We start from the raw sequence: 42,507 nt of genomic DNA, 5'->3' as shown, positions 1-42,507 counted from the left end.
AGTAGCCCTGAAACTCAACAATCGACCGCGAAAGACCCTGGACTACGACACCCCAGCAGAACGCATGGCCGAACTACTAGGATTGACCGGAACCTAGGAAACGTTGCAACGAACGCTAGAATCCGCCAGTTCGAAAGGCCCAGTGCTGGTGGGTAGTCTGGTGTGCATGGCTAAGGACAAAAACGAACGCGCCCTTGAGGCAGCCGCGAAGAAGGAACAGCGCACCGCTAAGCGCGCCAAGCGGAAGCAGACCCGCTCGCAGGTGTGGCAGGCCTTTAATATGCAGCGCAAGCGGGACAAGATGCTCATCCCGATCATGCTGCTGGCTATTGTTGGCGTAGCCCTCGCGTTCTTCCTCATTGGTCTGCTGTTCAATGGCCAGTGGTTCATGCTGGTTCCGGGCATCGGCTTTGGCTTCTTGCTAGCTATGTTTTTGTTCACCCGTCGCCTTGAGAACTCCATGTATGAGGAGATCGGCGATACCCCGGGTGCTGCCGGCTGGACGCTGGAGAATATGCGCAACTCCATGGGCATTGTGTGGCTGACCAAGACAGCTGTGGCTGCTAACACGAACATGGATACGGTCCACCGCGTGGTGGGCAACCCAGGCGTGGTCCTCGTGGGCGAGGGCGACCCGAAGCGCCTAAAGCCACTCATGGACAAAGAGCGTAAGCGTGTTGACCGCCTGCTCGCTGGTGTGCCGATCCATGAGGTGTACGTCGGTTCCGGCGAAGGCCAAGTGCCTCCGCAGAAACTACAGCGCCACCTGCTCAAGCTGCCGAAGAACTACCAGAAGAATGACGTGTACGCCTTCAACGCCAAGCTGGATGCCATGGACAATGTCCGCGGTGGTCAGCGCGCAGGATTGCCGAAGGGCCCCATGCCACACCAGGCGCAGAACATGTCTGGTATGAACCGCCGAATGCGCCGCATGCAGCAGCGTTAAGGTTAATAGCGCGCAGGCATCACAGCGGGACGCCGCCTGGCCTAGATCGAGGAATCTGTGAGCGAGAACCAACACTCAGATATGGCCGCGGAGGCTACTGCTGCCCTGCGTTATGGGACGCTTCTTTTATCCGCGGGCTCCTCCGGTTACCGGGTCATTCGCGCGGTCAAACGCTGCGCGCGCTCCCTGGGGTTTTCTGATGCCGATGTGCTTGTCGGTTTCAACACCATCAGCTGCACCTTCCACAAGGGAAATGAATTCCGCACGGTCGTGGCAAATGTGCCGCTGCCTGGAGTTAATGCCTCGCGGATTGAGGCTTTAGAGTCCGGCTCACACGGATTCCTGCAGGAGTATCACACCGCCGAAGAGATCGATGAATACCTCGACCAGATCGAGAGTATCCCCTCACCGCGCTGGGGAATTGTCACCAGCATGATCGCGGCAGGACTTGCGTGCGCGGGATTCGCAGTGCTCAATCAATTCGGCTACGAGATGGCTCTGTTTGTTTTCTTCGCTGTTCTTGCCGGTAAATTTGTGCGAATCAAGCTTCACGACGAAAGGTTTAACGTCCTCGGCATCACCGCCGTATCCGCACTCACCGCGACTGGGATGTTCTTCCTCATGGTCCGCATCTTCCCCACCTCAAGTGATCTTTCGCCTGGCTTTATCGCCTCAGTGCTCTTCCTTATTCCGGGCTTTCCCTTGTTCTCAGCATTCGTGGATTTGTCGCGCTTCGACTTCACCTCCGGCATTCCACGACTCGTCTTCGCCGCAGAAGTCATCACGGTGATCATGCTCACCGTGACTGTTGTGACCATGCTTTCTGGAACACCGGAGGCATCGGCGCAGACCATCATCGTCGACTGGGAGTATTTCCTTTCTGGTGCGGTAGCCAGTTTTGTCTCAGTCGGTGGTTTCGCGCTGATCTTCAATTCGTCGAAACGCATGGCACTCATCGCGGCAAGCGTGGGTATGTTGGCCAACCTAGGTCGACTTGCGCTACTTACCGTCGGCGCGCGTGGCTTCCTTGCTGCTTTCCTTGCAGCGCTGTTCATCGGCCTGGTGGGGAGCTTGGCTTGCCGTGCTGCCCGAATCCCACGTGTCAGCGTGACTATTCCGGCATCAGTGGTGATGATCCCGGGGCCGGCAATTTACGCCTCCGTATACAATTTCGCACTCGGTGAGACAGCACTGGCGCTGACAAAGATGACAGATGTGGTTCTTGTGGTCCTCTACATCGGTGGTGGGCTCGCCATTGCCCGCATGATTACGGACAAAACCTGGGCATTCGAGCACCACATTGACTTCAACAAGGAACTTGGCGGAACACCTCATCCCCACTAAGGAGCTCATTATTAGCTCATAATCACCGTTGTGCCCGTGGCACGGTCGTGCATACCGCGTCCATTCTCATCCACGATCGCAGCGGGGAACACAAAACCGGTGAGGATGGTGCGCAGAGCGGCGCGCCAAAGGCCGACGGTGTTCCCCGGCTCGTCGATACGCGCGACACCCATGCCCAGGATTGCCATTCCTGGCGTGCGGGCAAACAACCAACCGGTGATGATGCCCAGCACCACCCACAGCAAATAGGTCAACGTCGCTGTTCCGCCGAAAGTGTGGGTGTACGTGACAATGAATGCGGCAAGCCCCCAACAAATAAACCAATCAATGAGGACACCAATGGCGCGACGCATCACACTTGCCTGCGCACCAGGTCCTAATTCTGGGAGGCCCAAGTTTTGGCCTGGCCAGTCCTGTGGCGCATACGGGTGGGCAGCATCGCGAGCATTATTCGGCATGAACTCACGATAGTGCACTTTTTACTGAGCTCGAAAGCGCTTGAAGCGAAACGGGCCAGAATCCATGTACGATCGATGAGAGCACACGATCTGTATTCAAGGAGTATCCACCCGTGGCCTTCGACAACATCCAAGACACCATGAAGTACATCAAGGATGAGGAGGTCGAGTTTGTAGACGTTCGCTTCACGGACGTCCCTGGAACCGAGCATCACTTCTCCATTCCTGCATCCATGTTTGATGAAGATGTCGTAGAAGAAGGCTTGGCGTTCGACGGATCGTCGATTCGCGGCTTTACGACGATTGAGGAATCCGACATGATCCTCATGCCGGACCTGGCCACCGCCCAAATTGATCCTTTCCGTAAGGCGAAGACCCTCAATGTGAAGTTCTTCGTCAACGACCCCTTCACCCATGAGGCCTTCTCCCGCGACCCGCGCAATGTAGCCCGCAAGGCTGAGGAGTACCTGGAGTCAACCGGTATCGCCGACACCTGCTTCTTCGGCGCTGAAGCTGAGTTTTATCTCTTTGATTCTGTGCGTTACTCCTCTGAGCCACACCGCGGTTTCTACGAGGTAGATTCCATCGAAGGCTGGTGGAACCGCGACCGTGAGACCGAGCTGGACGGCTCCCCCAACCTGGGCTACAAGACTCGTATGAAGGGCGGCTACTTCCCTGTTCCGCCGTACGACAAGACTCTGGATGTGCGCGATGACATGGCACTGAATCTGGCTGAAGCTGGTTTCGAAATCGAGCGTTTCCACCACGAGGTCGGCTCGGGCGGCCAGCAGGAAATCAACTACAAGTTCAACACCCTCCTGCACGCCGCAGATGATCTGCAGACCTTCAAGTACATCGTCAAAAACACCGCGCAGAAGTGGGGCAAGACCGTCACCTTCATGCCGAAGCCACTTGCCGGTGAGGCCGGGTCTGGTATGCACGCCCACCAGTCCCTGTGGAAGGACGGCGAGCCACTGTTCTATGACGAATCCGGCTACGGCGGCCTGTCTGACATCGCCCGCTGGTACATCGGTGGCATCCTGCACCACGCCGGCGCTGTGCTCGCGTTCACCAACCCGACGCTGAACTCCTACCACCGTCTGGTTCCAGGCTTCGAGGCCCCGATCAACCTGGTCTACTCCCAGCGCAACCGCTCCGCCGCGATCCGCATCCCGATCACGGGCTCCAACCCGAAGGCAAAGCGCATCGAGTTCCGCGCACCGGACCCAAGCGGCAACCCCTACCTCGGCTTCGCTGCCATGATGATGGCTGGCCTGGATGGTGTGAAAAACCGCATCGAGCCGCACGAGCCGGTGGACAAGGACCTCTACGAGCTCCCTCCGGAGGAAGCAAAGTCCATCCCACAGGCACCGACCTCTCTCGAGGCCTCCCTTGCTGCACTGGAAGAAAACTACGAGTTCCTCACCGAAGGCGACGTGTTCACCGAGGACCTCATCCAGACCTACATCAAGCTGAAGCACGACCGCGAGATTGCGCCGTCCCGCCTCGGCCCGACACCGCTGGAGTATGAGCTGTACTTCGACGTTTAAACTCACCTCGCAGCAGCCAGCTCATCATCAATGCTCACTGGTGCCGCCGCGCGAATGCCGATCGCGCCCATGAGCACTGCACTGGCCACGAGCGCGATGAGGATCTCCCGCCATTGCCCCGTCGCGCCGTACGCTACCCCGACCACGACTGGCCCCGTCCCTGCGAGCAGATACCCGTACGGTTGCACGAAGCCGGACAGTTTCGCTGTGACCACATGGGAGCGGCTACGTGCCGGGATGAGGGCGATGGCGGTGGGGAAACAGAACCCGCCTAGCCCCAAAAGGAAAGCCCATAGGAGGGGAAGCTGGTCGCCGCTCAGTAACAGCCCCAGGTATCCGGCTGCGGTGGCGGTAGCGAAAATCACCACGAACGGGGTGAGCGTGCGTGCGCGTGCGATGAGCATGGGCATGACCAATCCCCCGACCACGTTGAGGCCACCGACCAAAGCCAGCGCGATCGTGCCGGTTGCCGCGGATAAGCCATTGTCGCGGTAGATCTGCGGCAGCCAGCCCATTTGCACGTATGCGTTCATCGACTGCAAGCCGAAAAACAGCAGCAGGAACAGCGCCGTCGGCGAGCGCCACATGGAAACGTTGAGGGGCGCGTCATTTTCGGCGGTAGCTTCATCGATGCGGGGCGCGTCATTGCCAAGTTTGCCGACGACCACCAGCCACACCACCACCTGCACCACCGCGGGAACAGCCCACACGGCCAACGCCCACTGCCAAGCACCGTCGCCGGTGAACACCAACGCACTCAACGGGCCAACGGCACCGGATAGACCGAGTAGGGCACCGTAGGCCGTCATCAGCGCCACCATGTGCCGCCCACCATGCTGTTTGATCCACGCTGGGAGCAGCACGTTAGCCACCGCAATACCCGCGACGACGAAGCCGGTGAGCACGATGAATACCGCCATCGCCCCCACCCAAGGACGCACCGCTAAGCCAAGGAACGTGAGCACGGTGCCAAGCGCGATAGTCCGCGTCAGACCCAAACGCATAGCTACAGGCACCGCACCCAAGCCCATCAGAGCGAACAAGAATCCCGGCATCGCTGTAATCAGGCCTGCCTGCGACGCCCCAGCCCCGAACGCAGCGAGAGTTTCCTCCAGCACCGGGCCTACCGACGAAATACCTGCGCGCAAGTTGATCGCCACCGCGACGACAGCGGCGAAAAGAAGCGGGGCCGACAGCTGTACTGCCTTGCCAGGACCTTTCCGGGTGGGGCGCTGAGAGGTTGATGCCATTCGACCATTAGGCACCCGGGTTCAGGGTCACGTCAACTCGTCTGAAGACGAGTGGCAAACCAGTTAAGTAAAAGTAGGATCGACGGGCATGTATATCAACGCGTATTCAACAGTCCGCGATGAAATCCCGGGCCCCTACTCGCACCAGCGCGGTTTAAATGATCCAGAGATGGCCGGCCACCTGAACGGGTTCTCCGCATTCATGTGGGAGCGCGGACAACAGGAGATGACAGCTAGCCTCTTCGGGCTGATCCGACACATCGGGAACACGAAGCGACAGTACGTCTTCGAGCGCGAAAACCTGCATGGCCTCGAGGACTGGGCAGAGCAGACTAATTCAGTGTTCCTGATGCCGGACGGCACGGTGGTCAATGTGTACGGCGAGGACATCGTTGCGGGTGGCGCCGTTCCGTATCATCCAGCGGCCAGGGCGCGGGCGTCGCGTGTGCGCGCGGAGATCACGCAGGACACCGGGGTGACGCTGCCCGCGCACTATCCTCCGGTACGCAGCGAATTCGAGGCAGTGTTGCGTGAGCCACGGGAGGTCGTGCAACGGTTTATGTCACTGGTGGCAGTCTCCGAGGTAGCTGGGTTTTTCTGTGCCGAGTCGGAGCCACCGCTGGCAGAGATTCGCGCGGTGCTGCCCGGCGCGTTCGAAACACTGACACCCACAGAGCAGCGTTTCATCGAGCTCATCGAGTCTGGTGTGACGCCTCACACCCCCTCCCCTGGCGGCGACGAAGCACGGCACCTAGCATTTCAGCTGGCATGGCAAGTACTCGCAGCGCAAATGCTCGCGCACGCTCTGGGCATCCAGGAGCTTCCTGAAGGCGAGATCCGCGTTGATGCAACGTCACTGGCCCAGTGGGTCGCAGACAGGGGCGAAGCTGCCATCCACGAGCAGGCGACGGCGCTCATCAGCCTGCCGAAGCTGTGCGACAAGTACGAATTCGTCCATGCGATGCGGTGGACCGCCGTCGACCAGGAGGTGAACCCGGAGCGCCCAGCTCTTATCGACGAGCCAACCGCCGGCACACTACTTGAGTGGCATCGCGCACTTTCGTGGCTTTTTCATCCGAATTCGGACTGGGAGGATGTTGATTTGTCGACGTAAATGGGCAACAGTTGAGCGCGGTTTCATTGGCTTTATAGCCATCCTCCTTGTCTCAACACGTGTTTAACGTGCTGCGGTGCTACGGTATTCCAGAGCTTTACCCCCGATTAGGCATACACAGCGAAAGGCGACCATGACGTATCCGAATTCACCTCAGCCGAACCACGGTGCACCCCAGCCGTCTTCGTACAACTGGGATGCGCAGGTTCCAGCGCAAGCGCAGCCGCAGCAACAACAACCACAACAGCCGTTTTATCCGCCTGCGGGGCAGCCACAGCAACAGAAGTTGGCGCTTCCTGCATGGCCGACGTGGGTGTATACGGGCCTGTTCATTCTGACGCTGATCAGTAGCTTCCTGCCCTACATCGCAGCAAAGATCACTGGTTCAAGTTTTGCTCAGTCCCTGACTGAGGACGTGCCGTTCCTTGATGAATTTTTCGGTGAGAGCTCCGAGACACTCGACAGTTTTGGTTCGATGACGTCCACAGTCAACTGGTGGGGCGCTCTCAAGCTGCGGGGCGACGGCTTTGGTTCGTTCGCGGAGGCCTTCGAGGAGGAAGTCACCGCTGAGGTTGATAGTGAATACGAGACCATGAAGTTGGTGCTCATGCTTATCACTTTGAGCGTGCTCGGATTCTTGGTTGGCGCTGTGGTGATGGGTGTTCTGCGTAAGGTCAGGATCGCCGCTGTTTTGGGCCTTGTTGCTGGCGTAATCCAGTTCTTGGCGGTCCTCCTTGGGGCAGCATCTCGCTTCTCTGTCGTTGCTGACCCTGAATTCGCCAACATGGCCGAAACGTCCTTCGGCGCTGGTTTCTGGCTCTGGGCCATCCTCTGCTTGGTTGCTGTGGCCTTCAGCATTTACGTTTTAGTTGCGTTTAAGAAGCCGAAAAATGCTTTCGTGCCTCAGCCAGCTCAACCGCAGCAGCCGGGGTGACCGAACACCTACTAGTAGGTGCTAGAGCAACCGGGCGTTGATATCCACCGCATAACCCGCCACTGTGGCTTTTGAACCGAACTGCCACATGGCGGGTTTTTGCTTGCCGACGAATCCCGGCCATGCCTCCAACCCCGGAAAAATATCACCGGGAATTCCCGCCTGATCGTGGCCGTAGCTGGCCACCCACACGGCACCGAATTCACGAGTATCCGCCCCGAACAGCCGCCACCGCCAATAGCGGGGGTAAGTGTATACGCCCGCCACGTCGATGCCAGCTGATTGGAAGAGATCGCGTGCTTCACGGATGTGATCAAGGTGTAAACCCGCCGGTGTTTCACAGTCCAACCAGATCGGGCGCGCCCACGGACTTCCGGCACCACCCATCACATCCACGGCCGCCGCGGCTTGCTCGGCGATGGATGTCCCCTCCTTTGGGTTGCGGAGGTAGTGGTAGGCCTCGGCGGGGAGGGTGGCGGCCACGGCGTCGTCGATATGCGAGCGATACGTGCGGTCACGATAGGTGCCGTCCGTCGTGCGCACGATGGCAAATTCCATGCCCTCGGCGGCAGCGCGCACGAGACTGATACCGTCTTGATGCTCGCTGACGTCGATGCCGAAGCAGACGGTCATGAGCGCTTGGCAAAGCCCATGCGCGGCGTGAAATTAGCAGGGTGTTTACGTTGTGCAATCGCATCAGCGATGACTAAGCGCCACTTCGGATCAGTCACCGGCATGTGGGCGATGGAAAACCAGCCGACGTCGCTCGATTCATCATCGGCCACGAAGGGCACTGCGGACGGGTCGGTGGCCTCCAGACGAATAGCCACAGACATGTATGAGGCATTATCGCCGTTGACGTGAACGATCGGCCCAATTGCGCCCACCCCCAGCAAGGCAGCCGGTGTCACGTCCAGGCCGGTTTCTTCGCGCACCTCGCGCACCGCGGCATCGTGGGGTTCCTCCCCCGGGTCGCAGATCCCCGTGACAGGTGTCCACGCGCCGTTATCCGCACTCTGAACCAGCAGTGCCTCGGGCACAGCCCACGGGGAATCATCGGTTGAATCTCGCAACACAACGGCGGATACCGCCGGGATCCACATCAGATCCGTCCCAATCTTCTTCCGGGTTTCCACGATGAACTCAGGGATAGGCATGGGCCGAGTCTACGTGGCCACGCGCGCCTGGACGAAAGCAGTACACGCAACGGGGAGGAAACCTACCTTCATTCACGTGTTCCAGATAATCTTGCTTTACCGTTTCCAGCAACGGAGAAGAAACTATGCCTCATCCCAACAAGCACGATCGGCCCCAGCCGGACGTCCTCAACACCAAAGCACCTATACGGGCCGCCTTCATGCTCCTGTGCTTTCTTCTGAGCCTTCTCACCAGCTTTCTAGAATGCATCTTCGTCTACATCGTCTATGTGGACCTCAAAACCACAACAATCGGGTGGAACTGGTGGGGTGTAACTACGCAGGAAGGTGCGTTCCAGCAAGCGCTGGACCAAGGTGAGTTAGCACAGTACATCGCTGGTAACGGCCTCATGCTCTTGGGCACAGCTGCGCTACTCATCTGCTACCTCGTCGCCGCTGTCTCGTTCTTTCGCGCGGACCACAAACGCGGAACCACGTTCAGCGTTGTTGGATCGAGTATCCAAACATTGCTTGTGCTGAGCATCTTCTATCAATCGATGTTTAGTTACGGCACCGGGACCTCAGTCGGTTGGGATATTTGGGTCATCATCGCGGGCGTTGCGCTGGCCTTCAGCGTGAACAATCTGATTCGGTACCGCAAAACCCGTGCGGCGCCGGCAGGTGCGGTGTAGTTACCAGGTTTGTTCCTCGAATTGGGCATCAGGGACAACGCGATTAATCACACCCATGACCTGCTCATAATTGGCATAGGACATGAGTCTCGTGTTGGAATCAGGCAAGTCGCATGATTCTTCAGCCCGCTCCGCGTCCGTACCGGAGACAACACCGACAATAGTGGCACGGCCGTTGATTTCATGAAACACGGGGCCACCAGAATCACCGGGTGAGGCACACAGGTGGCCAATATCACCGTAGGTTTCGCGCTCCCCTTCCGTTTCAGTGCGGATAAGTTGCACACGGCCACTATCTTCAAAGACACCGCAGGTGTATCCAGTAGTTCCGCCGGTTTTACAGATCGGGTCCTCGCGCACCAAAGCGCCACCGTAAATTGCTGTAGGGATCGGGGCACCCACGAGATCCATGTAGCGGTTTGGATCTGTGATCTCAATGATGCCTACATCAACGCCATCATTGCCTTCACTGTAAAGGCCGGAATAGATGAAGCGGCCGGCCTCGACCGCGTAATCTGCTACTGTTTCGGCCGTGGTTGGCCATACAAGATCATTTTCCCGGCCACAGTGTCCAGCTGTCACTGCGAAATTCCGGCCGTCTGCAGCACTGAAACTGAATGCGACCGTACAGGCTTGTGCCGTGAAAGATTCCCCAGCTTGGGGGTAATGGTCCGTGGATTGGATCTTTGTGCCCGGTGCCCACAGTGCGAAGGAGGGCACTTTAATCACCGTTTCCCCTGCCGAATCAGCCGGTGGCGCCCCAGGGGTTTGTACGCCTTCGCGTTCTTGGCGCTCTTCCACGGTGAGGGTCGGGTACTGCGATGTAGTCACACCGAGATAAGCCACGGCTGCCACAACAAAGCTGACTATGACCACCATGGCCACCCAGAAAACGGAGACACCGCCCCTTTTGGGTTGGTACTCATCATCGGACAGCGGATACTGCTCCGGCGGGAACTGTGAATGCATGAAAGAGGAGTTTAGGACTCAGAAGAATCCGTGGTTGCTTCATCCTCGTCCTTCAGATCGTTCTGGATCTTCAGGTCGCGGATGAATTTCTCCGGATCGAACTCAACGTAGTGCTCGGGTCCAGCAAATTGTTCCTGTGCCATGGTCGCTCCTTATTTACCTGTGCCACCGTTGTCGACGATGCTGGCAATGTACACCTTGACAGCCTCAGCGTCGTTGGGCATATCTACCACGTGCCTGTCGGCCTCCATGATGCCAGTGAATCGCTCCGGTACCTCTGGTTTCTGACCAGTGGCTTCAACGATGGTCTCGGAGAATTTCACTGGCAAGGCGGTTTCCAGGACCACGATCGGGGTGTCCACCTGGTCCTTCAGACCACGGGCAACGAAGATGCCGTCAGCGGTGTGTGGGTCGATGAGGGTGGACTGGTTGGCGTGGGTATCACGGATCGTCGATATGCGATCAGCGTGCGTGGAACGACCGGACAGGAAGCCGTACTTCCCACGAATCTCCTCCATGATCTGCCCCTCGAGTTCAAAACCACCGGCCTTGACCTGGACGCCGAAGAGGTCCTTGGTCTTCGTGGCGTCACGCTCCAACACATCAAAGATGAAGCGCTCAAAGTTGGACGCGCGCGAAATATCCATCGACGGCGAGGACGTTGCCTGCGTTTCCGCAGAGGAACGCGGGCGGTACTGCCCAGAGATGAAAAACTCATGGAGCACATCATTCTCATTGGTGGCCACGATGAGTTTGTCGATGGGTAAGCCCATCTGCTTCGCAATATGTCCCGCACAGATGTCTCCGAAGTTGCCAGTGGGCACGCAGAAAGATACCTGCTGTGGCTGCTGCCCTGAAGCAGGAGGTGATGTGAGCTTGATGTAGGACGAAATGTAGTAAATGATCTGTGCCAGCAAACGCGCCCAATTGATGGAGTTCACAGCGCCAATGTGGTGCTTGGACTTGAATGCCGCGTCGGCGTTGACCTCCTTGACTACGTCCTGGCAGTCGTCGAAAACGCCGTCGAGCGCAATATTGAAAATGTTGGGCTCATTCAGTCCGAACATCTGGGCCTGCTGGAACGGGGTCATACGGCCAGCTGGGGTGAGCATAAACACATTGATGTTGTCCCGGCCACGCATGGCGTACTCCGCGGACGAGCCGGTATCGCCGGAGGTAGCACCCAAGATATTCAGGGTTTCCTCCCGGCGCGCCAGCTCAAACTCAAAGAGCTCACCCAGCAGCTGCATGGCCATGTCCTTGAACGCAGCCGTGGGACCTTCGGACAGGTGCGCGAGATAAATGCCGTCCTCGAGTGCAGTGACTGGGACGATTTCTTCGGTGCTAAAAACCGGGGTGCGGTAAGCAGCGGCGGTGAGCTGCTCCACCTTTGCTGGTGGGATGTCACTAACAAAGAGCTTGACCACCTCAGCAGCAAGTGCTGGGTAACCACCGTCGGCGAGGACTGCGCGCCACTCGGTCAGTTTCTCTTCTGTAATGCGCGGGTACGCAACCGGCACATAAAGCCCGCCGTCGGGGGCTAGTCCGGACAGCAGGATGTCGGTGAAGCGGTGCGGGGTCTTTGTCGTATCACGCGTTGAGATGTAATCCACCCCTAGGAGTCTAGCGCGCCTGGATCACACCTTCCCCCACTCCGCCCCCGAGGTAGCGATGCTCAGTCGTACTCAAAGGAGGGCTGCTCACCCCAGAACACTTCCTCCACCACACGATGAGCGCGACGCGTCACTTTCAGGTAATGGTCGAGGAACGCTTGCGCATCATGCGGGTCATAGCCGGCAGCGCCAGCGACCTGGTTGAGCTGAGCACCCGGACCCGGTAACTGATCAGTGCGTTTCCCGGTAACCAAGACCAATGCGTTGCGTGCTGCTGTGGCCAGCAGCCACGCCTCCGTGAGCATGCGTGCCTGAGCAGAATCAATGATGCCGGAGGCAGCATCGGTGACCAGGAAGTCCAGTATCTCCAGCGTAGATGTGTTGTGAAGTTCCGGGTAGGTGTTAGCGTGCATCATGGTGAGCAGCTGCACCGTCCACTCAATATCCGTCAACGCGCCACGCCCGAGCTTGGTGTGGGTTGCCCGGTCCGCATTGCGTGGCAGGCGTTCATTGTCCACGCGGGCCTTCATGCGGCGGATCTCACGAATGTCTGATTCGCTGGCACCCCCGTCCGGGTAGCGGAACGGATCGATGCTGTGCAGAAATTCTTCCCCCACCGCCACGTCACCTGCAATGTAGGTGGCGCGCAGCAAGGCTTGGCGCTCCCACACCTCACCCCACTCTTGGTAGTAGCGTTTGTACGACGCAATCGTGCGCACCACCGGACCAGAACGACCTTCCGGCCGCAGCCCCAGATCAACTTCCAAACGCGGATCACCGGATGGTTTGGATAGTCGCTTCCGCAGTTGATCAATGATCTTGGTGGCCCAGGCCAGCGCTTCCACTTCATCTTCGCCTTCAGCAGGCTCCGCAACAATCATCACATCAGCGTCTGAGCCGTAGCCCAGCTCCGCGCCACCAAGACGCCCCATGCCAATAACAGCGATGCGGGCCAGCGGTTCTTCCACCCCGCGTTCCAGCAGGTCCGCACGAACTTCTGCCCGCAGGCCTGCTTCAAGTACGGCGTTCCACACCCAGGACAGCTGGTCACACACCTCGCGCACGTCCATCATGCCCAGCAGGTCAGCGGACGCAATGCGGGCGAGCTCCGCGCGGCGCAGGGAGCGCGCAACACTGACCGCTTTATCCGGATCTGCATGGCGTTTCGACGCCGCGATCAGGGCCTTGTACACGCGGTCCGTTTCCGGGTCGAGCAGCTTCGGCTGGGTTGCACCGTCACCGAGCTGCTTCACCACATCGGGCGCGGAAATAATCAGGTTCGCGGCATACGGGGAGGTACCCAGGATGTGCATGAGGCGTTCGCCGACCACACCTTCGTCCCGAAGCATGCGCAAGAACCACGAGCGATCCTGCGCGGCATCAGACAGCTTGCGGTAGTTGAGCAAACCAGCATCCGGGTCCGCGGTTTCCCCCAGCCACACCAGCAGCGTGGGCAACAAAATCGCCTGCAGCTTCGCCTTGCGGGAATTGCCTTTAACCAGCGCGGACAGGTGCTGGTAGGCGCGAGTGGGATGCGTGTACCCCAGCGCTTTGAGTTGTTCAATTGCCGCATCTTTGCTTAGCGACGCCTCCCCAACACTCATCCCCGCAATCGAATTCAACAGCGGACGGTAGAACAACCGCGAGTGCAGGTCTGAGATCTTCTTGCGCTCCGCCTTCAGGCGGGCGTCCATCTCATTCACCGCGGACGACGTCGGCGAGGAAATGAAGCCAGAGGTCAAGGCAAGCCACCGTCGATTCGCTGCATCATCGTCCTCCGGCAGCGTGTGCGTGCGCCGGAAGCGGTGCAGTTGGAGGCGGTGTTCCAGCAGCCGCAAGAACTCGTACGCCTCGATGAGGTGTACTGCGTCTTCGCGGCCAATATATCCGCCGAGGGAGAGTGCCTTTATGGACTCGATGGTGTTCTTGGTGCGCAAAGTGGCGTCGATACGCCCATGCACGAGCTGCAGCAGCTGCACCGCGAATTCCACATCACGCAATCCACCCTGGCCGAGCTTAAGCTCACGGGCGCGCATATCCGCCGGCACATTCGACAGCACGCGGCGCCGCATTGCCTGCACGTCCTCAACAAAAGAATCACGCTGGGAGGATTCCCACACCATCGGCTTCAGCTTTTCCCGGTAGGCCTGCCCCAGCTCCATGTCACCCGTCATCGGACGGGCTTTGAGCAGCGCCTGGAACTCCCACGTTTCCGCCCAGCGCTTGTAGTACTTCTCATGGGATTCCAGCGTGCGCACCAGCGCGCCGGATTTACCCTCCGGCCGCAGGTTCGGGTCCACGTCGAAGAAAGCAGCAGTGCCTATCGACGCAAACTCGCTAGCAATCTTCGTCGCCAGCGCATCCGCCGGCTCCGCAACGAAAATGACGTCCACGTCAGAGATATAGTTCAGCTCCCGCGCACCGCACTTACCCATGGCGATCACGGCCAGCTTCCCATTCATCGGCTCATCCCCGCACACCGAACGCACCGCCACAGCAAGCGCTGCGGTCAATGCCGCATCCGCGATAGTGGTGAGCAGCTCCGTCACGTCGCTGTAGCTCAACACCGGCTGATCAGCGCCGTATCCTTTGAAGGCGGAGTACGTTCCAGCGAGATCTGCCGCTGCAACACGCATGACCAGCGTGCGGTATGTACTCTTCAGAGTCTTCTTTGCCTCTGTCCCTGTGATGGCTGCGCGGTACGTACCCGGCTGGTCCAGGTCCTCCGTTGCCGTGGGGTCTCCCGGTTCCGGCTTTGCATCAACCGAGCCCAGCATGATCTGGAAGATCTCACTGGCGCTGGGCAGTGGCTCCGCCAGCAACTTCCACTCCTCCGGGTGCGCCACCAAGTGGTCCCCCAGGGCAGTAGAGCCGCCCAGCAGGGCAAAGAGGCGGACGCGCAGCACCTCATCGCCGATAAGCGCTTGGCGCAGTTCCTCATACTTGTCCCCCAACGCCTCCGCCAAACGGAAAGCCGTGTTCAGCGTGATATCCGGGTTGCCGGACCCGCCGAGGGTGTACAGCACATCATCATCGCTCCAGCCCAATCGCTCCAGATCATCTGCAGCAGTCTTACCGGTCAACGCCAACTGTGCCGGCGACGGAGACTTCTTGCGTGCCATGTGCTCCCGCCTTAAAGGTTGAGGTTGTTAGCCAGTTCCCACGGGGTGATCTGATCCTCGTAGGCATGCCACTCATCCCACTTAGAGCGCAGGAAGAACTCAAAGACCTGCTCCCCCAGTACCTCCGCCATGAACTCGGACTTCTCCAACGCGCGCAGCGCCTCATCCAGGGAACCCGGCAGATCCTTGTAGCCCATTGCCCGACGCTCCCGTCGGGTGAGAGCGAACACGTCATCCACCGCGGGCTCACCCAATTCAAGGCCCTGCTCAATGCCATCGAGCCCAGCCGCGAAAATCGCAGCGAAAGCCAAGTACGGGTTGGCGGCGGAGTCGATGGTGCGGACCTCGATCCGTCGAGAAGCACTCTTGTGCAGGCGATATGTGGGCACCCGCACCATCGCGGAACGGTTAGACACACCCCACGTTGCCGCGGTCGGCGCCTCCGACCCGAACTGGAGGCGCTTGTACGAGTTCACCCACTGATTTGTCACCGCGGAGATCTCATTCGCATGCGCGATCACGCCCGCGATGAACTGGCGCGCCGTAGTGGACAGCGAATACTCATCATCCGGATCATGGAACGCATTCTCCTCACCCTCAAAGAGCGAGAAGTGCGTATGCATCGCCGAACCATTGTGCTCACGGAAAGGCTTAGGCATGAACGTAGCCAGAATGCCGTTCGCCTCCGCCACCGTCTTCACCACATACCGGAACGTGATGATGTTATCCGCCATAGTCAACGCATCCGTGTGCCGCAGATCAATCTCCTGCTGGCCCGGCGAGCCCTCATGGTGAGAGAACTCCGTGGCAATGCCCATGTACTCAAGGGCGGAAATTGCGTGCCTACGGAAGCGTGGCGCCGCATTCTGCTTCGCCTGGTCAAAATACCCACCATCATCCACCGGCCGAGGATCCTCCCCACCAGTCAGCGCAAAGAACTCAATCTCCGGGCTGGCCACGCACTCAAAGCCTGCTTCTGCTGCTTTGTTGAGTTGGCGGCGCAGCACCTGCCGCGGATCGGCATACAACGGCTTTCCATCCGGCATGGAAATATCGCAGAACATCCGCGCCGTCTGCAACCCATCCTCCGCATCAAACGGCAACGGTTGGAACGTTGAAGGGTCCGGCAGCAGCAACGTGTCCGACTCGGAAACACGCGAGAACCCTTCAATGGAAGAACCATCAAAGCCAACACCCTCATCAAACGCCGTTTCCAATTCCGCCGGCGACATCATCACCGTCTTCAACGCCCCGAACAAATCAGTGAACCACAAACGGATGAAACGGATATCCCGCTCCTCAACCTCGCGCAGGACGTTTTCTTGTTGGCTGTTCATGCCTACCCAATGTAGTGACAGCGTGGCCAGAAGTGTGCATGTTCACCGCTTTTGCATCCGTTACCGTATCCTGTGCGGACCAACGGCAACTGGGGTTCGGAAGTTTTTTCGGTTTGGCGGGAACCGGGCTGTTTGTGCTGGATCTGTGGCTTCTTCGCGTGTTCTGGTGCGTGGTTCGGTGCGCGTGGCTTGTGGATAGTTTTGTGTTATCCACAGGCCGTTTTGGCGGTTTGCTGCGCGTTTGCGGGTTTCGGTTTAGCGTTGCCGGCATGAATCCTTTTGCGGCACTCGTGGCGGGGCTGACGAACCCGATTGATACCTTGGAGCATTTCGATGCCCAGGTCCTCAACGCAGTTGGCTGCAACCCTACTCGTGTTCGCGAATGGGCAAAGCTCCACACGGTCTACTACGGGAAAACGAGGTTCACCCGCAAACAAGCAGACGCTGTAGCTGTGGCACGCTCCACGCAGAAGTCCTTGGATCAGCTTGTCCTTATCGAAACCCGCCTTGCCGGGATCGACGACCCCGGCAACAAATGGGAGCTACGGCTTGCTCTGCTTTCCGTTAAGGGGGATTACAAGACGCTTCAGCGCCGTTCAAAAGACATTGTGCCAGAGGTGGACAAGCCTGCCCCGGAGCCAACAGTGGGGTTTGGGCGTTCGCGTGAAAAGTCCCGCCCTATGAACGTCATGGGCTCAGAGCAAGATATGGCAGCTATTGAGTACGCGCTTCGTCAAAGAGTCACTGGTGAAGGTCCTGCCGGCCCACAGATGTATGAGGCATTAATGAGCATTCTGGGTCTTCGTCCTGATGCTGAAGGCGAAGGGGATGCTGCCCCATCGCGGATTGCCCCTGCCATCCCCCGACCACTGATCCTCATCCCGTTAGACGAGCACATCAACATCATCGGCGGTGACGGCGACGACACGGTACTGGGGCTGACTGATGGCACGACGATCACCGGTGCGCAATACCTGACGCACCATCACGGGGCCGAGTTGGAGGTGGCGTTGTTCCACCCGCAGGAAGGCCCGGTGAACCTGTATGACACACAACGGTTCGCTAACCAGAAGCAACGTGACCTGGCGCGTGCCACGATGCCGACGTGTCCAGTGCCGGATTGCCGGCATGCTGCCGATAACTGTCAAGTCCACCACATCCGTGCCTGGTCGAAAGGTGGGCACACCAATATGGATAACCTGGCGATGCTGTGCCGCTATCACAACCGCACCAACGATGACGACCCGGAACACGCCTACCGGGGCAGGGTGGAAAACATCCGCGGCACACCAACCTGGCGATCACCCCGGGGGTACTTGGTGGCTAATACTGTCCACCCCTACGGGGCGATGACACTGCTCTACGGAAGATAAGCGAGACACCTCACACCTCATGTCGAAAGCCAGCAACAGCTGGTCTTTCGGCATGCCCAAAAACAGGCTGTGTGGTTCGGTTTGACAATAGTGATCACCGCGAGGCAAAACCCCAGGACACTGATCGTGATTCAAGGCGATAGTCAAACCGGATCGTCCAACCAGCCCATCACCACACAAGGCCCCGGCAACCACAAACGCCTCACCGGGCAATTCAGCACGATGGGACAGACCAGCTCCCCCGCATCACGGCGTTCAGAGACATTTTCTCCCCCTTAACCCTGCCCTGTGAGGGAGTAAACTGTGAGGTGAGTCCCGCACCGTGAGGTTCTGCGGTGTCTGGCGCGATCGTGCCCCTATCCACCGTCAGCAAAAGAAGGATGCACATTCCTATGAGCTCCGAAATCTTCCTTGAAGTCGAGTCCAAGTTTGCCGTCGATGACACCACGGCTGTGCCTGATCTTATGCAGTTGACTGCGGCTGAGTCCCTCGCCGATCCGGTTGAGCGAAATCTGTCGGCAATCTACTACGACACTCCTGATTTGCGTTTGACCCTCGCGAAGATCACGCTGCGCCGACGCACCGGCGGCAATGATGATGGCTGGCATATCAAGCTCCCTGGCGATATCGGCCGGACTGAACTTCACGCACCACTGGGTGATGCGACTACCCCGCCGGAAGAGCTTCTCGAGGCAGTTCGCGCGATCGTGCGGAATGAGGCGTTCGCGCCCATCGCGCGGGTGGATAACACCCGTACGGAGACTCTCATTCTTGGTGCGGACGGAGAGGTGATCGCCGAGTTTTGTGATGACCGTGTCACCGCCCAGTCCTTCCTGCCCGGTGGTCAAGAGAAGTCCTGGCGCGAGTGGGAGGTGGAACTGAGTCCCGCCGTGCATGAACGGTTGGACGGCGCAGCCCTTCTCCACGAAGCCACGTCTTTACTGTTGAACCAGGGGGCACGCGTCGCCGAGTCCCCGTCCAAGCTCACCACCGCCTTGGGCGATTCGGTGAACCAAGCGCCTCTGCCACCGCACATGGATACCACCGCACTGGAGCAGTTCGCGTCGGATTCACCTGTCCACGTTGTCATGGACGCTCTGCGCACCCAGCGCAACAAGCTGGTGGTCAACGACCCGAAGGTGCGCGCTGATGAGCCTGATTCTGTCCACCAGATGCGCGTGGCCACCCGTGAATTGCGCAGCCTCCTTGCCACCTTCGAAGGGATCCTCAACGCCGATCAGGTTCATCCGCTCGAAGCTGAACTCAAACTCCTTGCTGACCTGTTGGGTGTTGCACGCGATGCTGAGGTTGTGGAGGATCGCCTGGTTACTCAGCTTGATGCCGATACCTCCGGCATGATCGACGACATCGCTGCCACACGCATCCGCGATACCATGCGCCGCAAGTATGAGCGTGCCCATAAGCGCATTGTGAAAGCCCTCAGCTCCCCGCGCTACCTGCAGCTTCTCGACGACTTGGATGCCACCCTTGCTTCCCCACCTCTCACGGCGGGCATTGTCCACGAGGCTGAAGGCACAGAGGAAGCTGCTGTGGCACCCGCCGACATCCTCTTTGAGCATCTCTCCGAGGCCTACTCGAAGGTGCTTACCCGCTTTGAGCAGGCTGAGCAGCTTCAAGCCGGCGCAGGTAAGGAACCGCTGACGTGGCAGGATCGCGCCGACGCCCTTCACGATGTGCGCAAGGCCGTGAAGAAGTTGCGTTACTGCGCTGTCGCCGCGGAAGCCTCTGAGCTGGACACGAAGAAGCTCATCAAGGCCTGCGCGAAGGCCCAGGATGTTCTTGGCGAGTACCAGGATTCAGTGGCTACCCGCCAGCGGTTAGAAAAGTTCACCGCCCGGGCACGCCGCCACGGCGAGGACACCTTCACGTACGGCATGCTCTACCAGCACGAAATTGAGCGTGGTGACAAAGCGCTGAGGAAGTATCCGAAGGCCCTAGCCAAGGTGCAAAAGGCCTTCAAGAAGTCAGGGCAGAGGGACGATTAACCGCTCATCCCTCTGCTTCGTGGGAAAATAGCTGGTTATTTTTCCCACGATGCTGGTTGACCCCAGTCGTCGTCTTCTTCGTCTTGGGCTTCGGCCTGTTTGTTGCGCTCCGCTGCTTTTTCAAGGGCGTGCTCGGCTTCTTCTCGGGTGTCATAGGGGCCCATGCGGTTATCCCAGGAGGTCTCTTTGCCTTGGGTGACTTCGTGGGTGGTGGGATCAAAATAGAATTTCTCGTCTGCCATTGTTGGCTCCTTTCCTGGAGCGGGCCTGCCCCGCGTACTACACCACCAAGGCTACATGGCGCGTTGGTACTGTTGTGGCTGTAATTAAATGCCGAGCAGAAGGACTTTATCCATGCCTGTGTGGACCGCACCGCAGACCCCCGCTACCACCCGCGTGGAGCAGCTGCACCAAAGCGTGACGGGAAACTTCCCTCGCCATGTAGCTAGTGCGCCAGGCACGTTTATGGTTATCGGCGAGAATGCTGACCACTTCGGTGGGGTTACTGTGGTGGGCTTGGCGGGGGTGCGGGCTGCGGTTGCGGTGAGTCCTCGCGTAGACAACATGATCGCAGTGCACACAGATTTTGCGGGCCAGGAAATCGCTGATCAAGTTGAGGGCGCGCAGCTGGCGCAGCTGAGCGATTCTGGTTTTAGTTCTTTTGCCGCTGCGGACGCACCATCAACGCAAGATGAACCTCCGCGCGGCTTGGCGGTTCGTTTGGGTGGTCTGGTGAACACCTTGATTGGTCGGCAAATGCTCTCCCGGGACACGAGCGGTGTGGATATCACGGTAGTGTCCGACATCCCGCTGGGCTCCGGCTTGGGTGCACTTCACGCCACGGACGCGGCATTGTGCTTGGCGTTGCTTGCGGATGATTCAGATATTGATACTGCTCCCCTGCGCACCCGCCTCGCCGAGATCGCCTCGCAGTCAGCGAAGACTTTCTCCGATGTGCCCGTGGTGCGCTCCCGTCATTCGGCTGCGATGCGGGGGGCTGGGGGAACGGTCTCCGTTGTCGATTACGCGGATGGTTCCTTGACTCAGGCTCCGCACCCGATCCGGGAAGACGTGCGCATCTTCGCGGTGGCCGCAGGTTTCGACGAGGTCTTCGCAGATAAGGCTGATTCTGTGACGAAGGGCCGTCAGTTCATCGATGATGCCTGCACAAATTTCGGTGTCAGTTCCTTGCGCCAGTTGCCAGAGGCCTCAGAACGCGTGGTGGAGTGGGTGGATGCTCGCCGCCAGGTAAACGGGGCCGATTCTGCACCCAAGCTGGAGGCAGCTCGTGCTTGGGTGGTGTTCTGCGAGACGGAGACGAACCAGGCCATCCTCGCTGCGAAGGCGTTGCGTTCCATGCATGGGGATGAATTCTTCGCAATCATCAACACTCCGGCACAGACCCCTGGGCTGCCCGTGCCAGAGCAGCTGGTAGAGCTACTCACCCTGCGTGGGGTGCGTGCTGCCCGCCCGGCGGCAGCGGGGATGTCGCAGGCAGTCATCGCGTACGTGCCAGCCAAAGACGCGGACAACCTGATGGCGGATCTTGCCGCTGATGGCCTGGCCGTCATGGAGGTCACGCAGGGCGAGCCTGCAAGCGTGGACGGCTAGTCCGCCGGCCACGCAAAGAGTACATCGCGTTCCTGCGGGTTTGCGTGGATCAAGGAGAGCATTGTTTCCGTCGCTTCAGCGGGTTGGCCTGCGCATTCGGCCAGAACTGGCGGGTCCAGGATGAACACGCGGGCAGTGCCAGCGGATTCATTCGTCTGCATGACCACAGCTTGGAAATTGTGGCCGACCCACGGTTGAAGCACGGTGGCCTCCGTGAAGTTAAGGCAGGCCCGATCCACGGTGTTAGCCAACTGGTTTGTGCGCATCATGGTTTTCAGCACCGTCGGCGCATCCTCGCGCACCCACTGCGGTACCTCAGTGCCGGCGCTTAACGCCAGGCATACCTCCGTGGCATAGCGATCCACCAGGCGACGCAACGGCGCGGTCACGTGCGAGTAGTAGCCTCCAATGCCAGCGTGAATCTCCGGTTCCTTCTCCGCCACATCCACGTATCCCGCGCCACGCAGAAGCTTCTGCGCTTCACGCATGATGGCCATGCCACGCGGGGTGTCCGCATCTACAGAGTGCAGGAACAGCCCGATGTCCGTGTCTTGTGCAAGCGCATACCCCAGTGCCCATGCTTCTGAACGGAAGGTCTGCTCAGCACTGTTTTCTGCCGGTCGCAGCGTGCGCAGAAAGCCCGTTCCAGCCGCCTGCATCATCTGACCGGCTGCCATGCCAGTGAGCAGGGAGATCTCCGAGTTGTAGTCCATCACTTTGTGGCGCGGCTCAATGATGAGTTCATACTCATCGCCTTCGCCTTCGCGTACGCGCACGGACGGGAGGCGCAAGTTGATTGCTTTTCTGCGTAACGACGACGCCGCCCGCAACTCCCCCACCTGCGGGAGCAACTCAATCGAGGGATGAAGTTGGCCCGCTTCAAGGTCCGCCTGCACACCGTCATAATCCAAGCGCGCCACCGAATGCACCATCGCGCGGACAAGGTCCACGGACTCAATCTCGCCCGCCGCGTCCAGGTCGAAGGTCCACAGCACAGCTGGCCTATCGACGTCCGCCAGAAGCGACGCCGACCCCTCACTCAACTCCTCCGGATGCAATCGCGCGGGTTCATCCGGCAGGTAGATGGTTTGGCCTCGCTCGAGTGATTCCTGATGTAAAACACCACCCGGCTCAATGAATGCTGCCACATCCGCGATGGCGTAGTACACGCGGAAGCCTTCGCCTCGGCGCTCAATGGCCACTGCCTGGTCCAAGTCCTTGGAGCTGGCGGGGTCGATGGTGACGAGGGGGATCCAGCGGGCGTCGATACGCACATCTGCATACCTGTCCGTCGCGTGCGCAGCTGCCTCGTGCAATTCGGGCGTGAAATCCGTGGGCACCTTGAATTCAGTGGCGATCGGGCGGAAATCAAGTGGCGCTGCGTAAAGCTTCATGTCGGCCCATTCTGGCAGAAACTGGGCGAGTGAGCCGACCTATGAGCCGGATTCTGTCTCTCCACGTGGTTCACGTGGAGGTGGTGATCATCCATCTAGGGCGACCATTGCTGGGCGCCTCAAGCAGCTACCTTCGGACTTAGCGGGCCGCCTTCACATCCGACAACCGCTGCCCAAAAGACAGCGGCTCTTGCCTTGCTCCCGGTGGGGTTTACCTGGCCGGCTGTGTCACCACCGCCGCCGGTGCGCTCTTACCGCACCCTTTCACCCTTACCCGGATACCCGGGCGGTCTGCTCTCTGTTGCACTTTCCCGCGGGTTGCCCCGGGTTGCCGTTAACAACCACCGTGCCCTGTGGAGTCCGGACTTTCCTCGACCCCTGCCTGCCCACATGCGTGGCGGTACAGGACGCCGCGATCACCCGGCCGACTCACTCGCACCGCCACTGTACTCTGCCCGTGCGTATTTCATGGAAATCTAGCGGAAGTGAGCGACGTCATTGACGCAGCGCACCACGCCCATTTCCCCGTAGAACTCGATGATGGAAATGGAGGCGAGGTCCAAGAACACGTGGCTAAACGTGTTCGGGCCGGATTCCAGCGCCTGCCGGATGACGGACTTGATGGGGGTCATGTGGGTAACCACCAGTACCGTTTCGCCCTCGTACTCCTCTTGGAGTTTCAAGCGGGCGCGGGTGATGCGGCGATGCAGAGCACTCAGGGATTCCCCGTTCGGCGGCGCCTGCGTGGTGCTGGCCTGCCATGCGGCGAATTCGTCCGGATACTTTTCCTGCGCTTCATCCCTGGTGAGCCCCTCGAAGTCCCCGAAGTCCACTTCCCGGAACCCATCCACGGTGACCACATCCCCGGCGGTGACGCCGAGGGCCTCCGCGCACGCACTCGCGGTTTCCTGGGTACGTGTGGTGGGAGATGCGATGATGCGGTCAATTTGCCCCAGCTTGGACACAGCCTCCGCTGCCCGGCGCGCCTGCTTCCAGCCCAACTCCGTCAGCTGGGGGTCCGATGAACCGCTGTAGCGCTTGTCCGCGGAGTGTTCCGTCTGGCCGTGGCGCAGCAGCACAAAGCGTGTGCGCGGTGCATCCGTGCCGTGCCAATGGGCGGGGCTGGCTACCACATGGCTCTTGCCGCTCGTAGCCTTCGCAGGTTCCTGGCCGACATCAATGATGCCCGGCTTGGCCCCCTTCGCAGCGGCATCCATGGCCACGTTCGATAGCTCATCGGCTTTCTTGTTCTTCTCTCGCGGCACCCAGTTGTAGGACACGCTCTGGAAACTCTGCGCCAGATCACGGGCTTCCAGCGCCAACTTCTTCATGTCTGGGTGCTTGATCTTCCACCGGCCAGACATCTGCTCCACGACGAGTTTGGAGTCCATGAAGACATCCACCTCTGTCGCCCCTAGATCCCGCGCTGCCTCGAGGCCGCGCAGCAGGCCGTGGTACTCGGCCACGTTGTTGGAAGCATCTTGACCAACGACGTAGGCGATTTCGGCGAGGGGTGCCCCGGTAGCGTCGAAAAGCACACTGCCCGACCCCGCAACCCCCGGATTCCCGCGGGAACCACCGTCGGCGTAGATGGTGATTTTCATGCGCTACTCGCTGTCACGCACGAGCAACGTGCCGCAATTGGGGCAGGTGGGAAGCTCATCTGCTGGGACGGCCAGGATCTCATTGCGCTCAGCTGGCGGCAGCTGAATGAAGCAGGAACCACACGTGCGGCCGTTGAAGTGCGCAGCACCCACCGTGGCGTACACGCCCAGAATGGATGCCGGCAGCTGCGCGCGCAGCTCCTCTGTGTTCACCGGCTCCTTCTCCGGCAACGCATCCACTGCGCGCTGGGCTGCCTCGATCTTGCGGTCCAGCTCATCCAACTTCGCACCGTGCACATCGCGGTTATTGCGCAGAGCCTTGACCTCGCCGTGCGCCTCCTTGAGTTCGTAGAGCAGATCAGCAATGCGGGACTTCGCCGCGTAACGGTCATGTTCCAAATCCTTGCGACGCTCCGGATCCGTCTCCGCCGTCAACTGCCGCTTGTCATCCAGCTCGCGCTTCTTCAGCTTGCGCTCATCCTCCTGGATGCGCAGGATCTCAGCCTCCAGATCATCCACAGCAAGCTGTGCGGCCGCAGACGCATTCACCAGGCCCGGGCGCTTCTTCAACAACTCCGCCAGCTCCTGCTCCTCCGGAGAGTTCGGAGCCGGGTTCGCTGCACTACGCTCCGCCTCAGCGAGAGCGAGCAGGGTGCGCTGCTTATCAATGTCCAAGTGCATGGGGTCAAACTCCTACTTAATTTGTCTCGTTGGTCTCGTTGTTGGCGTGCGCAGAGATCGTCCATGGATCCGTGCGCAGGGAGATAATCTCCGTTTGTACATCCGGGTAGGCCGTGGCCACAACCTCGCTGGCCTGCGAGGTCCACGGGAACTCGCTAGCCCAGTGCGCAGTGTCAATGACGGCGGGACCGCCGGCGCGCAGATGCTCATCCACTGGGTGGTGGCGCAGATCTGAAGTAACGTACACATCCACCCCCAGGCGGGCCACATCCCCCAAGAAGCTATCGCCGGAACCGGAGGATACCGCGACCTTCTTCACCATCTGCTCCGGATCCCCCGCAGCGCGCACGCCCCACTCCGTGACCGGCAAGGCGTTGGCCACCTGCTGGGTGAACTCGCGCAGGGTCATCGCCTCCGGCAGCTCACCCACGCGGCCCAAACCGGTGGCAGTGTTGATGTCCCCGGTGTACTCGAGGGTGACCACATCAAACGCCGGCTCCTCATACGGGTGCACCTCACGCAGCACGCTGACCAGCCGTGCGCGCAGCTTCGTCGGCGCCACAAACTGCACTCGCGTTTCCTTCGCCGAGTAGTGCTCCCCCACCACACCATCAGTAGGATCCGCCCCGTCCTCCGGGGTGAAACCACCGGAACCATCCCACGCGAAGCTGCAGTGGGAGTAGTTGCCGATGGTGCCAGCGCCAGCGTCGAAAAGCTTCTCCAGCATCTCCTGTGCATGCGCGGCGGGCACGTGCACGCCCCACAGATCCGTCGAGTTCGGCTCAACGACCTTGATCGGGCGGCCCGGTGTGATACCCACCAGCTCAGCGAGCTTGTCCGAGACTCCCGGGCGCGCGGAATCCGCATTCGTGTGCGCCGCAAACAGCGCGCAGCCGCCACGCACCAACGTGTGAATGACCTTGCCCTTCGGCGTATTCGCCGCCACCGAGCTCACCCCACGCAGCAACAGCGGGTGGTGCACCACCAGAAGATCCGCCCCCAACTCCACCGCACGATCCGCGACCGCCTGCGTGCAATCCAGCGCGAAGGCCACCTTAGACACCTTCTCCGCCGGGTCCCCACAGATCAGCCCCACCGCGTCCCACGACTCCGCGAGGTTCGGCGGGTACGCCTCCTCCAACGCGGCAACAATCTCGCCGACAGTCCTATCAGTCATGCACCCAAGTCTAGGGGACGCATTGCCGGCGTCCCGCCCCGCTGTCATGCTGGGTGGAACGAATTTCTCACCCAAGGAGACCCCATGATTCACATCGATTTCGTGTGCACAGGCAACATCTGCCGTTCGCCCATGGCGGAAGTCATCATTCGCCAGAAGCTTATCGACGCCTCCCTGGACCCCCACATCCGCGTCACCTCCTCCGGCATCGGCGGCTGGCATGTGGGCAACCCCGCAGATCACCGGGCTGTGGCTGAGCTTGCCGCCGCTGGTTATGACGGCTCCACCCACCGCGCCCAGCAGTTTGGTGGCACGCAGATGAACGCCGACCTCATCGTGGCGCTAGACACCCGACACGTCTCCGAACTTGCGGCCCGAGGCGTGCCCGAAGAGAAGATCCGCCTGCTGCGTTCTTTTGACCCCGCTGCCCCGTCAGGCGCTGGCGTGGAAGACCCATACTACGGCGGCCCCGAAGGCTTCACCATCACCCGCCAGCAGATCGAAGCCGCCGCCGATGGCATTCTGGACTGGGTCCGCGAGCGAGTAGAGTAGGCGCCGTGACCACCTCGAACAGCCAGACCACCAAACCACTGTGGAAGTCTTTTGTGAACCCCGGCTGGGTCATCGCCGCCATTTTGGCCATCGCCTTCTCCTGGTTTGCCATCACCTGGTTGTCTCCGTGGCAACTGAACAAAGACCACGACATTAAAGAACGCAACCAGCGAATCGAAGCGGCATTCGAGGCCGACCCGGTCGACGTCAACACCATCCTGGCTGAGGGATACACCCCCGAGAAGGAATGGACACGTGTGACCATGACCGGGCACTACAACCCGGACAGTGAAATCCTCCTGCGCCTGCGCCCGGTGGACGGCACCCCTGCTTTCCAATCGCTCGTGCCTTTCACTTTGGACTCCGGCGATACCATCCTGGTCAACCGCGGCTGGGTCCCCGCTGCTGAGGGCGGTACCCGCGTTCCCCCTTTGGACCCTGTGCCTACCGGTAACACCACCCTGTCGGCGATGCTACGCACCTCCGACCCCGCCACGGAGAGCACTCCGCTTGAGGAGCAGGGCTACACCATGGTCCAAACCATCCACACCCCTCAAATTGCCGAGGTCACCTCCCAAGACCTGGTCAGCCCCTATGCCCAGTTGCTTTCCGACCAACCCGGTGTCCTCAACCCCATCCCCCTGCCCATGCTCGACCGCGGCAACCACCTCTCCTACGGTCTGCAGTGGATCGCCTTCGGCATCATGGCGCCTGCCGGACTCGCCTACTTCCTCTACTCCGAAATCCGGGAACGCCGCCGCTACCGCGACGAACAGCGGGAGATGGAAGCGTTGACCAGAGTTTCTACTGACTCCTCCGGTTTCTCCGACCCCACTGCCGCTTCACCTGATGAGCCTGCCTCTTCTACCACCCCCGAAGTCTCTGCCGCTGCCCCGGCCCCGGCCCGGGCGCGCTACGGCCAATCCCGCAAGAACCCGTGGGCAGAGAAGGGCCACAAGGGGTTCTAGGCCAGGCGACACTAGGCCTCCCACAGCCCTCCCCACCCTGACACGCGCCTAGCCGGCTGCAGAAATGCGCTACCCCAGGTTTCAGATGAACCAGTTTTAGATGAACCGATTTTTCGCCATGTAATCTTTTACAGGTGACAGGTGCGCGCCCTAGGGCAAACCAACAGCCACTCCCCATTGAGCGGAAAGTGGCTGTGAGCTGGTGCGCCATGACGGGCTCGAACCGCCGACCTACTGGGTGTAAACCAGTTGCTCTTCCAGCTGAGCTAACGGCGCGCACATGAATGAACACGTGGGGTGAACATTAACACGCCCCCAACGATCTGAACAAAAGGGCCGGTCAGCGCTTTACCGGTCAGAGCTTCGACGGCCCGGACCAGTTAACGCTTCGCGCCGGCGCTGCGGAGGCAGGATCCTTGCCAGTCGCCTACGCGGTCAGCCTTGGTTTGCAGAAGGCCTGCAAGCTGGGCAGATTCAGAGATGTCGCCTGGGTGCACCTCTCCGGGCTTGTTCGCGCCTGGGGTGAGGAGCCAGATACGTCCACCATCGCCAAGGTTACGGCCCGCGTCGACGAGGACATCAACGAGGTCATCGTCGCCGGCTCGGTGCCAGAGAAGGACAACGTCGCAAAGCTCATCTGTGTCTTCATCAAGCAGGAGTTCCCCGATGTGGTCCTCGATGGCTTCGGACAAGGACGAATCACAATCTTCGTCCCACCCGAGTTCCTGGACTACATCGTCTGTAGAAATTCCCAGCTTGTCTACGTAGTTCACAGCACCAGTGGCGCCCACTGTCGAATTGCCTCCCATTGCGTCGGATATGGATATAGCCAGGATACCGCGCATCTTGGGGGAATAGTGAACTTCGGGTGGCTCTGCGCAAAAGTAGTATCCTCGAACGTGTACTTAGGGCCTTTTGGCCCACTTCTTTGCACCACGTTCACATGTCTATGGAGGTACCCAATGGCCGACACGAATTCGGACAACCCTGACCTCACAACTCCACACGCAGAGGATACGAACATCCCGCTCATTCGTGATGGGGTTGCTTCCTACATGCACGATCCAGACCCGGAGGAAACTCAGGAATGGATCGATTCCTTGGATGGCCTGTTGGAGGATTCGGACCCGGAGCGTGCCCGCTATCTCATGCTTCGCCTGCTGGAGCGCGCCTCTGCCCAGCGTGTGCCGTTGCCGGCGTTGACGTCGACGGATTTTGTGAACACCATTCCCACAAAGTTGGAACCGGATTTCCCTGGCGATGAGGAGATGGAGAAGCGCTACCGCCGTTGGATTCGGTGGAACGCGGCGATCATGGTGCACCGTGCGCAGCGCCCAGGTATCAAAGTTGGTGGCCACATTTCCACCTACGCCTCAGCAGCAGCGCTGTATGAGGTTGGTTTCAACCACTTCTTCCACGGCAAGGATGCGCCGCAGGGCGGTGACCAGATCTTTGTGCAGGGTCACGCCTCCCCGGGTATTTATGCTCGCGCGTTCCTGGAGGGCCGCCTGAGCGAGGAGCAGATGGATGGCTTCCGCCAGCAGAAGTCGCGCCCCGACGTTGGTATGCCCTCGTACCCACACCCGCACGACATGCCGAAGTTCTGGGAGTTCCCCACCGTGTCCATGGGCTTGGGCCCGATGAATGCGATTTACCAGGCACGTTTTAACAAGTACCTGCAGGACCGCGGGATCAAGGACACGGACCAGCAGCACGTTTGGGCATTCCTCGGTGATGGTGAGATGGATGAGCCGGAATCCCGCGGTCTGCTCCAGATGGCTAGCCTCTATGAGCTGGACAACCTCACGTTTGTGGTGAACTGCAACTTGCAGCGTCTCGACGGCCCGGTGCGCGGCAACGGCCAGATCGTCCAAGAGCTGGAGTCCTTCTTCAAGGGCGCCGGCTGGAACGTGATCAAGGTGATCTGGGGCCGTGAGTGGGATGAGCTGCTGGAGAAGGATGAGGATAACGCTCTCGTCCACATCATGAACACCACCAAGGACGGCGATTACCAGACGTTCAAGGCCAATGACGGCGCCTACGTCCGCGAGCACTTCTTCGGCCGCGACCCGCGCACGGCGAAGCTCGTGGAAGACATGACGGATGAGGAGATCTGGAATCTGCGCCGCGGCGGCCACGATTACCGCAAGGTCTACGCCGCCTACAAGAAGGCACTGGAGACCAAGAACGGAAAACCGACGGTCATCCTGGCTCTGACTATCAAGGGCTACGGCCTGGGCCACAACTTCGAGGGCCGCAACGCGACCCACCAGATGAAGAACCTCACGCTGGATGATCTGAAGCTCTTCCGCGATAAGCAGGAAATCCCGATCACGGATGAGGAGTTGGAGAAGGACCCGTACCTCCCGCCGTACTACAACCCGGGCCCAGACTCGGACGAGGTCAAGTACATGATCGAGCGCCGCAAGGAGCTGGGCGGGTACTTACCGGAGCGTCGAGAAGCGTACACGCCGCTGGAGATGCCGGATTTTGAAAAGACCTTCAAGGCGCTGTTCAAGGACTCGGGTCCCCAGAAGGTGGCGTCCACTATGGCGTTGGTGCGCACGTTCAAGGCGCTGATGCGCGACAAGGAGATCGGCAAGCGCGTGGTGCCCATCATTCCGGATGAGGCACGCACCTTCGGTCTGGATTCCTGGTTCCCCACGCTGAAGATTTACAACCCCAAGGGCCAGAACTACGTTCCGGTCGACCATGATCTGCAGCTGTCCTACCGCGAAGCCACGGACGGGCAGATTTTGCATGAGGGGATTAATGAGGACGGGTCGTCGGCAAGCTTTATTGCAGCAGCGACAAGCTATGCGACGCATGGTGAGCCCATGATCCCCATGTACATCTTCTACTCCATGTTCGGTTTCCAGCGCACGGGCGATAATTTCTGGGCTGCTGGTGATCAGATGGGGCGTGGCTTCATCGTGGGTGCAACGGCAGGCCGCACGACCCTGTTCGGGGAGGGCCTGCAGCACATGGATGGGCACTCCCCTGTTCTGGCGTCGACGAACCCTGCGGTTGTGCCATACGATCCAGCGTTTGCGTACGAATTGCCATACCTCATTCATCGTGGCATTGAGCGCATGTATGGCAAGGACGGCGGGGAGAATGTCATGTACTACCTCACCGTGTACAACGAGCCGATCCACCAGCCGGCACGCCCGGAGAACCTCGACGTTGAGGGCTTGCACAAGGGCATCTACCTGTTCGATCGTGGTGAGGAGAAGGAGAACAACGTCTCCTTGCTCGCCTCGGGTGTAGGTATGCAGTGGGCACTGCGCGCGCAGCAGATTCTGCAAGAAGACTACGGGGTAGGTGCGTCTGTGTACTCCGTGACCTCGTGGACGTTGCTGGCACGGGATGGTGCTGCGCGGAACAAGGCCCGCATCCACACCCCGGACCAAGATCCGGGTGAGGCGTTTGCCACCACGCAGTTGAAGCAGACGTCGGGCCCGTACATCGCTACCAGCGACTTCTCCACGGACCTCCACGAGCAGATCCGCCCTTATGTGCCAGGCCGGTACGTGGTGCTCGGTGCGGATGGCTTCGGCTTCTCCGATACGCGCGAAGCTGCTCGCCGCTACTTCAACATTGATGCGGAATCCATGGTTGTGGCCGCACTCACGGCGCTCGCGGATGAAGGCAAGCTGGATATCTCCATCGCCGCGCAAGCAGCGAAGGATTTGCTTGTCGACGATCCGACGGCCGCCTCCCCCACCCACTCCGGCTCCGATCAGGGCGAAGAAAACGCGGTGGAGTAGGTGCTTTCGTGGGGTAGACCCGAATAGGCAATTAGCCTGTTTTAATTTGGCAGAGCTAATTACTTGTTATCGTCTACCCCATGAGCCGATTGCATTCATCCTCCCGCCAGCAGCCGTTAGACCTGTTGATCGTCGGTGCTGGGCTCAGTGGCATCGACCTCGCTCACCACGTGAATGCGAATTTTCCGGAGTGGAATTGGCAGATTGTTGATTCCAATAAGGCTGTCGGCGGCACCTGGGTGACGTTTACGTACCCGGGGATTCGCTCTGATTCGGACATGGCCACGTTCTCCTTTCCGTTCAAGCGGTGGCCTCACAAGGGCAGCCTTGGGTCGGGCGAACGAATCCAGGAATACATCGAGGATGTCGCGCGTGAAGAACGGGTCTTTGAGCGCCTGACCCTACACACCTGGGTGAAGAGCGCGAACTTTGATTCCTCGGCAGGCCTGTGGGAAGTAACCATGTTGACCCGCAGTGATGGCCAACCAATCCCCGAAGGCCACGCACCCGAGGATGTGACCCTGACTGAACACACCGTGTGGACAAAGCACCTGCATTTTTCCTCCGGATACTACAAACATAACCGTGGGTTCACGGCGGAAATCCCTGGCATGGAGCGCTTCCACGGCACCCTCATCCACCCACAGCACTGGCCGGAGAACCTGGACATGGCGGGGAAGAAAGGCATCATCATCGGCTCCGGCGCCACAGCCGTGACGTTGCTGCCCGCTCTGCATGAAGCTGGTGCGGATGTAACCATGCTGCAGCGCACCCCCACCTACGTGGCGCCACTGCCCAATCGGGACAACATCACCGCCGTGACCACGAAGCTCATGCCGGAGCAGCGCGCCCTCTCCACCGCGCGCGCCCTGCACATCGGGCGCGACATGATGCAGTACTGGCTGTGCCAAGGGTTCCCGCGTCTGGCGCGCGGCTACTTCATGCTTCTCAACCGCTTGTACATCCCATTTAAGGACATCATGGCCCACTTCAACCCGCCATACGCCCCGTGGGACCAACGCGTGTGCAAATCCCCGGACGGCGACTTTTTCAAGGCCATCCAGAACGGCGCCAAGGTTGTGACCGGAAAGATCGCCACCGTGAAAGAAGATGGCATCCAGCTCCAGGACGGTTCCTTCCTGCCGGCAGATGTCATCATCACCGCCACTGGCCTGGATATTCAGGTCTTTGGTGGCGCCACAATATCGGTGGATGGTGTGAAAAAGCCGATTCCTTCCGCCGTGGCCTACCGCGGACTTATGGTGGATGGGCTGCCCAACTTCTCCTTCACGGTGGGCTACCTCAATCAGTCCTGGACCCTACGCGCAGACCTCGTATCCCGCTACATGTGTCGATTGTGGAAGCTCATGTCCTCCGACGGTTACACCACCGCCACGCCCCGCTTCCCCGCACACCTCACCGCCAATGCCCCACTGCTCAACATGGATTCTGGCTACCTCGTCCGCGCCCGCAAGGACCTGCCCACCCAAGCCGAAGCGGATCCCTGGACGTTCACCCAGGACTACATCCACGAATACCGGACCTGGGGCCGCAAGAGCACCGACCTGCGCAAGGACATGGTGTTTTCCTAAGGTGCTTGGAGCTTATTCACTAACCGGATAATCGCTGCCGTCACTGCCCCCGCCGCATCCAACGGCGGCATATGACCCGACCGTGGCAGTACTTGCAGGGCAGCGTCCGGCCACACCTCGTGGAGCGCTTCTGATTGTTCCAGTGGCGCCACTGTGTCAAGCTCTCCGACCACAATGTAGCCGGGAACACCCTGGAGTTTTTCGGCCGTGGCCCGTTCCGAGTGCTCGCGCAAATCCGGGAAGAACCCCTCGTAGGTACGCAGCGGAGTGTCTTGGATCATCTCTGCATGGAAGCGGATGATCTCCCACGGCACGTGCCCTGCATAAAACCCCACCGCTAATAATGGTGCCAATGCCGAGGTCACCCCAACACGCACTGCCTCGGACAAGCCCGGCATCGCCTGCACAGCGCGGTACAGAAGCGTTCCTACTCCGCCACCCAAGGCCTGCGGCATGCCACGTTCCGTGAATGGGTCCACGGCCGACGAGATCTGCACACTGCCAGCCAAATTAAACCCCTCCGACTCGCCGGCATAGCGGCGAATCAGAGACAAAGAAACCGGCCCGCCTAAGGAGTGACCCACCACAATCACCGGGCCCATGACACCGCGGTCTCTGATCACCGCCATCACGTCATCGGCAGCGCCATCCACGTTCAACTCTGTGGGTGTGGCTGCCCCGAACGTCGCTACAGTGTCGGTGGCGGTGTTGCCGTGGCCGCGGACGTCGACAAGCAACTGGCGGACACCCGCTGATCTAACAGCCTGTTCTTGCAGATAAAACGACTGCGAAGAAATATTGAAGCCATGCACGTATACAACGGTCAACTCCGCGTCCTGTGGACCCGACTCATACCAATGCACCGCGATTGACCCGTTGTGTGTTGTCCCCTCCTGCATGCCGGTTAACCCCGGGGCACCGCTTTCGGCCCGGCGTGCACGATCCCAGGCAGGGGTACTGATCTCTAGGAAAGCGCGCAGATTCCGGGCAATGGACATGCGGTTGATCGTAACCGCTAGTGGCACAATGGCCGCATGGAGCTTTCCCAACGCCTAGACCTTGCCAAGTTTGGTTTTGATACCCCCAAGTCCCCCGGTGATGAGTCCGAATTGCAGGATATCCCCCGCGATGGCGACGCATTCGCGCAGCTAGGTGCACTGTTGGTCAAGGTCGGTGTTGCAGAGAATGCCGAGTCAGTCTCCCCTGCAGACACGCTCGATGGCCTGGACGTGGATTCCCTTACCCAGATCGAGTTCGTCGTGCGCGCTGAGGATCACTTTGGGGTGCGCATCAACGAGGATTTGTTCAGTTCCTGGGACACGCTGGGGGACATGGCCCATTATCTTGCCGATGCGAGTGAAAGATTCGCACGCTCCACTGACGCCACGAAGAACTGACCTGGGCTTTCACCGCCACCTGCAGCGGGGCCATGTCAGATCCTTCACTAAAGGCCCCTAGACACTCGCGTGGAAGCGGAAAGTCCCGGCAAGCTCGGCCAGATGGGCGCGGAACTCGGCCAACTCGTGGGCTGGCGCCACAATCACCTCTCGGCAACCGATAGTTTGGCTGGAACCGTCATTGCGCCAACGAGTGAACCAGATGGTGTCCCAGACGTCTTCCGGATCCAGTAGCAGAGGTTCATCCACCGGCGCTGCAGGCGGACTAAGGTGCACAGCCATGAGCTCTTCAACGCGGAGACGAAGGTGCCGCGGCATTCCATGGATCGTCAGTACTGCGCGCTGAATAGGGCTCTGGCATGGCAGGGGGCGCGCGTAGGTAGGGGCGATGAGTGTTGTTGTCATGGCGGGGATCGGTCCTTTCATTAGTAACGCACACAGCATGTACAGCTGTTACGTCAAGACGAGGCTCGTCTTCCCCTACGCCCTCATGTGACTCACGGCAATTGTTCCTTCCCTTTAGCCACATGGACAACCCTCAACCTGCGCTTTATCCCCCCATTCCCTCAAGCTGCACTTGAGCTTTAGTAACGCATTAATCCCTCGCCCAGCCCTCCGACGAGCCCTCCCCATGCCGTTCAACATAGACGCGGAACAAGGCGGCGAGGAACTCTTCGGGGGTAGGTTCCCTCGTACCCGCCAGCTGCTCGCGGACTTCGCCTTTGGTGGGCATCACGCCGTCGTCGGCAAGCGGGTCGTCGCGCATGGTGGCTTCTTTTTCTCGGCGCCACTCACGCACTTTGTTGGGTTCCAGTGTGCGCACAAGTTTGGTCATCCAGATGTCAAAGCGGCCGGCCTCATTGCTGGCGGGCACGTACCACTTGGCCCAGTACGCAACGGTACCGAGGGTGAATGCGGTCAGTGGTGCAACCACGAGCGCAACGGATGGGTCCGCAACCTGATACAGTGTCAGGGCTGTTGCGGACCCAACGATCGCCGGCACGACGTACATTTGCTGGTCGTTGAGGATGCGCGGGATGCGCCCGATAAGCACCTCGCGGATCACCATGCCACCCGTCGCGGTCATCACCCCCATTAGGATGCAGCCGATCCAGGTCACTCCCATCCCCAGCGCGGTCACGGTGCCGGTGGTGCACCACACGCCGAGAATCACCATGTCAGCGTGGAATCGCGTGAGTTCCCACACGTAGCCACGTAGGTTCATGAGGAATGCCACGGCCGCACCGACGAGCGCGATACTGATGTACCACGGGTCCGACAGTGCGGCGACGGGGGTGTTGCCAATCAGCGCATCGCGCATCATGCCACCAGCCATGGCGGAGATGATGGCGATGAGCATGAACCCGACGGCGTCGAAACGCAATCGCCGCGCAACCGTCCCACCGATCAGTGCGTTCAAGAACACGCCGATGAGATCCAGAATCGCGATGGCTTGGCCTACCGCGTTATCGATTCCTCCGAAATACACGAGGTCATCATAGCGAGCGGTAGATCCGAGTGTTCGTTTCTTGCCACAGGGGTTTCGCCCAGTCACCGAACTCACGGTCAGTGAGGACCACCATCGCAGCGCTTATCGACGCTCCCCCGCCCGGCACCACCCACACATACGTCCCACTCATCCCGAAGTGCCCTACTGTCTCCGGCGGCATAGTGTTCCCGGTCCAGTGAGGTGTTTTCTTCCCCTTGATCTCAAATCCGAGGCCCCACGGGCATGGCTTTTGCATGCCATAACCAGGAACAATGCCGCGCAGGTCTCCGAATTGGTTGGTGTACGCCTCGGCCAGCGTCTCCGGCGCGAGCAGCTGCGGTTCCAGCAGCTCTTTCGCAAACGCTGTCAGGTCCGCTACCGTCGATCGGCCGCCGTGACCCGCGGAACCGTAAATCTCCGTGTTGTGCATCCCCAGCGGCTCGAACACCCCCTGGCGAGCGTATTCCGCGAAGCTCATACCGGCTTCATTTTCCAACGCCTCCGCCAAAATCTCGAACCCCGCCGAGGAGTAAATCCGCCGCTCCCCCGGCTTCTTCTGCGGCTTCCGGTCGTTGAACCCCACCCCAGATGCGTGCGCCAACAGGTGACGGACCGTTGACCCCTCCGGCCCACACGGCGTATCCAACTCAAAGACACCCTCCTCCACCGCCATGAGGAATGCGTAGGCCGACAATAGCTTGGTCACACTCGCCAACTCATAGATGCGCTCTTGGTCTCCCTGCTCGACCATCACGCTGCCATCCCCCGACAGCAACGCCGCCGACACGTTCGCATCGTCCCAGCCCGGACCGTTCAAGTTCAGTTCCATGCCCGCCAGCCTAGTCGGGCACCGAGGAAACACTGAGGCACGTGCATGACAACGCAATGAATCAGCTCACGCGGACCTTGTGATCCCGCCGAATATTTGAGGATGACGACGCTTCAACAGCGGGTTTGAAGGATGTCCACTTTAGTGGACACAAAAAGGTTTCCTTCGCCTTTACAACATGGCATTGTTGTTTGTGTCCGATGAGATTCGGACTGGCCTGGGGAACACAACAATCGGGGGTATCGCTGTATGCACAAGCAGATAACAACTGTCATCACGGCTGTAGCCGCTGTGTGCTTGCTTTCAAGTTGCACGGCGACGGGCTTATTCGGACAAACCGGTCCATTGCCTGAGACAGGCCCAAAAGAAGAAGCACCCGCACCAGCGTTGCCTGACGCTGGATCAGAGTCGGCACAGGAGGATGTACCTGCGTTTCATTTCGCTAGTGGGGATTTGGTTCTGGGGGATTTTGACCCCACCTCAGTTAAGAACAATATGTTTAATCCCTGTGAAGAGATTTCCGCTGAGGAATTCGCGCTATTAGGGTTCAAAACCATACAACACCATGCGGTTCCTCCCGGTGGCGGGGCAGGTTGTGGGCTTACAGGTCGCGATACTCACAGGGGATACGCGATCGTCATGACTACCGTCACGCGCTCTCTAGTAGAAGATGCACCGAATGTGTTGATCAGTGATTCAGCGTCAGAGGCTATTCCAGGACTCATTACCTATAGGGGGCAAGGGGAAGGTGGCCTAGCTTGCGTGGCAGCCGTTGATACTGTGCGTGGCCAACTTTCGATTGTGGTTGATGAGGGAACTCAGCCCATCGGACTCGATGAACTGTGTTTATCCGCAGTTCAAATTATCGAAGAGCTATACCAAAATGAAAGAAATTAGATCGGGGATTATATATGAGCATGTACTTGGACATCGAGGCCGTTAAACGGGCAACAAACTCACTAGATCACGTCTCTCAACTACTCACAGGAGCGCATGCTGCTGTACGCACACTGAACCCTGCCCCTTTTTCTGTTGTCTCTGGTTTGGATCAGGCGGGGCAGATGCATCAGGCGATTAGTTCGGTTAGTGAGCCTGAAGCAACCCGGGGGTTAGCTCAATTTTTTGCTAGTGCTGCTGAGTTGCTGCACCAGCAGGTTGATGGGTTTGTTTCGGTGGATGCGGGCATTGGGGAGTCTTTCCGTTCTGCTGCAGGAAATGTCTCTAGTCCAGTGGCGTTATCGCCACTGGAGCGGCCGCAGTCGAATCCTTTTCATGTTGCCTTTCCCGTTGCGGGCCGACCAGCGAATCTAGAGGTACTGGTCTCACAATTAGCGGCAACAGATTTCACATCAATGTTCGACATTTCACAGAACTGGTTTTCCACTGCTTCTGTGTTGGTTCAGGCGTTGGGGGAACTTCCTGGGGCTATGGGGTTGTTGTCGACCTCAGCTGAAACTGATGCGATACACAACGCGATAGCAAACGTGGAGTTTGTCGACGTCATGGGGCGCCATTATGCAGCTAAGTCCCACATGTTGGGCAGTCATACTGGTGGGCTAGCAACGCTCAGTCAGGCTACTGCCGTAGAGGCTGCCGCAGCCTTAGGTGCCGTCCGTAGTACAGCTGATCCTGTGGCATCAAAAAGCCTGGAAGAAGTATTTTTAAGTACGTTTGGGCCACGGCTGACAACACAGCTAGCACCCACGGTGCCGACCTTTGAATCACTACTGCCACCGATGAAGCCAGGGTCTAGCCACATCATGGACGACGGAGCGGCTCATGGAGGGGTCCCGGAGTTCACCCGCGAAGCGCTACCACAGGTAGTCAACAAAGCATTAGCTCATACAGGCTGGGGTGATCTCACGCATGCCACAACCCCGGCTGAGATCGTGGAGCAGGTAGGCAAACCGAATCCGGATATGTTGGATTTGATTGCCTCTGGTGCTACCCCCACCCAGGTAGCCAGTGCCACTGCCCCATCACTACCACCAGTCGGTGCGCTAGGTGGCGCACTAACTGGTGGTGCCGGTGCGAGTGCGAGTGCGAGTGCGAGTGCGCTCACTGGTAGTGCAGCCGGTGCCGTTGGCGGGCTTGGTGGGGCTATGCCTCTTGCCGGGCGTGGTGCCGCAGGGTTGAACGGTGGTGTCGGTGCTGGTGGCAGGGCCGGAGCAGGCGCAGGTGGTTCTGGTGCACTAGGTGTCCGAGGTGGGTTTAGTACCCCACCAGGAACCGGTGGCGGTGCAGGTACCGGGGGTGTGGGACCAGCACCAGGCAACGGGGCCGGTGCTGGGACCGGTGGTGTGGGTGCCGGTAGCCCAGGTGCAAACCCACGAACCGGCGGAGCTGCCGGTATCACTGGTGGTGGGTACGGCATGGGTCCTGCTGCTGGTGCTGGCCGCGGTGGGCGGAACGGACAGCAAAAGCGTGGCCGGGTACAAGCAGTCACCTCAGCAGTAGAACGTGAAGGCAACCTCAAAGCACTCCTTGGTGAAGCACCCGAAGTCGTCCCCGGCGTCATCGGCGCATGGGTACGCGAACCCAAACGCTAGGCATCTGTGCGCCTAACTTCCCGGTGTTCGTAGCATTCCTCGGCATTTAATAGGAGCTGTGCACGATTCTGGAGAGTGGAGAGAGCAGGAGTGGGGTACAGAAGTTTCCAGCGCTGGCACAATCGGAGCCATGACGAATCCAGCACAGAACCCACGCCTGCCTTTGTCCGTCGCCGAGGAAGCAATCGATGACATGCTCGCGGATGCCTTCTCGCTAGTGAACATAGAGACGTACAGCTTTGATAAACCGGGGCTGGATGAGGGGCTGGAGGGGTTGCTGGGGGTCGTCGATAGGCGACTTGGTGCCCCCGATGAGCAGGAGCGTTTCAGCGGCGACGAGCTCGGCGACATTGTGGTGCGCACGTATCGTGGCAGTCTGCCTGGCCGTGTGGTGATTGCGGGGCATTATGACACGGTGTGGCCTGCAGGAACGGTGGCTGCGTGGAATCCGCTGCCCCATGAGGACCCGCGTGAACGACTGTCCGGACCGGGGTTGTTCGACATGAAAATAGGTCTCACGCAGGGCATATGGGCGCTCAAATTGCTTCGGAGCGCCGGCCTCCCCCACCCAGACGTCACCTATATTTTCAACGGCGACGAGGAAATCGGCTCGCCTGCCTCCCAACACATCATCGAAGACGCTGCCCGTGGCGTCGATGCCGCATTCGTTCTGGAAGCCAGCGTGGACGGCAACGTGAAGGTCGCGCGCAAAGGCATCGGCGACATCACCGTCACAGCAACAGGGATTGAAGCACACGCGGGTCTCGAACCGGAGAAAGGCGCCAGCGCCATCATCGCCTTGATGGAATTCTGTCTCGAAGCCGCGAAGCTCGGCGACCCAAACAAGGGCACGACGGTCAACGTAGGTGTCATCACCGGCGGATCAAGCGCCAACGTTGTCGCGGGTACAGCCTCCGCGAAAATCGACGTCCGCCATTGGATTCCGGAGGAAACAGAGCGTATCGACGCCGCCCTAGCCTCCATCACCCCCTCCGACCCCCGCGTGTCCATCGCCGTGAAGAGCAGCTGGAACCGCCCTCCCATGCAGCACACCGCCGGTACCGAAGCCCTGTTCCAACTCCTCAAAACCCAAGCCACTCTGCTTGACCACGCTGACCTGCAGGGCATCGCCGTCGGTGGCGGTTCCGATGCGAACTTCATCTCCGCCATCGGCGTTCCCGTCGTCTGCGGACTCGGCGCCGGTGGCGCGGGCGCGCACGCCCGCTACGAGTACGTCTACCCCGACTCAGTGCCCTTCTTCACTGCGCTGCTGGCAAACACCATCGCCACCATCAAGGGCCCAGTGGTTTAAAGCGGCCACTTGACGTCGCAGTTCTGCTTCAGCCAGTTACCAAACGCAGTCAAACCGATCAGCCCCAACGCAACCCAGAAGGCAACATACAAGCCCCTCATCACTGGGTCCGAAGACATCCCGAAGAAAGATGAACCTTCACTGGAACCCGAAGACCCGTCCTGCGGTGCCGGCTTCTCCGAAGTAGTCGTCGGAGTCGTGGTTTCCGCGGGTGTCTCAGTCTCCTTGGTTGGCTCGGTCTCAGAAGACGGCTCGGTCTCAGAAGGTGTCGGCTCGGTCGTTGATGTTTCCGATTCCTCAGAAGTCGTCGTCTCAATGGTCGGCGTCTCGGATTCCTCCGACGGCTCCGATTCCTTGGTCGGCTCGGTGCTCGTAGTCGACGGCTTCGTACCCTCGGAAGGCTTCGTTTCCTTCGTCGGTGTCTCAGACTCCTTGGTTGGTTCAGTCTCAGTGGAGGTCTCAGACGAAGTAGCTGTCGGCTCCGTCGTTGATGTTTCCGATTCCTCAGAAGTCGTCGTCTCAGTGGTCGGTGTCTCGGATTGCTTCGTCGGCTCAGTGCTTGTGTTCGACGGTTTCGGCTCCTCAGTAGGCTTCGTTTCCTTCGTCGGTTCAGCGCTCGTAGTCGACGGTTTCGTGGTCGTCGATGTGGGCTCCGTGCTGGTGGACGACGATGGCTCAGTTTCCTTCGTCGATGTCTCAGACTCCTTCGTCGGCTCTGTTTCAGAGGACGTTGGCTCCGAGCTCGGTGCTTCCGGTGTTGGATCTTCGGATGGTTCCGGCGCCTTAGTCGTCGTCGAAGACTCCCTCGTTGATTCCGGCTCTCTCGTCGGCTCGGTGCTCGTAGTCGACGGCTTCGGATCCTCGGAAGGCTTCGTTTCCGTCGGCGGCTCAGTCTCCTTCGTCGGCGTCTCAGGAGAAGATGTTGTCGGATCGGTCGTTGATGGTTCTGGCTCCTTGGTCGACGATGGCTCAGTCTTCTTCGTCGGCTTTGATTCAGAAGAAGTTGGCTCCGAACTCGGTGGTTCTGGAGTGTGCTCTTCGGAGGGTTCCGGCGACGGCTCTGGGGTCGGTTCCGGCTTTTCCACGATTGTCACTGCTGGAAATGGTGTGGCCGGCGCCTTTTGAGCGCCACTCCCCGTGTAGTCCTCGGAAAGGCCACAGCGAGCCAAACCGTTGAATGTCTTCCCAACAATCTTGCCGTTCAGAAGCCCCTGGACAAATGCTTCTGGCGGATTGTTCTTCGCATCAGCATTCCGGATTGTCGCTTGAGCGGTGCTACCAGGAGCGCCGGTGGCTTTGAGCTTCAAAGTCACCTTTGGCAACTTGCCCCTCTTAGTGTCCCCAGCATTGAACTGGGCGCCACCGTAAAACCAGCGGGCCTCATTGCCATTAAACCTACCCGGTTGCCACTCGGCAGGGTTGTCGCCAACGGGTTTTCCCGTGAAGCCTACAGGCCCAACGGTATGGGAATCGTCGCGTCGATTCTCGCCGACGAAACGGAGGCGGTTGCCATCCTGCAGCACGTTGAACGGACCTGACCCCCGTTAGGTAGACACCTGATATCCAGCCCAGTTGGGTTGAGAAGAAAGGTAATCTACCACCATGCCTAGGTACTCCGAACAGTTCAAACGTGATGCTGTGGCCCTCTACGAAAACAATGAGGATCTCACACTTCACGCGGCTTCAGCAGAGCTTGGAGTCAATCGTTCATCACTTTTCTCTTGGCTTAAGCAGTACG

The 42,507-nt window shown here is 59.6% G+C and carries 38 protein-coding genes, 1 tRNA gene and 1 other RNA gene; 19 read left to right on the top strand and 21 right to left on the bottom strand.

Annotated elements, in window-relative coordinates:
- Window positions 1-166: 166 nt before the first annotated feature.
- The gene (locus tag F4V54_RS03900) at window positions 167-946 is read left to right on the top strand and encodes a DUF4191 domain-containing protein (protein WP_034661973.1); all 780 of its coding nucleotides are present in this window, start codon (window positions 167-169) and stop codon (window positions 944-946) included.
- A gap of 57 nt (window positions 947-1,003) precedes the next feature.
- Entirely contained in the window at window positions 1,004-2,290 is a 1,287-nt protein-coding gene (locus F4V54_RS03895; protein WP_150386314.1) for a threonine/serine exporter family protein, read from the top strand.
- A gap of 11 nt (window positions 2,291-2,301) precedes the next feature.
- Here the strand turns inward: F4V54_RS03895 and F4V54_RS03890 are convergent, their stop codons facing one another.
- On the bottom strand, window positions 2,302-2,748 hold the full coding sequence (locus F4V54_RS03890; protein WP_150386313.1) for an RDD family protein: 447 nt from the start codon (window positions 2,746-2,748) through the stop codon (window positions 2,302-2,304).
- Between the two features lie 140 nt (window positions 2,749-2,888).
- Between F4V54_RS03890 and glnA the strand changes: the two genes are divergently transcribed.
- On the top strand, window positions 2,889-4,298 hold the full coding sequence (gene glnA, locus F4V54_RS03885; RefSeq protein WP_373277178.1) for a type I glutamate--ammonia ligase: 1,410 nt from the start codon (window positions 2,889-2,891) through the stop codon (window positions 4,296-4,298).
- Between the two features lie 2 nt (window positions 4,299-4,300).
- Here the strand turns inward: glnA and F4V54_RS03880 are convergent, their stop codons facing one another.
- Window positions 4,301-5,548, bottom strand: a complete 1,248-nt coding sequence (locus F4V54_RS03880) for an MFS transporter (protein ID WP_150386312.1) — start codon at window positions 5,546-5,548, stop codon at window positions 4,301-4,303.
- A gap of 88 nt (window positions 5,549-5,636) precedes the next feature.
- Between F4V54_RS03880 and F4V54_RS03875 the strand changes: the two genes are divergently transcribed.
- A complete protein-coding gene (locus tag F4V54_RS03875; protein WP_150386311.1) occupies window positions 5,637-6,662 on the top strand; it encodes a DUF4272 domain-containing protein in 1,026 nt (341 codons plus the stop codon).
- Window positions 6,663-6,795: 133 nt separating this feature from the next.
- Window positions 6,796-7,596, top strand: coding sequence for a DUF2207 domain-containing protein (locus F4V54_RS03870; protein WP_150386310.1), 801 nt, complete (start codon window positions 6,796-6,798; stop codon window positions 7,594-7,596).
- A 21-nt stretch (window positions 7,597-7,617) separates the two neighbouring features.
- Here the strand turns inward: F4V54_RS03870 and F4V54_RS03865 are convergent, their stop codons facing one another.
- Together F4V54_RS03865 and F4V54_RS03860 are read right to left on the bottom strand one after the other, a co-directional pair.
- Entirely contained in the window at window positions 7,618-8,229 is a 612-nt protein-coding gene (locus tag F4V54_RS03865) for a GH25 family lysozyme (RefSeq protein ID WP_150386309.1), read from the bottom strand.
- Window positions 8,226-8,753, bottom strand: coding sequence for an NUDIX hydrolase (locus F4V54_RS03860; protein ID WP_150386308.1), 528 nt, complete (start codon window positions 8,751-8,753; stop codon window positions 8,226-8,228). Before F4V54_RS03860 ends, F4V54_RS03865 begins: the two co-directional genes overlap by 4 nt.
- Window positions 8,754-8,878: 125 nt before the next feature.
- On the opposite strand from F4V54_RS03860, the gene F4V54_RS03855 reads away from it, so the two are divergent.
- Complete coding sequence (locus F4V54_RS03855) at window positions 8,879-9,424, top strand: 34 kDa antigenic family protein (protein WP_150386307.1); 546 nt, start codon at window positions 8,879-8,881, stop codon at window positions 9,422-9,424.
- Here F4V54_RS03855 and F4V54_RS03850 read toward each other — a convergent pair whose 3' ends face one another.
- The 5 genes from F4V54_RS03850 to F4V54_RS03835 all read right to left on the bottom strand — a co-directional run bounded on the left by F4V54_RS03850 (window position 9,425) and on the right by F4V54_RS03835 (window position 16,465).
- Complete coding sequence (locus F4V54_RS03850; RefSeq protein ID WP_150386306.1) at window positions 9,425-10,393, bottom strand: trypsin-like serine protease; 969 nt, start codon at window positions 10,391-10,393, stop codon at window positions 9,425-9,427. It abuts the gene before it with no gap.
- 11 nt (window positions 10,394-10,404) lie between these two features.
- Window positions 10,405-10,536, bottom strand: a complete 132-nt coding sequence (locus F4V54_RS11840; protein WP_269544977.1) for a hypothetical protein — start codon at window positions 10,534-10,536, stop codon at window positions 10,405-10,407.
- A gap of 9 nt (window positions 10,537-10,545) precedes the next feature.
- On the bottom strand, window positions 10,546-12,006 hold the full coding sequence (gene thrC / locus F4V54_RS03845) for a threonine synthase (RefSeq protein ID WP_150386305.1): 1,461 nt from the start codon (window positions 12,004-12,006) through the stop codon (window positions 10,546-10,548).
- A 62-nt stretch (window positions 12,007-12,068) separates the two neighbouring features.
- Window positions 12,069-15,128 carry a bifunctional [glutamine synthetase] adenylyltransferase/[glutamine synthetase]-adenylyl-L-tyrosine phosphorylase gene (locus F4V54_RS03840; RefSeq protein ID WP_150386304.1) on the bottom strand — a complete coding sequence of 1,020 codons (3,060 nt, stop codon included), beginning with the start codon at window positions 15,126-15,128 and terminating at the stop codon, window positions 12,069-12,071.
- Between the two features lie 11 nt (window positions 15,129-15,139).
- Window positions 15,140-16,465 carry a glutamine synthetase family protein gene (locus tag F4V54_RS03835; RefSeq protein ID WP_034665782.1) on the bottom strand — a complete coding sequence of 442 codons (1,326 nt, stop codon included), beginning with the start codon at window positions 16,463-16,465 and terminating at the stop codon, window positions 15,140-15,142.
- 269 nt (window positions 16,466-16,734) lie between these two features.
- On the opposite strand from F4V54_RS03835, the gene F4V54_RS11740 reads away from it, so the two are divergent.
- The gene (locus F4V54_RS11740; RefSeq protein WP_249041224.1) at window positions 16,735-17,838 is read left to right on the top strand and encodes an HNH endonuclease signature motif containing protein; all 1,104 of its coding nucleotides are present in this window, start codon (window positions 16,735-16,737) and stop codon (window positions 17,836-17,838) included.
- A 392-nt stretch (window positions 17,839-18,230) separates the two neighbouring features.
- Window positions 18,231-19,844: a CYTH and CHAD domain-containing protein gene (locus F4V54_RS03825; RefSeq protein ID WP_150386303.1), complete on the top strand. Its 1,614-nt coding sequence runs from the start codon at window positions 18,231-18,233 to the stop codon at window positions 19,842-19,844.
- A gap of 35 nt (window positions 19,845-19,879) precedes the next feature.
- On the opposite strand, the gene F4V54_RS03820 is transcribed toward F4V54_RS03825, so the two are convergent.
- A complete protein-coding gene (locus F4V54_RS03820) occupies window positions 19,880-20,086 on the bottom strand; it encodes an SPOR domain-containing protein (RefSeq protein ID WP_102724214.1) in 207 nt (68 codons plus the stop codon).
- A gap of 112 nt (window positions 20,087-20,198) precedes the next feature.
- On the opposite strand from F4V54_RS03820, the gene F4V54_RS03815 reads away from it, so the two are divergent.
- Window positions 20,199-21,455 carry a galactokinase family protein gene (locus tag F4V54_RS03815; RefSeq protein ID WP_150386302.1) on the top strand — a complete coding sequence of 419 codons (1,257 nt, stop codon included), beginning with the start codon at window positions 20,199-20,201 and terminating at the stop codon, window positions 21,453-21,455.
- Here the strand turns inward: F4V54_RS03815 and F4V54_RS03810 are convergent.
- The 5 genes from F4V54_RS03810 to F4V54_RS03790 all read right to left on the bottom strand — a co-directional run bounded on the left by F4V54_RS03810 (window position 21,452) and on the right by F4V54_RS03790 (window position 26,311).
- A complete protein-coding gene (locus tag F4V54_RS03810) occupies window positions 21,452-22,849 on the bottom strand; it encodes an RNB domain-containing ribonuclease (RefSeq protein ID WP_150386301.1) in 1,398 nt (465 codons plus the stop codon). The two genes, F4V54_RS03815 and F4V54_RS03810, sit on opposite strands and share 4 nt — an antisense overlap.
- 26 nt (window positions 22,850-22,875) lie before the next feature.
- An RNA gene (gene rnpB, locus F4V54_RS03805) (RNase P RNA component class A) lies at window positions 22,876-23,281 on the bottom strand.
- Window positions 23,282-23,325: 44 nt separating this feature from the next.
- On the bottom strand, window positions 23,326-24,453 hold the full coding sequence (locus F4V54_RS03800) for a bifunctional RNase H/acid phosphatase (RefSeq protein WP_150386300.1): 1,128 nt from the start codon (window positions 24,451-24,453) through the stop codon (window positions 23,326-23,328).
- A 3-nt stretch (window positions 24,454-24,456) separates the two neighbouring features.
- Window positions 24,457-25,134, bottom strand: a complete 678-nt coding sequence (locus tag F4V54_RS03795; RefSeq protein WP_150386299.1) for a zinc ribbon domain-containing protein — start codon at window positions 25,132-25,134, stop codon at window positions 24,457-24,459.
- A 16-nt stretch (window positions 25,135-25,150) separates the two neighbouring features.
- The gene (locus F4V54_RS03790; RefSeq protein ID WP_150386298.1) at window positions 25,151-26,311 is read right to left on the bottom strand and encodes a Nif3-like dinuclear metal center hexameric protein; all 1,161 of its coding nucleotides are present in this window, start codon (window positions 26,309-26,311) and stop codon (window positions 25,151-25,153) included.
- An 84-nt stretch (window positions 26,312-26,395) separates the two neighbouring features.
- Here F4V54_RS03790 and F4V54_RS03785 point away from each other — a divergent pair, with 84 nt between their 5' ends.
- Together F4V54_RS03785 and F4V54_RS03780 are read left to right on the top strand one after the other, a co-directional pair.
- The gene (locus tag F4V54_RS03785) at window positions 26,396-26,863 is read left to right on the top strand and encodes a low molecular weight protein-tyrosine-phosphatase (RefSeq protein WP_150386297.1); all 468 of its coding nucleotides are present in this window, start codon (window positions 26,396-26,398) and stop codon (window positions 26,861-26,863) included.
- Between the two features lie 5 nt (window positions 26,864-26,868).
- Window positions 26,869-27,831: an SURF1 family cytochrome oxidase biogenesis protein gene (locus F4V54_RS03780; protein WP_249041223.1), complete on the top strand. Its 963-nt coding sequence runs from the start codon at window positions 26,869-26,871 to the stop codon at window positions 27,829-27,831.
- A 200-nt stretch (window positions 27,832-28,031) separates the two neighbouring features.
- Here the strand turns inward: F4V54_RS03780 and F4V54_RS03775 are convergent.
- Together F4V54_RS03775 and F4V54_RS03770 are read right to left on the bottom strand one after the other, a co-directional pair.
- Window positions 28,032-28,107, bottom strand: a tRNA-Val gene (locus F4V54_RS03775).
- Window positions 28,108-28,211: 104 nt separating this feature from the next.
- On the bottom strand, window positions 28,212-28,640 hold the full coding sequence (locus F4V54_RS03770) for a DUF3052 domain-containing protein (protein ID WP_102724533.1): 429 nt from the start codon (window positions 28,638-28,640) through the stop codon (window positions 28,212-28,214).
- A 153-nt stretch (window positions 28,641-28,793) separates the two neighbouring features.
- Between F4V54_RS03770 and aceE the strand changes: the two genes are divergently transcribed.
- Window positions 28,794-31,601, top strand: a complete 2,808-nt coding sequence (gene aceE / locus F4V54_RS03765; RefSeq protein ID WP_150386296.1) for a pyruvate dehydrogenase (acetyl-transferring), homodimeric type — start codon at window positions 28,794-28,796, stop codon at window positions 31,599-31,601.
- A gap of 80 nt (window positions 31,602-31,681) precedes the next feature.
- A complete protein-coding gene (locus F4V54_RS03760) occupies window positions 31,682-33,193 on the top strand; it encodes a flavin-containing monooxygenase (protein WP_150386295.1) in 1,512 nt (503 codons plus the stop codon).
- Here the strand turns inward: F4V54_RS03760 and F4V54_RS03755 are convergent.
- Window positions 33,190-34,191, bottom strand: a complete 1,002-nt coding sequence (locus F4V54_RS03755; RefSeq protein WP_150386294.1) for an alpha/beta fold hydrolase — start codon at window positions 34,189-34,191, stop codon at window positions 33,190-33,192. The two genes, F4V54_RS03760 and F4V54_RS03755, sit on opposite strands and share 4 nt — an antisense overlap.
- Window positions 34,192-34,227: 36 nt before the next feature.
- On the opposite strand from F4V54_RS03755, the gene F4V54_RS03750 reads away from it, so the two are divergent.
- Window positions 34,228-34,590 (top strand): acyl carrier protein, encoded by a 363-nt coding sequence (locus F4V54_RS03750; protein ID WP_150386293.1) that lies wholly within the window; start codon window positions 34,228-34,230, stop codon window positions 34,588-34,590.
- Between the two features lie 57 nt (window positions 34,591-34,647).
- Here F4V54_RS03750 and F4V54_RS03745 read toward each other — a convergent pair whose 3' ends face one another.
- The 3 genes from F4V54_RS03745 to F4V54_RS03735 all read right to left on the bottom strand — a co-directional run bounded on the left by F4V54_RS03745 (window position 34,648) and on the right by F4V54_RS03735 (window position 36,908).
- Entirely contained in the window at window positions 34,648-34,995 is a 348-nt protein-coding gene (locus tag F4V54_RS03745) for a hypothetical protein (protein WP_249041222.1), read from the bottom strand.
- A 190-nt stretch (window positions 34,996-35,185) separates the two neighbouring features.
- Complete coding sequence (locus tag F4V54_RS03740; protein ID WP_150386292.1) at window positions 35,186-36,079, bottom strand: trimeric intracellular cation channel family protein; 894 nt, start codon at window positions 36,077-36,079, stop codon at window positions 35,186-35,188.
- A 7-nt stretch (window positions 36,080-36,086) separates the two neighbouring features.
- A complete protein-coding gene (locus F4V54_RS03735) occupies window positions 36,087-36,908 on the bottom strand; it encodes a serine hydrolase domain-containing protein (RefSeq protein WP_150386291.1) in 822 nt (273 codons plus the stop codon).
- Window positions 36,909-37,157: 249 nt separating this feature from the next.
- On the opposite strand from F4V54_RS03735, the gene F4V54_RS03730 reads away from it, so the two are divergent.
- The 5 genes from F4V54_RS03730 to F4V54_RS03710 all read left to right on the top strand — a co-directional run.
- Window positions 37,158-37,805, top strand: a complete 648-nt coding sequence (locus tag F4V54_RS03730) for a DUF3558 family protein (protein ID WP_150386290.1) — start codon at window positions 37,158-37,160, stop codon at window positions 37,803-37,805.
- A 14-nt stretch (window positions 37,806-37,819) separates the two neighbouring features.
- A complete protein-coding gene (locus F4V54_RS03725) occupies window positions 37,820-39,457 on the top strand; it encodes a hypothetical protein (protein ID WP_150386289.1) in 1,638 nt (545 codons plus the stop codon).
- Window positions 39,458-39,587: 130 nt separating this feature from the next.
- The gene (locus F4V54_RS03720) at window positions 39,588-40,769 is read left to right on the top strand and encodes a M20/M25/M40 family metallo-hydrolase (RefSeq protein ID WP_150386288.1); all 1,182 of its coding nucleotides are present in this window, start codon (window positions 39,588-39,590) and stop codon (window positions 40,767-40,769) included.
- A 9-nt stretch (window positions 40,770-40,778) separates the two neighbouring features.
- A complete protein-coding gene (locus tag F4V54_RS03715) occupies window positions 40,779-41,894 on the top strand; it encodes a hypothetical protein (protein ID WP_150386287.1) in 1,116 nt (371 codons plus the stop codon).
- A 477-nt stretch (window positions 41,895-42,371) separates the two neighbouring features.
- The coding region (locus F4V54_RS03710) for a transposase (RefSeq protein WP_150386286.1) at window positions 42,372-42,507 on the top strand (136 nt) is incomplete at its 3' end.

The organism is Corynebacterium tuscaniense (genome assembly GCF_008693065.1).
In the GTDB taxonomy this organism is placed as follows: domain Bacteria; phylum Actinomycetota; class Actinomycetes; order Mycobacteriales; family Mycobacteriaceae; genus Corynebacterium; species Corynebacterium tuscaniense.
Note: the sequence above shows the minus strand (reverse complement) of the source record. Positions and strands in the feature narration are given on the sequence as shown.

Excerpts from the sequence above, each read along its gene's own strand:
- F4V54_RS03735 (WP_150386291.1), bottom strand. The coding sequence starts at position 36,908 with ATGGAACTGAACTTGAACGGTCCGGGCTGGGACGATGCGAACGTGTCG.
- F4V54_RS03865 (WP_150386309.1), bottom strand. The coding sequence starts at position 8,229 with ATGACCGTCTGCTTCGGCATCGACGTCAGCGAGCATCAAGACGGTATC.
- F4V54_RS11740 (WP_249041224.1), top strand. The coding sequence starts at position 16,735 with ATGAATCCTTTTGCGGCACTCGTGGCGGGGCTGACGAACCCGATTGAT.
- F4V54_RS03745 (WP_249041222.1), bottom strand. The coding sequence starts at position 34,995 with ATGACAACAACACTCATCGCCCCTACCTACGCGCGCCCCCTGCCATGC.
- F4V54_RS03880 (WP_150386312.1), bottom strand. The coding sequence starts at position 5,548 with ATGGCATCAACCTCTCAGCGCCCCACCCGGAAAGGTCCTGGCAAGGCA.
- F4V54_RS03820 (WP_102724214.1), bottom strand. The coding sequence starts at position 20,086 with ATGGCAGACGAGAAATTCTATTTTGATCCCACCACCCACGAAGTCACC.
- F4V54_RS03760 (WP_150386295.1), top strand. The coding sequence starts at position 31,682 with ATGAGCCGATTGCATTCATCCTCCCGCCAGCAGCCGTTAGACCTGTTG.
- aceE (WP_150386296.1), top strand. The coding sequence starts at position 28,794 with ATGGCCGACACGAATTCGGACAACCCTGACCTCACAACTCCACACGCA.
- F4V54_RS03900 (WP_034661973.1), top strand. The coding sequence starts at position 167 with ATGGCTAAGGACAAAAACGAACGCGCCCTTGAGGCAGCCGCGAAGAAG.
- F4V54_RS03725 (WP_150386289.1), top strand. The coding sequence starts at position 37,820 with ATGAGCATGTACTTGGACATCGAGGCCGTTAAACGGGCAACAAACTCA.
- F4V54_RS11840 (WP_269544977.1), bottom strand. The coding sequence starts at position 10,536 with ATGGCACAGGAACAATTTGCTGGACCCGAGCACTACGTTGAGTTCGAT.
- F4V54_RS03810 (WP_150386301.1), bottom strand. The coding sequence starts at position 22,849 with ATGAAGCTTTACGCAGCGCCACTTGATTTCCGCCCGATCGCCACTGAA.
- F4V54_RS03870 (WP_150386310.1), top strand. The coding sequence starts at position 6,796 with ATGACGTATCCGAATTCACCTCAGCCGAACCACGGTGCACCCCAGCCG.
- F4V54_RS03840 (WP_150386304.1), bottom strand. The coding sequence starts at position 15,128 with ATGGCACGCAAGAAGTCTCCGTCGCCGGCACAGTTGGCGTTGACCGGT.
- F4V54_RS03770 (WP_102724533.1), bottom strand. The coding sequence starts at position 28,640 with ATGGGAGGCAATTCGACAGTGGGCGCCACTGGTGCTGTGAACTACGTA.
- F4V54_RS03755 (WP_150386294.1), bottom strand. The coding sequence starts at position 34,191 with ATGTCCATTGCCCGGAATCTGCGCGCTTTCCTAGAGATCAGTACCCCT.
- F4V54_RS03730 (WP_150386290.1), top strand. The coding sequence starts at position 37,158 with ATGCACAAGCAGATAACAACTGTCATCACGGCTGTAGCCGCTGTGTGC.
- F4V54_RS03815 (WP_150386302.1), top strand. The coding sequence starts at position 20,199 with ATGCCTGTGTGGACCGCACCGCAGACCCCCGCTACCACCCGCGTGGAG.
- F4V54_RS03855 (WP_150386307.1), top strand. The coding sequence starts at position 8,879 with ATGCCTCATCCCAACAAGCACGATCGGCCCCAGCCGGACGTCCTCAAC.
- F4V54_RS03890 (WP_150386313.1), bottom strand. The coding sequence starts at position 2,748 with ATGCCGAATAATGCTCGCGATGCTGCCCACCCGTATGCGCCACAGGAC.
- F4V54_RS03795 (WP_150386299.1), bottom strand. The coding sequence starts at position 25,134 with ATGCACTTGGACATTGATAAGCAGCGCACCCTGCTCGCTCTCGCTGAG.
- F4V54_RS03825 (WP_150386303.1), top strand. The coding sequence starts at position 18,231 with ATGAGCTCCGAAATCTTCCTTGAAGTCGAGTCCAAGTTTGCCGTCGAT.
- F4V54_RS03800 (WP_150386300.1), bottom strand. The coding sequence starts at position 24,453 with ATGAAAATCACCATCTACGCCGACGGTGGTTCCCGCGGGAATCCGGGG.
- F4V54_RS03720 (WP_150386288.1), top strand. The coding sequence starts at position 39,588 with ATGACGAATCCAGCACAGAACCCACGCCTGCCTTTGTCCGTCGCCGAG.
- glnA (WP_373277178.1), top strand. The coding sequence starts at position 2,889 with ATGAAGTACATCAAGGATGAGGAGGTCGAGTTTGTAGACGTTCGCTTC.
- F4V54_RS03785 (WP_150386297.1), top strand. The coding sequence starts at position 26,396 with ATGATTCACATCGATTTCGTGTGCACAGGCAACATCTGCCGTTCGCCC.
- F4V54_RS03790 (WP_150386298.1), bottom strand. The coding sequence starts at position 26,311 with ATGACTGATAGGACTGTCGGCGAGATTGTTGCCGCGTTGGAGGAGGCG.
- F4V54_RS03850 (WP_150386306.1), bottom strand. The coding sequence starts at position 10,393 with ATGCATTCACAGTTCCCGCCGGAGCAGTATCCGCTGTCCGATGATGAG.
- F4V54_RS03875 (WP_150386311.1), top strand. The coding sequence starts at position 5,637 with ATGTATATCAACGCGTATTCAACAGTCCGCGATGAAATCCCGGGCCCC.
- F4V54_RS03835 (WP_034665782.1), bottom strand. The coding sequence starts at position 16,465 with ATGAACAGCCAACAAGAAAACGTCCTGCGCGAGGTTGAGGAGCGGGAT.
- F4V54_RS03860 (WP_150386308.1), bottom strand. The coding sequence starts at position 8,753 with ATGCCTATCCCTGAGTTCATCGTGGAAACCCGGAAGAAGATTGGGACG.
- F4V54_RS03750 (WP_150386293.1), top strand. The coding sequence starts at position 34,228 with ATGGAGCTTTCCCAACGCCTAGACCTTGCCAAGTTTGGTTTTGATACC.